This window comes from Phenylobacterium sp. (assembly GCF_004799515.1).
Taxonomy (GTDB): Bacteria; Pseudomonadota; Alphaproteobacteria; order Caulobacterales; family Caulobacteraceae; genus Phenylobacterium.
In genome coordinates this window covers 229346-283459 of the sequence record NZ_SSMX01000026.1, presented here as the reverse complement: position 1 = coordinate 283459, position 54114 = coordinate 229346, and the positions used below count along the sequence as shown (strand labels likewise).

The 54114-nt window shown below is 69.6% G+C and carries 59 protein-coding genes, 1 other RNA gene and 1 pseudogene (2 of these 61 only partly in view); 24 read left to right on the top strand and 37 right to left on the bottom strand.

The window, feature by feature from the left end:
- The 11 genes from E8A49_RS10770 to E8A49_RS10720 form a co-directional block, all read right to left on the bottom strand.
- Positions 1-215 carry the 5' end (the start) of a penicillin-binding protein 2 gene (locus E8A49_RS10770; protein ID WP_366928807.1) on the bottom strand. 1540 nt of this gene lie to the left of the window's left edge, so 215 of the gene's 1755 nt are visible here — the first part of the coding sequence; it begins with the start codon at positions 213-215; its stop codon lies off the left edge, out of view.
- Positions 212-655, bottom strand: a complete 444-nt coding sequence (locus E8A49_RS10765) for a cell division protein (RefSeq protein WP_293380409.1) — start codon at positions 653-655, stop codon at positions 212-214. Before E8A49_RS10765 ends, E8A49_RS10770 begins: the two co-directional genes overlap by 4 nt.
- Positions 652-1584 carry a 16S rRNA (cytosine(1402)-N(4))-methyltransferase RsmH gene (rsmH, locus tag E8A49_RS10760; protein ID WP_293380406.1) on the bottom strand — a complete coding sequence of 311 codons (933 nt, stop codon included), beginning with the start codon at positions 1582-1584 and terminating at the stop codon, positions 652-654. The genes E8A49_RS10765 and rsmH overlap by 4 nt, the downstream gene beginning before the upstream one ends.
- Positions 1581-2051: a division/cell wall cluster transcriptional repressor MraZ gene (locus E8A49_RS10755; protein ID WP_293381022.1), complete on the bottom strand. Its 471-nt coding sequence runs from the start codon at positions 2049-2051 to the stop codon at positions 1581-1583. Before E8A49_RS10755 ends, rsmH begins: the two co-directional genes overlap by 4 nt.
- 295 nt (positions 2052-2346) lie before the next feature.
- Positions 2347-2753, bottom strand: an RNA gene (gene rnpB, locus E8A49_RS10750) — RNase P RNA component class A.
- Between the two features lie 100 nt (positions 2754-2853).
- Positions 2854-3162 (bottom strand): hypothetical protein, encoded by a 309-nt coding sequence (locus tag E8A49_RS10745; protein WP_293380403.1) that lies wholly within the window; start codon positions 3160-3162, stop codon positions 2854-2856.
- A 116-nt stretch (positions 3163-3278) separates the two neighbouring features.
- On the bottom strand, positions 3279-3893 hold the full coding sequence (locus E8A49_RS10740) for an FMN-binding negative transcriptional regulator (protein ID WP_293380400.1): 615 nt from the start codon (positions 3891-3893) through the stop codon (positions 3279-3281).
- On the bottom strand, positions 3893-4612 hold the full coding sequence (locus E8A49_RS10735) for an N-acetylmuramoyl-L-alanine amidase (protein WP_293380397.1): 720 nt from the start codon (positions 4610-4612) through the stop codon (positions 3893-3895). The genes E8A49_RS10740 and E8A49_RS10735 overlap by 1 nt, the downstream gene beginning before the upstream one ends.
- 67 nt (positions 4613-4679) lie before the next feature.
- On the bottom strand, positions 4680-5822 hold the full coding sequence (locus tag E8A49_RS10730) for an acyl-CoA dehydrogenase family protein (RefSeq protein WP_293380395.1): 1143 nt from the start codon (positions 5820-5822) through the stop codon (positions 4680-4682).
- Positions 5823-5884: 62 nt separating this feature from the next.
- A complete protein-coding gene (locus E8A49_RS10725) occupies positions 5885-7087 on the bottom strand; it encodes an acyl-CoA dehydrogenase family protein (protein ID WP_293380392.1) in 1203 nt (400 codons plus the stop codon).
- 96 nt (positions 7088-7183) lie between these two features.
- Positions 7184-7879 (bottom strand): TonB family protein, encoded by a 696-nt coding sequence (locus E8A49_RS10720; protein WP_293380388.1) that lies wholly within the window; start codon positions 7877-7879, stop codon positions 7184-7186.
- A gap of 108 nt (positions 7880-7987) precedes the next feature.
- On the opposite strand from E8A49_RS10720, the gene E8A49_RS10715 reads away from it, so the two are divergent.
- Positions 7988-8722, top strand: coding sequence for an endonuclease/exonuclease/phosphatase family protein (locus tag E8A49_RS10715; RefSeq protein ID WP_293380385.1), 735 nt, complete (start codon positions 7988-7990; stop codon positions 8720-8722).
- On the opposite strand, the gene E8A49_RS10710 is transcribed toward E8A49_RS10715, so the two are convergent.
- Together E8A49_RS10710 and E8A49_RS10705 are read right to left on the bottom strand one after the other, a co-directional pair.
- On the bottom strand, positions 8719-10194 hold the full coding sequence (locus tag E8A49_RS10710; RefSeq protein WP_293380382.1) for a phospholipase D-like domain-containing protein: 1476 nt from the start codon (positions 10192-10194) through the stop codon (positions 8719-8721). The two genes, E8A49_RS10715 and E8A49_RS10710, sit on opposite strands and share 4 nt — an antisense overlap.
- 174 nt (positions 10195-10368) lie before the next feature.
- On the bottom strand, positions 10369-10710 hold the full coding sequence (locus E8A49_RS10705) for a hypothetical protein (RefSeq protein WP_293380379.1): 342 nt from the start codon (positions 10708-10710) through the stop codon (positions 10369-10371).
- Between the two features lie 178 nt (positions 10711-10888).
- Between E8A49_RS10705 and E8A49_RS10700 the strand changes: the two genes are divergently transcribed.
- The 3 genes from E8A49_RS10700 (at position 10889) to E8A49_RS10690 (ending at position 12213) form a co-directional block, all read left to right on the top strand.
- Complete coding sequence (locus E8A49_RS10700; protein WP_293380376.1) at positions 10889-11320, top strand: PaaI family thioesterase; 432 nt, start codon at positions 10889-10891, stop codon at positions 11318-11320.
- The gene (locus E8A49_RS10695) at positions 11317-11574 is read left to right on the top strand and encodes a DUF1289 domain-containing protein (protein ID WP_293380373.1); all 258 of its coding nucleotides are present in this window, start codon (positions 11317-11319) and stop codon (positions 11572-11574) included. Before E8A49_RS10700 ends, E8A49_RS10695 begins: the two co-directional genes overlap by 4 nt.
- Positions 11575-11664: 90 nt before the next feature.
- Positions 11665-12213: a TIGR02281 family clan AA aspartic protease gene (locus E8A49_RS10690; RefSeq protein WP_293380370.1), complete on the top strand. Its 549-nt coding sequence runs from the start codon at positions 11665-11667 to the stop codon at positions 12211-12213.
- On the opposite strand, the gene dusA is transcribed toward E8A49_RS10690, so the two are convergent.
- Positions 12157-13185, bottom strand: coding sequence for a tRNA dihydrouridine(20/20a) synthase DusA (gene dusA, locus E8A49_RS10685; protein WP_293380367.1), 1029 nt, complete (start codon positions 13183-13185; stop codon positions 12157-12159). The genes E8A49_RS10690 and dusA overlap by 57 nt on opposite strands.
- Positions 13186-13207: 22 nt before the next feature.
- Positions 13208-13729, bottom strand: coding sequence for a hypothetical protein (locus E8A49_RS10680; protein ID WP_293380364.1), 522 nt, complete (start codon positions 13727-13729; stop codon positions 13208-13210).
- 190 nt (positions 13730-13919) lie between these two features.
- Between E8A49_RS10680 and xth the strand changes: the two genes are divergently transcribed.
- Positions 13920-14693, top strand: a complete 774-nt coding sequence (xth, locus tag E8A49_RS10675) for an exodeoxyribonuclease III (RefSeq protein WP_293380361.1) — start codon at positions 13920-13922, stop codon at positions 14691-14693.
- Here xth and E8A49_RS10670 read toward each other — a convergent pair.
- A complete protein-coding gene (locus E8A49_RS10670) occupies positions 14690-15733 on the bottom strand; it encodes an ATP-dependent DNA ligase (RefSeq protein WP_293380358.1) in 1044 nt (347 codons plus the stop codon). The genes xth and E8A49_RS10670 overlap by 4 nt on opposite strands.
- A gap of 108 nt (positions 15734-15841) precedes the next feature.
- On the opposite strand from E8A49_RS10670, the gene E8A49_RS10665 reads away from it, so the two are divergent.
- The gene (locus tag E8A49_RS10665; protein WP_293380355.1) at positions 15842-17536 is read left to right on the top strand and encodes a thiamine pyrophosphate-binding protein; all 1695 of its coding nucleotides are present in this window, start codon (positions 15842-15844) and stop codon (positions 17534-17536) included.
- 5 nt (positions 17537-17541) lie between these two features.
- Here E8A49_RS10665 and E8A49_RS10660 read toward each other — a convergent pair whose 3' ends face one another.
- Both E8A49_RS10660 and E8A49_RS10655 read right to left on the bottom strand, forming a co-directional pair.
- Positions 17542-18807, bottom strand: a complete 1266-nt coding sequence (locus E8A49_RS10660) for a DUF6880 family protein (RefSeq protein ID WP_293380352.1) — start codon at positions 18805-18807, stop codon at positions 17542-17544.
- Positions 18804-20075 carry a DUF763 domain-containing protein gene (locus E8A49_RS10655; RefSeq protein ID WP_293380349.1) on the bottom strand — a complete coding sequence of 424 codons (1272 nt, stop codon included), beginning with the start codon at positions 20073-20075 and terminating at the stop codon, positions 18804-18806. Before E8A49_RS10655 ends, E8A49_RS10660 begins: the two co-directional genes overlap by 4 nt.
- A gap of 136 nt (positions 20076-20211) precedes the next feature.
- Between E8A49_RS10655 and E8A49_RS10650 the strand changes: the two genes are divergently transcribed.
- Entirely contained in the window at positions 20212-20472 is a 261-nt protein-coding gene (locus E8A49_RS10650; protein WP_293380346.1) for a DksA/TraR family C4-type zinc finger protein, read from the top strand.
- Here E8A49_RS10650 and E8A49_RS10645 read toward each other — a convergent pair.
- The 7 genes and pseudogenes from E8A49_RS10645 to E8A49_RS10620 all read right to left on the bottom strand — a co-directional run bounded on the left by E8A49_RS10645 (position 20469) and on the right by E8A49_RS10620 (position 23266).
- Entirely contained in the window at positions 20469-20714 is a 246-nt protein-coding gene (locus E8A49_RS10645; RefSeq protein ID WP_293380343.1) for a VOC family protein, read from the bottom strand. The two genes, E8A49_RS10650 and E8A49_RS10645, sit on opposite strands and share 4 nt — an antisense overlap.
- 24 nt (positions 20715-20738) lie before the next feature.
- Positions 20739-20864, bottom strand: a complete 126-nt coding sequence (locus E8A49_RS10640) for a hypothetical protein (RefSeq protein WP_293380340.1) — start codon at positions 20862-20864, stop codon at positions 20739-20741.
- Between the two features lie 8 nt (positions 20865-20872).
- A complete protein-coding gene (locus tag E8A49_RS10635) occupies positions 20873-21043 on the bottom strand; it encodes a hypothetical protein (protein ID WP_293380337.1) in 171 nt (56 codons plus the stop codon).
- A 16-nt stretch (positions 21044-21059) separates the two neighbouring features.
- Complete coding sequence (locus E8A49_RS10630) at positions 21060-21251, bottom strand: DUF296 domain-containing protein (protein WP_366928813.1); 192 nt, start codon at positions 21249-21251, stop codon at positions 21060-21062.
- A gap of 16 nt (positions 21252-21267) precedes the next feature.
- A pseudogene (locus E8A49_RS23175) lies at positions 21268-21498 on the bottom strand (DUF296 domain-containing protein); the annotation flags it as partial.
- Positions 21495-22814 (bottom strand): sorbosone dehydrogenase family protein, encoded by a 1320-nt coding sequence (locus E8A49_RS10625; RefSeq protein WP_293380331.1) that lies wholly within the window; start codon positions 22812-22814, stop codon positions 21495-21497. The pseudogene E8A49_RS23175 and the gene E8A49_RS10625, both read right to left, overlap by 4 nt.
- Entirely contained in the window at positions 22811-23266 is a 456-nt protein-coding gene (locus tag E8A49_RS10620) for a DUF2231 domain-containing protein (RefSeq protein WP_293380328.1), read from the bottom strand. Before E8A49_RS10620 ends, E8A49_RS10625 begins: the two co-directional genes overlap by 4 nt.
- A gap of 115 nt (positions 23267-23381) precedes the next feature.
- Between E8A49_RS10620 and E8A49_RS10615 the strand changes: the two genes are divergently transcribed.
- The 9 genes from E8A49_RS10615 (at position 23382) to E8A49_RS10575 (ending at position 31453) form a co-directional block, all read left to right on the top strand.
- Positions 23382-24191 (top strand): cytochrome c oxidase assembly protein, encoded by an 810-nt coding sequence (locus E8A49_RS10615; protein WP_293380325.1) that lies wholly within the window; start codon positions 23382-23384, stop codon positions 24189-24191.
- Entirely contained in the window at positions 24188-26053 is a 1866-nt protein-coding gene (locus E8A49_RS10610; protein ID WP_293380322.1) for a PQQ-dependent dehydrogenase, methanol/ethanol family, read from the top strand. Before E8A49_RS10615 ends, E8A49_RS10610 begins: the two co-directional genes overlap by 4 nt.
- Positions 26054-26061: 8 nt before the next feature.
- On the top strand, positions 26062-26604 hold the full coding sequence (locus E8A49_RS10605) for a c-type cytochrome (protein WP_293380319.1): 543 nt from the start codon (positions 26062-26064) through the stop codon (positions 26602-26604).
- Positions 26605-26607: 3 nt separating this feature from the next.
- A complete protein-coding gene (gene coxB / locus E8A49_RS10600) occupies positions 26608-27573 on the top strand; it encodes a cytochrome c oxidase subunit II (protein ID WP_293380316.1) in 966 nt (321 codons plus the stop codon).
- Positions 27570-29516, top strand: coding sequence for a cytochrome c oxidase subunit I (gene ctaD, locus E8A49_RS10595; RefSeq protein WP_293380313.1), 1947 nt, complete (start codon positions 27570-27572; stop codon positions 29514-29516). Before coxB ends, ctaD begins: the two co-directional genes overlap by 4 nt.
- A complete protein-coding gene (locus E8A49_RS10590; protein ID WP_293380310.1) occupies positions 29509-30111 on the top strand; it encodes a cytochrome c oxidase subunit 3 in 603 nt (200 codons plus the stop codon). Before ctaD ends, E8A49_RS10590 begins: the two co-directional genes overlap by 8 nt.
- Before the next feature lie 101 nt (positions 30112-30212).
- Positions 30213-30527 carry a hypothetical protein gene (locus E8A49_RS10585; protein ID WP_293380307.1) on the top strand — a complete coding sequence of 105 codons (315 nt, stop codon included), beginning with the start codon at positions 30213-30215 and terminating at the stop codon, positions 30525-30527.
- Positions 30524-30904 (top strand): c-type cytochrome, encoded by a 381-nt coding sequence (locus E8A49_RS10580; protein ID WP_293380304.1) that lies wholly within the window; start codon positions 30524-30526, stop codon positions 30902-30904. Before E8A49_RS10585 ends, E8A49_RS10580 begins: the two co-directional genes overlap by 4 nt.
- Positions 30905-30907: 3 nt before the next feature.
- Positions 30908-31453 (top strand): cytochrome c, encoded by a 546-nt coding sequence (locus E8A49_RS10575; RefSeq protein WP_293380301.1) that lies wholly within the window; start codon positions 30908-30910, stop codon positions 31451-31453.
- Between the two features lie 6 nt (positions 31454-31459).
- Here the strand turns inward: E8A49_RS10575 and E8A49_RS10570 are convergent, their stop codons facing one another.
- Both E8A49_RS10570 and E8A49_RS10565 read right to left on the bottom strand, forming a co-directional pair.
- Entirely contained in the window at positions 31460-31954 is a 495-nt protein-coding gene (locus E8A49_RS10570) for a DUF421 domain-containing protein (protein ID WP_293380298.1), read from the bottom strand.
- Positions 31955-32024: 70 nt separating this feature from the next.
- Entirely contained in the window at positions 32025-32948 is a 924-nt protein-coding gene (locus E8A49_RS10565) for an SDR family oxidoreductase (RefSeq protein ID WP_293380295.1), read from the bottom strand.
- Between the two features lie 161 nt (positions 32949-33109).
- On the opposite strand from E8A49_RS10565, the gene E8A49_RS10560 reads away from it, so the two are divergent.
- Complete coding sequence (locus E8A49_RS10560; RefSeq protein ID WP_293380292.1) at positions 33110-33328, top strand: hypothetical protein; 219 nt, start codon at positions 33110-33112, stop codon at positions 33326-33328.
- Between the two features lie 105 nt (positions 33329-33433).
- Positions 33434-34159, top strand: coding sequence for a flavodoxin family protein (locus tag E8A49_RS10555; protein WP_293380289.1), 726 nt, complete (start codon positions 33434-33436; stop codon positions 34157-34159).
- Between the two features lie 526 nt (positions 34160-34685).
- On the opposite strand, the gene E8A49_RS10550 is transcribed toward E8A49_RS10555, so the two are convergent.
- The 3 genes from E8A49_RS10550 to E8A49_RS10540 all read right to left on the bottom strand — a co-directional run bounded on the left by E8A49_RS10550 (position 34686) and on the right by E8A49_RS10540 (position 37887).
- Positions 34686-36794 (bottom strand): phosphocholine-specific phospholipase C, encoded by a 2109-nt coding sequence (locus E8A49_RS10550; protein WP_293380286.1) that lies wholly within the window; start codon positions 36792-36794, stop codon positions 34686-34688.
- Positions 36795-36911: 117 nt separating this feature from the next.
- The gene (locus E8A49_RS10545; protein WP_293380283.1) at positions 36912-37562 is read right to left on the bottom strand and encodes an epoxyqueuosine reductase QueH; all 651 of its coding nucleotides are present in this window, start codon (positions 37560-37562) and stop codon (positions 36912-36914) included.
- 112 nt (positions 37563-37674) lie between these two features.
- On the bottom strand, positions 37675-37887 hold the full coding sequence (locus E8A49_RS10540) for a hypothetical protein (protein ID WP_293380280.1): 213 nt from the start codon (positions 37885-37887) through the stop codon (positions 37675-37677).
- An 11-nt stretch (positions 37888-37898) separates the two neighbouring features.
- Here E8A49_RS10540 and E8A49_RS10535 point away from each other — a divergent pair, with 11 nt between their 5' ends.
- On the top strand, positions 37899-38825 hold the full coding sequence (locus E8A49_RS10535) for an alpha/beta hydrolase (protein ID WP_293380277.1): 927 nt from the start codon (positions 37899-37901) through the stop codon (positions 38823-38825).
- Positions 38826-38837: 12 nt separating this feature from the next.
- Here E8A49_RS10535 and E8A49_RS10530 read toward each other — a convergent pair whose 3' ends face one another.
- Both E8A49_RS10530 and E8A49_RS10525 read right to left on the bottom strand, forming a co-directional pair.
- Positions 38838-39983 (bottom strand): TauD/TfdA family dioxygenase, encoded by a 1146-nt coding sequence (locus tag E8A49_RS10530; RefSeq protein WP_293380274.1) that lies wholly within the window; start codon positions 39981-39983, stop codon positions 38838-38840.
- Between the two features lie 12 nt (positions 39984-39995).
- A complete protein-coding gene (locus E8A49_RS10525; protein WP_293380271.1) occupies positions 39996-41327 on the bottom strand; it encodes a DUF5690 family protein in 1332 nt (443 codons plus the stop codon).
- Positions 41328-41483: 156 nt separating this feature from the next.
- Here E8A49_RS10525 and E8A49_RS10520 point away from each other — a divergent pair, with 156 nt between their 5' ends.
- The 4 genes from E8A49_RS10520 to E8A49_RS10505 are packed head-to-tail and all read left to right on the top strand — an operon-like array spanning position 41484 to position 45794.
- Positions 41484-43751 (top strand): CehA/McbA family metallohydrolase, encoded by a 2268-nt coding sequence (locus E8A49_RS10520; RefSeq protein WP_293380268.1) that lies wholly within the window; start codon positions 41484-41486, stop codon positions 43749-43751.
- Positions 43752-43789: 38 nt separating this feature from the next.
- Positions 43790-44068, top strand: a complete 279-nt coding sequence (locus E8A49_RS10515; RefSeq protein ID WP_293380265.1) for a hypothetical protein — start codon at positions 43790-43792, stop codon at positions 44066-44068.
- Between the two features lie 11 nt (positions 44069-44079).
- Positions 44080-45105, top strand: a complete 1026-nt coding sequence (locus E8A49_RS10510) for an MFS transporter (protein WP_293380262.1) — start codon at positions 44080-44082, stop codon at positions 45103-45105.
- Positions 45106-45131: 26 nt separating this feature from the next.
- Positions 45132-45794, top strand: a complete 663-nt coding sequence (locus tag E8A49_RS10505) for an ureidoglycolate lyase (protein WP_293380260.1) — start codon at positions 45132-45134, stop codon at positions 45792-45794.
- Positions 45795-45804: 10 nt separating this feature from the next.
- Here E8A49_RS10505 and E8A49_RS10500 read toward each other — a convergent pair whose 3' ends face one another.
- The 3 genes from E8A49_RS10500 to E8A49_RS10490 form a co-directional block, all read right to left on the bottom strand.
- On the bottom strand, positions 45805-46476 hold the full coding sequence (locus E8A49_RS10500) for a TetR/AcrR family transcriptional regulator (protein ID WP_293380257.1): 672 nt from the start codon (positions 46474-46476) through the stop codon (positions 45805-45807).
- Between the two features lie 49 nt (positions 46477-46525).
- Positions 46526-48133, bottom strand: a complete 1608-nt coding sequence (locus tag E8A49_RS10495) for an AMP-binding protein (RefSeq protein WP_293380254.1) — start codon at positions 48131-48133, stop codon at positions 46526-46528.
- Positions 48134-48211: 78 nt separating this feature from the next.
- Positions 48212-50383: a TonB-dependent receptor gene (locus E8A49_RS10490; RefSeq protein ID WP_293380251.1), complete on the bottom strand. Its 2172-nt coding sequence runs from the start codon at positions 50381-50383 to the stop codon at positions 48212-48214.
- 264 nt (positions 50384-50647) lie between these two features.
- Between E8A49_RS10490 and E8A49_RS10485 the strand changes: the two genes are divergently transcribed.
- A complete protein-coding gene (locus E8A49_RS10485; protein ID WP_293380248.1) occupies positions 50648-51490 on the top strand; it encodes a DUF4118 domain-containing protein in 843 nt (280 codons plus the stop codon).
- A gap of 9 nt (positions 51491-51499) precedes the next feature.
- Here E8A49_RS10485 and kdpC read toward each other — a convergent pair whose 3' ends face one another.
- Both kdpC and kdpB read right to left on the bottom strand, forming a co-directional pair.
- Positions 51500-52108: a potassium-transporting ATPase subunit KdpC gene (gene kdpC / locus E8A49_RS10480; RefSeq protein ID WP_293380245.1), complete on the bottom strand. Its 609-nt coding sequence runs from the start codon at positions 52106-52108 to the stop codon at positions 51500-51502.
- A gap of 149 nt (positions 52109-52257) precedes the next feature.
- A protein-coding gene (kdpB, locus tag E8A49_RS10475; protein ID WP_293380242.1) for a potassium-transporting ATPase subunit KdpB crosses the window boundary here: on the bottom strand, positions 52258-54114 show its 3' portion. 213 nt of this gene lie beyond the right edge of the window; 1857 of the gene's 2070 nt are visible here — the last part of the coding sequence; its start codon lies beyond the right edge, outside the window; it ends in the stop codon at positions 52258-52260.

Here is a 54114-nt window from a genome sequence, read left to right as displayed (position 1 = left end):
ACATGGGAGAACAGCGCCGCCCGGGTCGCCCCGATCGACAGCACGATGAAGCCCAGGGAGAACAGGCACAGGACGAAGAAGATGCGGATGCGGGTGTCGTCCTCGGCGCGGCCTGAGGCGCGGGCGCGCTCGAAGGCATGCTCCAGGCGCCACATCAGCCCCGACAGGCGCCGGGAGAACCAGGAGGGTCCGAAGCTGAGCTGGCCAAGGCTCATTGCTGCGTGACCTTGGAGCCGGCCAGGTCGGCGACCTGGGTGGGCACGGGCAGCGGCGAGGCCGGCTGGGCCGGCGCGATCAGGATCGGGTCGGGCGTCGGGGCCACGGCCTTCACCGGCATCGCCAGGGGCTTCTGGGCGAGCTGCGGCAGGTCTTCCAGGTTGGCGACGCGCTTCTCGCTGACCGGCGCCAGGTTCAGGTAGGTCTCCGACAGGCGCTCGATGCGGGCCGGCTGCTCCAGGTGGCTGACCTCGGCCTGCAGGAGACGGATGCGGGCCTTCTCGGCGACGATCTGACGCTCCACGGCGGCGATCTTGGCGCGCTCGCCGCCGGCCACGGTCTTGGCTAGGTAGACGCCCAGGATCAGCATGGTCAGCAGGCCCAGCGCCACCAGGTCGACCAGGCGGAAGCCCCGCACCCTGCGATTGAGCCAGTTCATGCCGCAGCCCTCCACACCGGCGCGGCGGTGCGCACCGCCGCTCTCAGCTTCGCCGACCGGGCCCGCGGGTTCGCCGCCAGCTCCGCGTCCGACGGCCCATGCGCGCCGTTGAACAGCAGCCGGAAGCTCGGCGCCGCGGCGGCTTCCACCGGCGGCGCGTGGCGCGATCCCGCCGGCGTCCTGCCCGCCCGCACCGACAGGAAGGTCTTCACGATTCTGTCTTCCAGCGAATGGAACGTGACGACGCAGAGGCGCCCGTCCTCCTTCAGCGCCCGCTCGGCGGCCGCGAGACCCGCCTCCAGCTCGGCCAGTTCCTCGTTCACCGCGATGCGCAGGGCCTGGAAGGAGCGGGTCGCCGGATGGACCTTGGCGCCGCGCCGGCCGCCCAGGGCCTTCTCGATGAACTCAGCCAGCTCCAGGGTGCGGCTGAACGGCTGCTCCTCGCGGCGGCGCACGATGGCGCGGGCGATGCGGCGGCTCTCGCGCTCCTCGCCGTAGACGAAGAGGATGCGGGCGAGCTCGGTCTGTTCGGTCTCGTTGACCAGGTCGGCGGCGGTGAGGCCGGAGGCCGCCATCCGCATGTCCAGCGGCCCGTCGCGCATGAAGGAGAAGCCGCGCTCGGCCTCGTCGAGCTGCATGGACGAGACGCCGATGTCCAGCACCACCCCCTCGACGGCGCCCGCGCCGGTCTCTTCGTCCAGTTCGGAGAAGCGCCCCTCCACCAGGCGGAAACGGTCGGCGGGCAGGCCCTCGGCGAAGCGCCGGGCGGTGGGATCCCGGTCGAAGGCGATAACGCCGGCGCCCTCGGCCAGCAGGGCGCGGCTGTAGCCGCCGGCGCCGAAGGTCCCGTCCACCAGGGTCTTGCCCGCGGCGGGCGCCATCGCGTCCACGACCTCGTTCAGCAGGACGGGGATGTGCGGCGCGGTCATCCGGCTGCCTGCCCCAGCTTCGCCGCACGCTGCTGGGCGCGCAGGGCGGCGAGACCTTCGCGGGCCACGTCGCGCTGGGCGGCGCGGTGCGCCTGGAAGGCGTCGCGGTTCCAGATCTGGAAGCGGTCGCCCAGGCCCACCACCGCGACCCAGTCGGTCAGGCCGAACTGCTCGCAGAGCAGCTCCGGCAAGGTGATGCGCCCGGCGGTGTCATAGGAGAGCTGCGCCATGCCGCCGAGGACCGAGACCTCCAGCGCGCTGCGGATCGGGTCGCCGAACTCCAGCTCCTCGACCAGGCCGACATAGCGGTCGAACAGCGCCTTGCCGCCGCCTTCGATGCAGTCGGCCTCGATGGAGGGAAAGCAGAAGACCCCGTCGAACGGGCCGGCCGTCTGGGCGCGGAAATCCTGCGGCACGACGATCCGCCGCTTCCCATCCAGCTGTTTCTCGAAGGTCGAGAGAAACACCGCCAAGCCCCGAATTCGGGCAGCCCCACCAGCCGCCCCGTCCTCGCCCGCCAACAGCCGCCCCAACCGCGTCCATTTGGTTAGCGAAGTACGAATGGGGTATCATGGGATGAACTGGGAGTAAATGACTCCAAATGACCTTTTCCCTGAGAAACCAAGCCTTCCACCGCAAGTATGGTTAATTGGAAGTTCTTATCCACAGAACATACAGCGAACTTTGGCCACATCTGTTAACAAACGGAGCCGTAGGGCCGGCGCCGGTGTCATTGCGTCCCAGTGGCGGATGGCGGAGGTGGGGACCAGACGGCCTGTAAGCCGGGTTCTGTGCCGCCCGCCGCCGAAGCGCCGGACGCGACGATCATTCCTCTGGACCGCCCCTCGCGGGACGGTTCTCGCGACCTACCCGGACCGCTCAGGCCTACGACAGCCCTACCCTCCTTGCGGAAGGCGCACGGTCCCTATTCGGTCTTGCTCCTGGCGGGGCTTGCCATGCGGCGACTGTTACCAGCCACCCGGTGGGCTCTTACCCCACCCTTTCACCCTTCCCGCCCAGGACCCACGAGGGGCCGGAGGGCGGAGGTTTGCTTTCTGTGGCGCTATCCCTGGGGTCGCCCCCGGCGGGCGTTACCCGCCGCCATGTCGTGGTGGAGCCCGGACTTTCCTCGACCTCCTTGCGGAGACCGCGATCGCCCGGCCGTCTGGTCCGGGGCGGAACCTGAGGGCTTGAGCCCGGCAGGTCAAGTTTCGGCCGGAGCGCCGGGGCCGCGGGGCGCGCGGTCCCGGCGTCACACCGCAGGTCAGATCAGCTCTTGATGTGGCGGTGGATGCGGTTCTCCTGATGGTTCAGGCGGGCGGCCTGGACGCGGGTGAGGTGGCCGGTGGTCCGCACGTCGCGGGCGATCCGGTGGTCGGCGGCGAGCAGGCGATGGGCCTTCATCGGGCTGATCTTGCCAGCGCGCTCGGCGGCGCGGATCTCATGCTTCTGGGCGTGGACGCGGGCGAGGACTTCCTGCTTGGCCGGCTGGATCGGCTGGGCGTCGGCGGTAGCCGCGGCGCCGGCGAAGCCGACGATGCCCAAGGTCAGGATGAGGGCGGTGCGCTTGAGGTTCATGACTTGGTTCCTTCGAGGGTCTAGCCGCTTGCACGTCGGCTAAGGGTCGGCGCCAAGCCCGCACAAGATGCGGTCCGCGCTCTGAACCCGATCTGATGACTAGGAATTCTCGCCGTTCAGGCTGCGGGCGGAATTGTGGCGTGCATCAGGCCCGCGATCGGATGGTCGCCCAGGGCGGCCGCGACGCCGGCCTGCTGATCGGCCGTCTTGTTCTGAGAGAGCTTGGAGGTCCCCTCCAGCCGCTCGACGGTCAGCCGGGCGCCGACGATGCCGCGCAGCATGGCCTCGAAGCGGCCCGGCGACATCTTGTCCCGCGTCCAGGGCGGCTTGGGCGCCAGCCTCGCCTCTTCCTGGGCGGAGAGCCGGTCGAGCAGATCGATCAGCAAGGCCTCGTCCATGGCCGTCACCGGCCCCTCGGCCTCGACGGTCAGGTAGTTCCAGGTCGGCACCTGGTCCGGCGCGCCGTACCAGTCGGGGCTGACATATGCGTCAGGGCCCAGGCTGACCGCCACCGCGCGGAATCCGCCCGCCAGGAAGGGCGCCAACGCATTACCGCGCGCCAGGTGGAAGTCGAGGTAGAGCGCGCCGTCGGCCTCGGTGACCACCACCGGCGCATGGGCGACGCGCGGACGGCCGTCCGGCGCCGCGCAGAGGGTCACGAACGGCTGGATGCGCAACAGGGCCTGCAAGGCGTCGCGGTCGGTCACATGGAAGAGCGGCGCGGGATGCATCAGCCGGCCAGCCGCAACAGCGCGATGAGCTGGGCGCGGGTCTCGCCGTCGGCGATCCCGTCCACCTGCCGCGGGCGCCAATGGCGCTGGAAGGCGGTGACCACGTCCGCGGTGGCCGCGTCGAACTGGCCCGATGGCGGCAGGTCGTAGCCCAGCCGGGTGAAGCCGGCCTGCAGGGCGAAGACCGCCGCGCTCTGTTCGCCCTGCGCCAGCGGCGCGCCGGGCGCGGGCGGGGCCTCGACCCAGAGGCCATGGCCAGCCTCGGCCAGGCGCTTCCAGGGGAACAGCTCGCCCGGGTCTTGCTTGCGGCCCGGCGCCACGTCGGCGTGGCCCACGATGCGGTCGTCGGGGATCATCCAGCGGCTGCGGATATCCGTGATGAGGGAGACGACGGCCGCAACCTGCGCCTCGGGGAACGGCCGATAGCCGAACTCGTGGCCCGGATTGACGATCTCCACCCCGATGGAGACGCCGTTGATGTTCCGCTCGCCCTTCCAGTAGGAGACGCCCGCATGCCAGGCGCGCCGCTCCTCTGGGACCAGGCGGAAGATGCGCCCGTCCTCCTCGACCATGTAATGCGATGAGACCTTGGCCTCGGGATCGCGCAGCCGGTCCAGCGCTTCCGGCCCGGTGCGCATGCCGGTGTAGTGCAGCACCAGGATGTCCGGCGGGGCGGTGCGCGCGTCGAAGTTGGGGCTGGGCGCCTCGATGAAATCCATGCCCCAGACTTAGGGCGCCCCGCCGCCCTGGTCACGCCTCCCCGCCCGCACCCAGCGGGTGAAGAGGTCAGGCCGCCTGGCCGAGGCTCAGGAACTCGTAGCGGGCCAGGTGGTGGTCGGTGGACCCGAAGGCGCTCTCGATCATGGTGGCGCGCTTGAAGTAGTGGCCGATGGCCATCTCGTCGGTCATGCCCATGCCGCCGTGCAGCTGGATGGCGTTCTGGCCGACGAACTTGCACGCCTTGCCGATCTGCACCTTGGCGGCGGCGGCGGCCTTGGCCCGCTCCGCCTCGTCGCTGAGCTTGATGGTGGCCATGTAGGTCATCGAGACCGACTGCTCGACCTGGATGAACATGTCGACCATGCGGTGCTGCAGCACCTGGAAGGCCGAGATCGGCTGGCCGAACTGCTTGCGCTGGCGGGTGTACTCCAGCGTCCCCTCATGCAGCTTGGCCAAGACGCCGCAGGCCTCGCCGCAGGTGGCCACGACGGCCTCGTCCACCACCTTCTCGATCAGCGGCAGGGCGTGGTTCTCGGGGCCCACCAGGGCCGAGCCGTCGACCTTGACGTTCTCCAGCACGACCTCGGAGGCGAGGTGGCCGTCGACCGTCGGATAGTCCCGCGTCGTGACGCCGGCCGCGCCCTTCTCGACGATGAAGACGCTGATCCCCTCGGCGTCGCGCTGGCCGCCGGCGGTGCGGGCGGTGACGATCAGGTGGGTGGCGTAGGGCGCGCCGATCACGACCGCCTTCTGGCCGTTCAGGACATAGGACCCGCCCTCCTTCTTCGCCGTGGTCTTCAGGTCGGCGAGGTTGTAGCGGCCCTGCGGCTCGGCGTAGGCGAAGGCGAAGATCGCCTCGCCGGCGATGATCTGCCCGATCAGCGCCTCGGCCTGTGGATAGCCGGAGTGCTTCAGGAAGCCGCCGCCGATCACCACCGTGCCCAGGTAGGGCTCGACGACCAGGGCGCGGCCCATCTCCTGCATGACAACCAGGTTCTCGACCGGCCCGCCGCCCAGGCCGCCCAGCTCCTCGGCGAAGGGCGCGCCCAGGATGCCCAGCTCCTCGGCGAAGGCCTTCCAGATCGTGGGGCTCCAGTGCGGCGGCGCCTTCAGCATCGCCCGGCGCTGGTCGAAGGAATAATGGTCGGCCAGATAGCTCGCCACGGTGTCGCGCAGCATCGACTGCTCGTCGGTGAAGTTGAAGTCCACGGGGCTACTCCGGCAGGCGTTGTCGGTCAGAAGGCGGTCGGTCGGGCGTCGACGGCGAGGCTCTAGAGCCCCAGCACCATCTTGGCGATGATGTTGCGTTGGATCTCGTTGGAGCCGCCGTAGATCGAGGTCTTGCGGCCGTTGAACATGTCGCCGGCCAGGCCGACGGCATACTCGGGGCCGACGCCGGCGTTGTGGCCGAGGTCGCGCAGGAACGGCGCGCCGTAATGGCCCACGGCCTCCAGGGCCAGTTCCTGCAGGCGCTGCTGGATCTCGGTGCCCTTGATCTTGAGGATCGAGCTTTCGGGGCCAGGGCCCTTGCCGCTGGATTCGCCGGCCAGGGTGCGCAGCTCGGTGAACTCCAGGGCCGTCAGGTCGATCTCCAGCTCGGCCACCTTGCGGCGGAAGAAGGCGTCGCCCAGCAGCGGGCCGCCGGCGTCGGAATGCTCGGTGCTGGCGATCTCACGCAGCTTCTCGAGGTTGCGCTTCGACCGCGCCACCCCGGCGATGCCCGAGCGCTCGTGCGCCAGCAGCGCCTTGGCCAGCGTCCAGCCCTGGTTCTCGTGGAACACCCGGTTCTCGACCGGCACCTTCACATTGTCGAGGAAGACGTCGTTCACCTCGTGGCCGCCCTCGAGCGTGATGATCGGTCGGACCGAGATCCCCGGCGTCTTCATGTCGATCAGCAGGAAGGAGATGCCGGCCTGCGGCTTGGAGTCGGGATCGGTGCGGACCAGGAAGAAGCCCCAGTCGGCGTATTGGCCCAGCGTCGTCCAGGTCTTCTGGCCGTTGACCAGGTAGTATTCCTTGCCGTCGTCGCCGGTGATGCGCTCGGCCTTGGTCTTCAGGCTGGCCAGGTCGGAGCCCGCGCCCGGCTCGGAATAGCCCTGGCACCACCAGACCTCGCCGTTGTAGATGCCCGGCAGGAACTTCGCCTTCTGCTCGTCGGAGCCGAAGGTGTAGAGCACCGGCGCCAGCATGGAGACGCCGAACGGCAGCGGCGGCAGGGTCTCGGCCCGCGCGCTCTCCTCGGACCAGATGTACTTCTGGGTCGGGGTCCAGTCGGTCCCGCCGTACTGCTTCGGCCACGAGGGCGCGACCCAGCCCTTCTTGGCCAGCACCTTGTGCCAAATCAGGTACTCGGCCTTGGTCAGCGGCCGGCCGCTATCCTGCGCCGCGCGCAGTTCGGCCGGATAGTTCTCGGCGATGAAGGCCCGCACCTCTTGCCGGAAGGCGTTCTCTTCGGGGCTGAAGTTGAGGTTCATGGCCATCTCCCGGGCGGGCGCATTTACGGCGTATCGCCGACGCGCTGACCATACGCCGGAAGGATGCGGCGAGGGAAGATGACGCTTACGTCAACGTCACCTAGGAATGATGAAATAGAACGGCACCCTGACGGGACCAAAGGCAGTTGGAACACCATCTGTCAGGTGCGGCGCTGTCTTAACTTTGGAAGCGAGCTGGACGGCTGTTGACCCAAAGTCATAGTCCTTCGGCTCTTCGGATTCGATCCCGCAATCGCCCAGAATTCCTGTCGCGGCGATTGTGCACCGGAGCATCACTTTCCCCTGCACCCGCTCTGCAAGAGCTCGGTCCGGGTAATAGTGGAACGTGTGATCGTTGGCCGGCGTCACAAGGGGAAGTTTAGCCGTCACGGTTATAGCTTGCATCGTGAGAAGCGGCTGAGCCGGGTCGGATGTCGCTGAAGACTGCGGCAGTGCGAAGGTGATCGGGATATCTACAACGCCGCCAGCCACAGCAGCGCCGTCACGCGTGCGCGGTTTCATTTTGAACTTGGCCGACATAGCTAGGGCGGCGTCACCGAAGCCTTGGCCCGTTGGATATTCGGTCGTCACCCGGCATTTGATCAGCCCGCCGGCGTTGCTCACCTCACAACGAATAGATGCGCGCCCGTCTATATTCGCGGCCAATGCCGCCCTTGGATAGGATAAAGCCAAGTCGCGCCCCGTTGGCTTTTCCGCCCAACCCGGATTGGTGATGACGGATGGCCCCGTCGCCGCAGCCTGCATCAAGGCTGCCGCCAGCATCCCCAGCATCGTCGTCCCCCAACGCCCAAGCCCGACCATGAGGCGAACCGAAGGGCGCGGCAACCGTTCCCAAGCCTTGCCAGCGCCCGCCAACCGGCGCACGCCTGATGGGGAGCCATGCCGAGGATCGTCACCTACAACGTCCACCGCTGTGTCGGGAACGACCGCAAGCTGGACGTCGGCCGGGTGGCGGACGTCCTGGCGCAGCTCGAGCCCGACATCGTGGCCCTGCAGGAGCTGGACGTCGGCCGCGCGCGCACCGGTCATGTGGACCAGGCCCATCAGATCGCCGAGCGGCTGGACATGGCCTGCCATTTCAACGCGGCGCTGACGGTCGAGGAGGAACGCTACGGCGACGCGATCCTGACCGGCTTCCCCGAGCGGCTGGTGAAGTCGGGTCCCCTACCCGGCTACGGCCCGATCCCGCAGCTCGAGCCGCGCGGGGCGCTGTGGGTCGAGGTGGAGATCGACGGCGCGCCGGTCCAGATCATCAACACCCACCTGGGCCTGGTGCCGCGTGAGCAGCAGATCCAGGCGGCCTTCCTGGCCGGCCCGACCTGGCTGCAGCATCCCCACTGCCAGGGCCCGAAGATCCTGCTGGGCGACTTCAACGCGACGGCCACCTCGGTGGTCTACCGCACCTTCCTGAAGGGGCTGTCGCCGGCCCGGCGGCTGGCCAAGACCCAGACGCCCACGGCCACCTTCCCCTCGCCGCTGCCGGTGCTGCGCATCGACCACCTGTTCGTGAGCCCGGAGATCCGGGTGACCGACGTCTTCGCGCCCTTCGCCCCGATCACCCGCGTGGCCTCCGACCACCTGCCCCTGGTGATGGACTTCGAGGTGGCGGGCTAATCGTCCAGGCTGGCGATGGCCGCCGGCGCGCCCAGGAACTGCATCTCGCGCACCGCCTGGTAGAGCCGCTCGCGGCGGCGGCCGGGGTTCCAGGAGTCCTTGGTGTCCTGCGGGTCGCCCAGGTGGTACTGGGCCACGAACTCCCCGAAGGCGGTGACCTTGGGCGGCTCGATGGGGCGCAACCGGCCCGCGCGGTTGAGCGCGTCGATCGCCGGGACTAGGCCGCCGAAGTCGATGCGGGCCTTGCCGACGGCGTCGCCGGTGAGGCCCATGAAGTGGCCGACCAGCCGGTCACGGAAGGCCGCGATGGCCAGGCGCGTCCGCGGGTCGTCGCTCTCCACCGCCAGCTCGCACTCGGTGTCGAAGCCGCCCGAGCGGTTGTTGAGGTTGGCCGAGCCCACGCGCACCACCCGGTCGTCGAAGACGCTGGTCTTGGAGTGGACGATGATGGTGTCGCCCTTGGCGGTGGCTGGCCAGAAGGCCCGGAAGCGGCCGAAGACGTCGGCCGAACGCAGCCGCCAGATCATCGCGCCGCGCGCCCGGTCCATGGTCAGGTGGTCGAACCAGCTCGGCGCATGGCCGGTGGAGACCAGCACCACCTCCGGCCCGTCCGGCTCGGCCAGCCGCGCGGCGATCGCCTCGGTGATCAAGGGCGAGGTGAAGTACTGGTTCTCCAAGTAGATGATCTCGCGGGCCTGGGCGATGGCGGCCAGCGACAGGCGGCGGATCTCGTCCACCTCCTCCTGCGCCTTCCAGGCCGGCACGGTGCGGGCGATGCCCACCTCCACGTCCGTCAGCGCGGCCGGCACATGGTCGGGCCAGGGATCGCCGCCGGCGTCCTCGGGCGGGGCCACCGTCTCGCCCGTGGCCTTGGCCCAGCGGATGCGGCAGAGGTCGCCCAGCGCCGCGGCGGCCGGCCCGTCCACCAGCATCATCACCTCGTGGCGGGGCGCGTGGTAGTCCTGGTCCGGCATGATCCGCCGCGGGTCGTCGTCGCGGTGACCCGGCGTGTCCCAGCGGTCCACCGAGATGTCGCCGCCGCCGCAGAAGGCGATCCGGTCGTCGATCACCAGCACCTTCTGATGGTGGCAGGCGCCGAAGGGCACGTGGTCGTCCAGCCAGAACTTCACCGGCGAGCCCTTGAACCACCGCCGCGCCCGGTGCGGGAAGAACTCCTGCTGAGCGGCGATGGCGAAGGCCGAACGCCAGATCAGCAGGCGCACGTCGAGCTCCGGCCGCGCGCGGGCCAGCTCGATCAGGATGCGGCCCACCTCGTCCGGGTCGTCAGGGCCGTCATAACCGTCGGGGAACAGCCGGGTGCGCGGGTCGAAGCCCCAGCCCAGCAGCAGCACCGAGCGGCGCGCGTTCTGCAGGGCGTCGAAGACAGCGGCGAAATAGGCCTCGGAGTCCACCAGGAAGGCCGCCCGGTCGGAGCGCGCCGTGCGCCAGCAGGTGTCGCCCGGCGTCAGCAACGCAGGCCTGGTCCCCGAACTCAAAGCGACACCGCCCCTTCCACGCCCCGTCCGTCCTCAACACGGAAGACCGAAGCCGAAGCCCGGGTTCCCCGCAAGGAAAAGCGCGCCGACCTGGGGGGTTCGGCGCGCCGGCTACAGATCAGCCGAGTGGGGCGAAAGCGCGGTCGGTCGTCAGCGGGCCGAGGCGGTCACCTTGCCGCCGCTCATGAAGGCCATGCAGGGCCCGTTGAGTTCGGCTGTCAGGCGGTCCTTGGCGTCGTCGTGGCTGGCGTCGCGCTTGGCGCGCTGCATTTCGTCCTGGGCGCGCGTGTAGATCGGCGTGGGCTGGATCGCGCCCTCGCTTTTCACCAGGGCGTCGAGGCTGGAGGTGTTGGCGGTGGCGCCGAGCCCTTCGGCCAGGCCCTTGCAGCGGGCGGCCTTGATGTAATCGACGGCGGTCAGGTGATCGGCGGCGATGGCGCTTCCCGCGACAGCGAGGCCGAGGGTCGCCAGAATGATAGCAGCGGTTTTCATGAATGTTTCTCCCTCAGGATAAGCCCCGGCCGGAAACTGGGCGCTCACCTGCAGAATCTCAAATTAATTGGAGGCAATGAACAGTATTTAATGTTTGGCGTAACAGTGACATCGAATGGTGTTACTTATGACTATAATTTACTTGTCCAGCTTCCGCCCCGGTTGCATGTAAGGGGCTATGGCCACGCCGAACCCTGTTCTCGACGCCGCGGGCGTCAACGCCCTCTTGCGCAAGGCCTTCCCCGACGCCGCGCCGGTCGCCTTCCCCACCGTGACCGAGGTCGCGCCGGGACGGGTGAAGGTGGTGGCGGCCTATCGCGAGGGCCTGCTGCGGCCCGGCGGCGTGATCTCGGGGCCCACCCTGATGTCGCTCTCCGACACGGCGGCCTACGCCCTTGTGCTGGCGCACATCGGCGACCAGTTGATGGCGGTGACCTCGGCCCTGAACATGAGTTTCCTGCGCGGCGCGGTCCCCGGCGACCTGCACGCCGAGGCGCAGCTGCTGCGGCTCGGCCGCCGCAACGCCGTCTGCGACGTCAGGCTCTGGACAGAGGGGCCGGACCGGCTGGCGGCCCAGGCCATCGTCACCTACGCTCTGCCGCAGCCATGAGCGAACGCCCGCCCCTCAAGCCGACCTTGCCGCCGCCCGCCCCGCCCGGCGGCCCGCCCAAGGCCATCGCCACCCCTTGCATCAAGGTCTGCGTGGTCGACGGGGAAAGCGGCCTCTGCATGGGCTGCTACCGCCAGCTCTCTGAAGTGGCGACCTGGTCGCGGTTGAGCGACGCGGAACGAGCGGAAATCATGGCCCAGCTGCCGGCGCGCCGCAGCCGCATCCGTCCCGACAAGCTGGCCATGTTTGGTTAAGCCTGCATCTTCACCGCTTCAAAACCTCACCTGGGTTAGTTTCGGCTCAGAACAACAGGTCAAAATGGCCGATGTGGGGTTGCTGAAACAGTGTCCGAGGCCCTTAAATTCACTCTGGTGACGAGCCTGGCGGCCCTGTCGGCCGTGGTCAGCGCCGAGACCATTCTGATGGTCTCCCACCGCCTGCCGGAGCTGCGGGCCGCTGAGGCGGCGACCTCTGGGCCGATCATCGCGCCCATGCCGGTGTCGACGCCGACCCCGCCGCCCAGCGAGCCTCAGGCCGAGATCCGCAAGGCCAGCGACGGCCACTATTGGGCGCAGGGCGAGGTCAATGGCGCCAGCGTGCGCTTCCTGGTGGACACCGGCGCCACCGCCGTGGCGCTGACGCCCGGCGACGCGCGGCGGCTGGGCTTCGACCTGGCCGACCTGAAGTACGGCTACACGGTCACCACCGCCGCCGGCCAGGCCCGCGCCGCGGCCGTCAAGCTGGCCAAGGTGACGGTGGGCGGGGCGACGCTGACCAACGTCGACGCCCTGATCATCGACAAGGGCCTCGACACCTCGCTGCTCGGGATGACCTACCTAGGCCGCCTCGCCAGCTTCCAGGCGACGCGCGAGACGCTGATCCTGAAGCCCTGATCCGTCTGAAAAACCTGAGACGGCCGCCAGCGCGGCGTCGACCACCTCCAGACCCGCGCCGGGCTTCACGCCTTCCACCGTCAGGATGCGCCGCCAGGTCCGCGCGCCCGCGAGGCCGTGGAACAGGCCCAGCATGTGGCGGGTCATGGCCGCCAGATGGGTCCCGGCCGCCAGTTCGCGGGCGATGTAGGGGCGGTAGCGTTCGACCGCCTGCACCGCGCCCACTGTCTCGCCCACGCCGAACAGCCGCCGGTCGGCTTCGCCCAGCAGGCCCGGGGTGTGATAGGCCGCGCGGCCCAGCATGACGCCGTCGACGTGCGCCAGATGCGTCTCGGCCTCCGCCAGCGAACCGATCCCGCCGTTGATCACCACGGTGAGTTCTGGCCGCTCGGCCTTCAGCCGCCAGACCAGGGGATAGTTCAGCGGCGGGACGTCGCGGTTCTCCTTGGGCGACAGGCCCTTCAGGATCGCCTTGCGGGCATGCACCACGAAGTGGCGCACCCCGGCCGCGGCGCAGAGGTCGACCAGGCGGAACAGGCTCTCCTGCGGGTCCTGGTCATCGACCCCGATGCGGCATTTGACCGTCACAGGGACCTTCACCGCGGCCCCCATGGCCGCCATGCACTCGGCCACCAGCTCCGGCTCGCGCATCAGGCAGGCGCCGAAACGGCCCGACTGCACCCGGTCGGACGGGCAGCCGACGTTGAGGTTGATCTCGTCGTAGCCCTCGGCCTCGCCGATCCGCGCCGCCGCCGCCAGGTCCGCCGGCTCCGACCCGCCCAGCTGCAGCGCCACCGGATGCTCCGCCGGATCGAAGGCCAGGAGCCGCGCGCGGTCCCCGTGCAGGATCGCGCCCGTCGTCAGCATCTCGGTGTAGAGCACCGCGCGGCCCGTCAGCATCCGGTGCAGGACCCGGCAATGCCGGTCGGTCCAATCCATCATCGGCGCTATACTAAGTAAATGATGTTTCATTTCAGTTAGTTAGTGAGATACTTCAACAAGTTGGATGAGCGATTTCATCCTCGATTTTGCGACGTTCTACGCCCCGATTTGCCAACTTTCGACGACTGACTGCACGGGATTTGCACGCGGAAATAGCCACGATCCTCCGAGAAAAATCCGGTGCCTGGCGCGTCCAGGTCCGGCGGAAGGGCCACTCTATCAGTGAGACCTTCATCCGGCACGAGGACGCCAAGAACTGGGGCGTCGACGCCGAGCGGGCGATCGACCAGGGCCGGCCGCCCGTCCGTTCGAAGATCGGCAAGCCGCAGACGTTCGGCGAGCTGATCGACCTCCATATCAGCGACATGAAGGAAGTGGGCAAGGCGCCCGGCCGGTCCAAGAGCCGCTCGACATGCTCAAGCGCCGCCTCGGCCGGAAGACCTTCGTCGAGATCGACCGCGAGTGCGTCGTGAAGTTCGGTCGCGACCGCTCGAAGGAAGGCGCGGGGCCGACCACTATCGGAATCGACGTCGGCGTCATCAAGCTGGTCATTCAGCACGCGGCTGCGGTGCACGGCTTACTTCGCCGGCGCCCGCCGCGACGGCGCGATCGAAACCCAGGAAACCCACTTTGGCGATGTCGGGCGCGGCGCCGTACGGGTCGCCTGCCTGCGTCAGGCGCTCGCCATCCTTGAGCGGCTGATCGGCTAGACGACGCGCCGGTCACAATGTGCAACGCCGGGCCGGCTCGAACGTATTCGTCGCGTGCGCATCGCCACCTTCAACGTGAACGGGATCAATGGCCGCCTTCCCCAGCTGTTGGAATGGCTGGCCGAAACGCAGCCGGATGTCGCCTGCCTGCAGGAGCTGAAGGCGCCGCAGGAGCGCTTTCCGCTGAGCGAGATCGAGGCGGCCGGCTACGGCGCGATCTGGCATGGGCAGAAGGGTTGGAACGGGGTCGCGATCCTGGCCAGGGGCTCTACGCCCATCGAGACGCATCGCGGCCTGCCCGGCGACCCGGAAGACGTCCAGAGCCGCTACATCGAGGCCGCCGTGGACGGCTTGATCGTCGGCTGCCTCTACCTGCCGAACGGCAATCCGGCGCCGGGGCCGAAGTTCGACTTCAAGCTGCGGTGGTTCGAGCGCTTCAGCGAACGCGCCGCCGGCCTCCTGAAGAGTGGCCACCCGGTGGTCCTGGCCGGCGACTACAATGTCATGCCCACCGACCTCGACGTCTACAAGCCCGAGCGGTGGCTGGACGACGCCCTGTTCCGGCCGGAAGTGCGCGCCGCCTACAAGGCCCTGGTGGACCAGGGCTGGGCCGACGCCCTGCGCCAGATGCATCCGGGCGAGCGCATCTACACGTTCTGGGACTACTTCCGGAACGCCTACGGCCGCGACGCCGGCCTGAGGATCGACCATCTTCTGCTCAGCCCCACAATCGCCAAGCGCCTTGTGGCGGCCGACGTCGATCGCGAATTCCGGGGCCGGGAGAAGGCCAGCGACCACGCGCCCACCTGGATCGAATTGCGCGACTAGACCGACAGGGCCTCGCCCAGCAGGCTGGCGGATTCCGAACGGAGCTGGGCGAGCGTGCATTGCCGCGGCGCCTTGTCCGGCCGCCAGCGCAGCAGCGTGGTGCCGTGGCGGAAGCGGTCGCCGGTGACGTGGTCGTAGCGCACCTCGACCACCAGCTTCGTCTTCAGCGGCGTCCAATCCGCCGAGCGTCCGTTGCTCCAGCGGCTTGGGCCGCCCGGCGCGTCGCCGGTGAAGCCCGGGCCGCCGGCCAACGCCTCCAGCCGTCTCGTCAACGCCGGACGCTCGGCGTCGGAGATCGCCGAAGTGAAGCCCACGTGGTCGAGCTTGCCCGTCTCGTCGTAGAGGCCGAGCAGCAGTGAGCCCACCTGGGTGCTATCGCGCTCATAACGGAAGCCGCCGACCACGCAGTCGGCGGTGCGCAGGCGCTTGATCTTCAGCATGGCTCGCTCGCCGGACTGGTAGGACCCGTCAAGGCGCTTGGCGACAACGCCGTCCAGGACCGCGCCGGTCTGGGCGAGCCACGCCTGGGCTTCAGCCAGGTCATCGGCCCTGGGCGACAGGCGGACATGCCCGGCACCGCCGAAGCGCTCGAACAGGACCTCTAGCTCCGCACGGCGTTCCGATAGCGGCGCGTTGGTCAGGCTTTCGCCGTGGGCGTCCATCAAGCAATCGAACAGGACAAGGGTGGCGGGCGTCTCCGCGGCGAGCTTGCGAACCCGGCTTTCCGCGGGGTGCAGCCGCATCTGAAGGGCGTCGAAGGACAGTTCACCGTTCACCGGAATGGTCAGTTCGCCGTCGACGATGAAGCGCGCCACCGGCAGCGCCCGCAGGACAGCGACCACGTCCGGAAAATAGCGGCCCAGCGGCTTGCCGGATTTCGCCCGCAGCTCGACCTGGTCGCCGCTGCGGAACGCCAGGCACCGGAAGCCATCCCACTTGGGTTCGAACCGCCAGCCGCCCTCCGTCGGCAGGACGGCGACGAGCTTGGCCTCCATGGGCGCGAAATCGAGGGCGAGCGGCAAGCCGGGAAGCGTGGTCATCGCCCAGCCCAACGCGTGGATCGGCCGACCGGCGCCGAACCGCCCGGATGCCAAGGACCCAGCGCCCGCCCGATGCGTTGTGCGGCGAGACCTTACCCGGAGCCGCCCGTGTCCAAGACCGTCGCCGAACTTCTCGTGGAGACCCTCGCCGAGATCGGCGTGAAGCAGGTGTTCGGCATCGTCGGCGACGCGCTGAACCCCTTCACCCACGCCATCGAGGCGCAGGACGCCGTTGAATGGGTCGGCGTGCGGCATGAGGAAGGCGCGGCCCTGGCCGCCGCCGGCCAGGCCAAGCTGACCGGCCGGCTCGGCGTCTGCTGCGGCACGACCGGGCCCGGCGCCAATCATCTGGTGGCCGGACTCTACGAGGCGGCGAAGGACCATGCGCCGGTCCTGGCGATTTCCGGCGGCGTGCCCTCGGCGAAGCGCGGCATCGACTACCTACAGGAGGACAGCCCGGACCTGCTGTTCCGCGACGTGGCGATCTACACCCAGACCATCGCCTCGCCGGACCAAGCCGCCGCGGTGATCCACCAGGCCATCGCCGAGGCCTATGGCAAGCGCGGCGTGGCCCACATCAGTATCCCGCCCGACATCTTCGCCGCCAAGGTCTCCACGCCGGTCCCGAGCCTGGCGACCCTGCGGCCCCGGCCCGAGGTCGCGCCCGCGGAGGCCGACATCAACGAGGCCGCGCGCCTGATCGGTGAGGCGAAGACCATCGCCGTGTTCTGCGGCGCCGGCTGCCGCGGCGCGGCGGAGGAGCTGAAGGCGCTGGCGGAGCGGCTGCAGGCGCCCTTGATGCACACCTATCGCGGCAAGGAGCTGATGGCCTACGACGACCCGCACTGGATCGGCGGCGTCGGCCTGATAGGCGGCAAGCCGGGCGTCGACGCGGTGGCCGACGCCGACCTGCTGTTGATGCTGGGGACCGACTATCCCTATTCGGAGTTCCTGCCGAAGAAGGGCAAGGTCATCCAGGTCGACGAGCGCGCCTTCGCGCTTGGGCGGCGCACGCCGATCGCCCTTGGCGTCATGGGCTCGGTCCGGCCGGCGCTGAAGATGCTGCTGGCCAAGCTGGAGGCGCGCGGCGACCGCGCCTTCCTCGACAAGGTCGGCAGGGCCCGCGCCGACTGGGACCGGATGCTCGACGAGAAGGCTGACCCGGGCCGCGGCGGCGAGCACATCCACCCGCAGGCGGTCGCGCGCACGCTCAGCGACCACGCCCAGGACGACGCGATCTTCGTCACCGACACCGGCGAGGTGACGCTGTGGGCGATCAACTGGCTGCGGCAGAGCGGCCGCCAGCGGCTGACCGGTTCGCACAATAACGCCGCCGTCGGGACGGGCCTGGGGATCGCCAACGGCGCCCAGATCCTCAATCGGTCGCGGCAGGTGATCCTGCAGGTGGGCGACGGCGGCTTCACCATGCTGGCCGGCGAGTTCATGACGGCCGTAGAGCACCGCCTGCCGATCAAGGTGGTCGTCTACGACAACTCCGGCTGGGGCCTGGTCCATTTCGAGATGGAAGGCGCGGGCCTGCCCGCCGCCAAGGGCACCGGCTTCCCGAACATGGACTTCGCCGCCTATGCGCGCGCCTGCGGCGGCCAGGGCTTCACGGCCAAGGACCCGGCCAGCCTTGACGAGACCATCCGCGCCTTCCTGGCCGCGCCGGGCCCCGCGATCCTGCACGCCCTGGTCGATCCTGCCGAGATCCCGTCCATGCCGCACATCGCGCCCGGCGAGGTCTGGAAGTTCGGCATCGCCAAGGTGAAGGAAGCCATGGGCGCGATACGCAGCGGCTAGCGGCCTCACCCCTCCAGCGCATCGGCCTCGGCGGTCAACCGGTCACAGACCGCGAACTCGCGGCGCCGGAACGCTGCGGCGGCCGCCTTGCGCAGGAGCCGCTCGGCCGCCTCGGGCTGGCGGGCGCGCAGCTTCGCCGCCCAGAGTTCCGCGTCCTCGGCGCACACGGCGATGTCGTCGCCACGCCCTTCGATCAGCCGCGCCGCTTCGGGCAAGGCCGGCCAGTCGATCAGCAACCGCAGGGCCGCGTCGACGTCTTCATGGATCGCTGCGTGGGCGAAGGCCCGGCTCTCGGCCTCCACGTCGTCGAAATCGGCCAACCGGCGGGTGATATCGCGCAGGCGCGCCGCCGACAGGGTCCGCTCGAACGACGCCCAGCGGGCCGCCTGGGCCTCGTCCGCGCGGCCTGAGCGGTCCAGGGTCTCGATCCAGGCGCTCTCCCAGTCGAAGTCGGGCTCAGGCCCCTTGCCGCGCCCCAGGATCGAGCGGCCGCCACGCGGACGCGACGCCTCCAGCAGGGCCGCAGCCTCGGCGAGGCGGCCGGCTGCCAGCATCCGCTGAGCGACCTCGGCGGCGGCCGATGGGTCCAGCAGCGCCTTGTGGGTGAAGGTGGCCCGGTAGGCGTCGGGATCTTCGGCGGCGTCGGCGAGTTGCCGGATCAAGGGCAGCCAGCTCGCGGTGGCGCCGGTCCGCGTACTCAGCCGTCGCAGGGCCTCGGCCGCGAGCCCGGGTGAGGCGCGCCGCAGCGCAATGGGAAGCCAGACGGCCCAGGCCGCTGGCCAATCGGCGATGGCGGCGGCGAGCCCTTCGGCGGCCGCCGCCGGGTCGCTGTCCGCCAGCAAGGCGCCCAGGTCCTGCGCCGCCTGGTCGAACACCGCCGCCAGGGCGCCATGCTTGTCCCGCAGGCGACTGCCGACCCAGCGGCCTGCGCCGAGGAACATCCACATCCGCCGCACGGCGCTCGCACGATCGAGGTCCGCCAGCCGCCCGACGATCAGCCCGCGCAACCCGTCGAGGTCGCGCACGAAGCCCGGCCGCTGGCGCCAGGAAATCTTGCCCCGGCTGGTCTCCAGCGAGGCCAACCGCTTGTCGATCTCCACCGCCAGCGCCTCGGCGCCCTGCTCCGCCGCCAGCTCCATCCGCAGGCGGCGCTTGATCTCCGGGCGCGCCTCGGCGGCGGCGGCCAGCAGCTCGGCCAGGCGCGCCGCGCCGAGCAACTCAAGGTTCTGCGGCGTGACCTTCTTCAGGCTGGCGGGCGTGGGGCGCTTCACGGCTGGCGAAACGATCTCGCCGCGCCTTGCGCTCCCGCCGGCTCCGTCTCCCATCCGAAGACGCTGCGCCCGCCATAGCGGTGCGAGGCCGCGCGTTCGGCCGCGATATGCGACTCAAGGCTGGGGCCGGCGGCGTGGCGCTCCAGCCGCCGTGCCTGGTCGTCCAGCCGCTTCAGGGCGCCGAGTTCATCCTCGCGCCCCAGCCTGGCGTTCGCCACCGCCGACTTCAGGACCCCCAGGGTCTGGTCGTAGACCTTGATTGGCACCGGGAACGGATGGCGGTCCTTGCCGCCCAGGGCCAGGGAGAACCGGGCGGGGTCGCTGAACCGACTGGGCGCGCCGTGCACCACCTCGGCCACCATCGCCAGCGCCTGCACCGTCCGCGCCCCGACGCCCGGCGTCAGCAGCAGGTCGGCGAAGTCTGCCGGCCCTCGATCGGCCGCCGCCGCCAGCGTCCCGTGCAGCCTGCGCGCGACCACGTCCTCGACGCGCACGTCGTGATGATCCGGCAGGATCAGGTGCGGCAGCGCCATCTGGGCGGGAAGCTCCGCCGTCGTGGGCGGCTCCAGCTTCGCCAGCTCGCGCAGAATGCCGTCGGGGCCCAGCGCGCCCAGCATCTCCACCTGCGCTGACCGCGCGGCGGCGGCCCGCCGGTCGGTGAGGTTGACGATTTCGCCCTGGCCATGGCCCTCGATCGCGGCGTGCGGCGCCTCGACGAAGCTGCTCAGGCCCTCGGACAGCCAGTGGTAGCGGCGCGCCTGGCCGCGGTCGCCGTTCATCCCCTGCTGCACCACCACCCACTGGCCGTCGTCGGCGACGATGAAGCCGTGCAGATAGAGGTCGAAACCATCCTGGACGGCGGCGCTGTCCACCTTGGCCACCAGCCGGCTGGCCGAGCTCAGGGCCATACCGTCCAGACCCACCCGCTCGCCGACCGCGATCAGCTCTGCCGGCGTGGCGCGTGAATGCTTGCCCCGGCCGCCGCAGACATGAAGCCCCAGCTCATCCGACAGCGGCGCCAGGCCACGCTTCAGCGCCCCGATGACGCTGGTGGTGATGCCGGACGAATGCCAGTCCATCCCCATGACCGCGCCGAACGACTGGAACCAGAAGGGGTGCGCCAGCCGCCGCATCAGCTCGTCGCGACCGTAGTGATGGACTATGGCCTGGCTGATCACCGCGCCCAGCCGCGCCATGCGCTGCGCGAGCCATGGCGGCACGCGCCCGCCGTGCAGGGGAAGGTCGGCGCTGCCGGCGCGATGGGCCAAGGATACCTCCGATGTTCCGGACTTGTTCTAGCACCCCGCAGCGCACGGCGCCAGCGACCGTCGGACGCGGCCCCTGGAACTCACGTCTTCGCCCTCATATCTAAGCAGCTGAGAAGTTGGAGAAATCGGAGACGAGATGGCCACTGGCTGGGCCCACGAAGGCGCCGTCCTGGATCAGATCGAGGACACCATCACCGATGGCGTGCTCACGGCCCGCGCCCGGATGCCGGCGGGCGAAGGCGCAAGCCTTTGCGACGAGTGCGGCGAGCCAATCCCGGACGCCAGGCGCAAGGCCATGCCGGGCGCGCGAACCTGCGTCCGCTGCCAGTCCGGCCGTGACAGCCGCATCGTGCTGGGCATCAACCGGCGCGGCAGCAAGGACAGCCAGCTGCGCTAGACGACGCCCCCAGCGGCGCTCGACTGACCTGCGGCGTTCAGTTCGATCCGCACGCCGTTGGGATCGGTGATGTAGAGCTGGCGCAGTTCGCCGCCCGGCGTGTCCTCCTGCTCGAAGGCGACGCCGCGGGCCGTCAGGGCGTCCGCCGCCTCGTCGATGTCAGCGACTCGCAAGGCGAAGTGGTTGATGCTGGCGACCTTCGAGTGCGCCTTGGCGGCGTCCGTCTGGACCAGATGCACCACATCATGGCTGCCGGCGTACAGCCACTATCCGGGGAAGTCGAAGTCGGGGCGTGGGCCGACCTTGAGGTTCAAGACCTCCTCGAAGAAGCGGCGAGTCTCCTCCAGACGCACGGTCTTGATCGCGGCGTGGTCGAGCCGAAGGACTTCCACGGCAAGCCTCAGCGCTTGAGCGTGCGGCTGACCGCTGCGGCGTCCGGGCCGTCCGGACCGGCGCTCTTGCGCTCTGCTCGGCCAGTGGCGCGCGTGGCGGACTTGGACGCCGTGCCCTTGCGCTCGCCGAGCGGCTGGGCGGCGTTGGCTTCACGGCCCTTGGTATTGGCTTCCGTCATGATTGGGCTCCTATCCTCAACCGAGATCGATCAGGGCCACGCCTAGCTCGGGCCGCTTGCGGCGGCGCAGGTGGGCCGGGGTTTCGACGATCGTCACCTCCAGCGTCGGCTTCACCACCGCGTTCAACAGATGGCCGCCGCGGGTCGAGCCGTCGCTGAGGCCCACCACCGCATGGACGTGCAGGCTGGGCTGACCGTCGTCGCCCAGCGCGATCGCCGACCAGGCTCAGGCCCTCGCACTGCTCGTCCACCCGGATCGGCGTATAGTCCTTCTTGGCGAAATCGAACCAGCCGACGGTCGCGCGCTCGAACGCGCCCAGCGCCGTCAGAGAGGCGCCCTCGATCTTCTCCTTCGCCGCGAAAGCGGTGATCGCCGCGAAGGCCTCCTCACCCGGATCGAGGATCAGGACGATGGTCCGCGCGCCTGAGTCCTCCCAGACCACCTTCGACCTCATGGCGGCGCTCCGGCGGCGGTGACCCGCCAGACTGTGTTGCCGACGTCATCGGCGATCAGCAGGGCGCCCTTGCCATCGACCGCCACCGTGACCGGCCGGCCCTTCGCCTTGCCGTCGGCGCCCACGAAGCCGGTCACCACGTCCTGCGCCATGCCGTTCGGCCGGCCGTCGGCGAAGGGGATGTAGACGACGCGGTAGCCATTGAGCTGCGGGCGGTTCCAGCTGCCATGCTCGGCCACGAAGGCGCCGCCGTGATAGGCGACCGGCAGCGCATCGCCCGTGTAAAACACCATACCGAGCGGGGCCACGTGCGAGCTCAAGGCGTAGTCCGGCGGGATCGCCTTGGCGACCATCTCCGGCTTCTGCGGCTTCACCCGCGGGTCCACATGTTGGCCGTAGTAACTGTAGGGCCAGCCGTAGAAGGCGCCGTCCTTCACAGAGGTCATGTAGTCGGGCACCAGGTCGGGGCCCAATTCGTCGCGCTCATTGACCACGGCCCACAGCACATGGGTCGTGGGCTCGAAGGTCAGGCCGTTGGGGTTGCGCAGGCCCGTGGCGTAGGGCCGGTGCGCGCCGGTCGTTCGATCGATCTCCCAGATCTGCGCGCGATCCAATTCCGCGGGCATGCCGTTCTCGGTGATGTTCGAGTTGGAGCCGACGCCGGCGTAGAGCTTCGTTCCGTCGGGGCTGGCCGTCAGGCTCTTGGTCCAGTGGTGGTCGATCGGGCCGCCCGGCAGGTCTGTCAGCTTCTGCGGCGGGGCGGTGATCTGGGTGTCGCCGGTCTGATAGGGGAAGCGCAGCACCGCGTCGGTGTCGGCGACGTAGAAGTCGCTGCCCACCAGCACCATGCCGAACGGCGAGGTCAGGTGGTCGATGAAGACGGTGGTCTGCGGCGGGGCGCCATTGCCGGGGTCGCGGATCAGCAGGATGCGCTGAGCGGCCTTGGTCTTGGAATGCGCCTGCTTCTCGATCCAGTTCATGACGAACTCCTTGGGCCGGTTGACCGGCCCAGGCGGCCCGTCGGTCTCGGCCACCAGGACGTCGCCGTTGGGGAGGACGTAGAGTGAGCGCGGGTTCTTCAGGTTCTGCGCCAGCGCCTTGATCTGCAGGCCCGGCGCGACGGTCGGGACCGCCGAGCCCCAAGGCTCGGTCTTCGGCACCTTCATCGGCGGCATGAGGTACTGGTGGATGTCCGGCAAATAGGGGTTCGGGCCGATCTGGCGGTGCGGGTCGCCGGGCGGCGGGCCGCCGCAGGCCGCAAGCGCGGTGAGGCCCAGGGCGGCGCCGGCGAGGAGGGTGAGGCGGGCGGCGCTCATCGGCCGGCCTCCGAACTCACGCCAACGCCATGACGGTAGACCATCCCCCACCCCATCCAGCCGGTGACCACCAGGATCAGCACCGTCAGGGTCGACAGGATCAGACCCAGCGGCACGACCGAGGTGTAGGCGTCGCGGGTGTGGACGAAGGCGTTGAGGATCGCGAGCCCCAGCGCCACCGCATTGCCGCCGGCGTGGATGTAAACCGCCGTCAGCGACCGGATACGCCGCTCGCCCAGGAAATCGATCAGGCCCGCGACCACGGCGAAAAGGGCGACCACCAGGCCGATGGTCAGCAGCCACGCCGACATGTTGGCCCACTGCATGGCCGCCGTCTTCCAGTAGGCGAGATCGCTTCCGAGGGTCAGAACGAAGCAGACGATTGGGATCGGCACGAGCATGGCGTGGATCGGGCGTCCGCCGACCCGGGCGGTGGAGCGTGGATTGGGCATTTCGTCTCCCGTCGTCGTTTGCGGGGCAACGGGCAGCCGAGAGCGCGGGTTCCGGCGCGGAACATAGACCGCCACACGGAATTTCTACTGTCAGCATAAGCGGGGCAATATCGCCGTGGGATCCATCGAGCATGCCGGGAGGATTGAGGCTTACTGCGGTTCGCCGCCGTCGCCTGGGGCGCTGACCGAGCGCTGGAACCTCGACCCCATATTGATCGCCGCCCTGGTGCTGGCGCTGGCGGCCTATGGACTGGCCTCTCGGTCGTGGCGGCGCGGCGAGCAGACCCCGACAATGGCGCAATCGGCCTGCGTCTGTATGGGCTGGGCTATCGGCGCCCTGGCGTTGACCTCGCCGCTCTGCGCGTTGTCCGTCTCGCTCTCCGCCGCCCGGGTGGCGCAGCACATGGTGCTCGCCGCCGTGGCCGCGCCATTGCTGGCGTTGGGACTACCGCGTCGCAGGCGTCTTCGTCCACTGGAGCCCCTCGCCGCGGCGGCGGCGTTCGCCGTTGTGCTGTGGTTCTGGCATGCGCCAGGCCCCTATGACGCTACCTTCGCAAGCCCCCTCACCTATTGGGCGATGCACCTCAGCGCCTTCGGCGCGGCGGTGTGGTTGTGGTCGACATTGCTGGCGGCTGGCGCGCGGCGACTCGGTGAGGCCCTAGCGGCGGCCCTGCTGACCAGCCTGCAGATGGGTCTACTGGGCGCCATCCTGACCTTCGCGAACCGGCCGCTCTATGCGCCGCACGCCCTCACCACCGCCGCCTGGGGCCTGACCCCGCTCGGCGATCAGCAACTGGCCGGGGCGATTATGTGGATCCCGGCCGGCCTCGTCCTCGCCGCCGCTGTGGTGGGCGGACTGGCCGTCGCCCTGCGCGACGCCGGCCGGCGCGCAGACAGCCTAGCGCCTGTGGAACTGGCGCGATGATCCGGCCGCACCGGACGTTGGGCCTAGCCCTGTTGGCCGTGCTGGCGGCCTGCGGCCCGGCCGACCGGAAAGCCTCGTCGCTCTCACCCGCCAACCGCCCGCAGCCCGGCGCCACCGGCGCGACCGCCAACTTCGCGCCCAACGATCCGCCCGGCGAGTGGCGCCGCCAAGCGCGCGACTACGCCAACACCCGCTTCAGTCCGCTGGAGCAGATCGGCGTGGGCAATGTCGCGCGGCTGAAGATGGCCTGGTCGTTCTCCGACGGCATCCCCTATGGTCACGAGGCCGCGCCCCTGGTGGTCGGCGACACCATGTTCGTGGTCACGCCCTATCCGAACGTCGCTTACGCACTCGACCTGTCGAAGCCCGGCGCGCCAATCAAGTGGACCTATCAGCCGCACCCCGACCCCATCGCCGTCGGCAAGGCCTGCTGCGACGCGGTCAATCGCGGGCCGACCTACGCCGACGGCAAGCTGGTCTTCACTTTGCTGGACGGCGAGGCCGTGGCGCTCGACGCCAACACCGGGAAGCCCGCCTGGCGCGTTCGCCTGGGCCAGCCGGCCAGCGGCATGACCATCACCATGTCGCCGCTGGTCGTCGGCAACGCCGTCCTGGTCGGCAATTCCGGCGGCGAGATGGGCGTGCGCGGCCAACTGACCGCCCTGGACCTTTCCACTGGCAAGGAACTCTGGCGCGGCTATTCCACCGGCCCCGACGCCGACGTGAAGATCGGCGCCGACTACCACGCGCCCTATCCCTGGCTGGCGGGTAAGGACCTGGGCGCCTCGTCCTGGCCGGGCGACGCCTGGCAGCGCGGTGGCGGCACGGTCTGGGGTTGGATTTCCTACGACCCTGACCTCAACCTGATCTACGAGGGCACCAGCAATCCGAGCCCCCGCGTGCCGGCCCAGCGGCCCGGCGACAACCTCTGGTCCAGCGCCGTCTTCGCTCGCGATCCGAAGACCGGTTCGGTCCACTGGGGCTTCCAGTTCACGCCGCACGACCAGTGGGACTACGACGGGGTCAACGAGAACATCCTGATCGACGGACCGATCGGCGGCCAGACGCGCAAGCTGCTGGTCCACCTGGACCGCAACGGCTTCGGCTACACGCTGGACCGGAGCACCGGCCGCATCGTCGTGGCTAAGCCTTTCGCGCCGCTCAACTGGGCTAAGGGCATCGATCCGGCCACGGGACGCCCAATCGTCGACCCCGACAAGGAAGCCAAGGTCGAGGAGAAGGTCAGCAACATCTGCCCGACCCACATCGGCTCAAAGGACTGGCAGCCGGCGGCGTTCTCGCCGCGCACTGGGCTGATCTACGCCGACATCTTCAACATCTGCATGGACCTGACCGACCACAAAGTCGGCTACATCCCGGGCACGCCCTACGACGGCATGGACCTGACCACCCACGCCGGCGGCAAGACCAACAAGTGGGGCGAGTTCATCGCTTGGAACCCGCTGACCGGCGAACGCGCCTGGTCGATCCCCGAGACCTTCATGACCATGAGCGGCGTCCTGGCGACCGCCGGCGACCTCGTCTTCTACGGAACCACCGACGGCTGGTTCCGGGCGGTCGATGCGCGGAACGGCAAGGTGCTGTGGTCGCAGAAGCTGAGCTCAGGGATCACGTCTCAACCCATGACCTACCTGGGCCCGGATGGGCGCCAATACGTCGCCGTGGTGGCCGGCGTCGGCGGCGTCGCCAGCCAGGTGATGGGTTCGAAGAACGGCTTCCCGCCACGCGGCGGAACCCTCTACGTCTTCTCCATCGACGGCGTCTCGCCGGGCAGCGGGCCCGGCATGCTGACCACCCAGGGCTCGAAGGCCCCGGGCGCGGTCTACAATGCCCCGGATTGATGCGCGCCATGACCCTGCGCCTCGCCCTCACACTCCTCGCCACCGTCGCGCTCGGCGCCTGCAGCCGCTCGCATGGCGATTCCGTGACAGGCCCAGCGGCCACCCAGCTTCCCGCCGACGCGACCCTGCATTCCATTCCGATGGGGGCCCCGCCGGGCGAGCCGGTGAGCATCGCCGGGCGGATCGCCAACCCCTTCGCCGGGAACGCTCAGGCGGTCGCCGAGGGCAAGCAGCTCTTCGGCGCCATGAACTGCGTCTACTGCCACGGCGCTCAGGGCTCGGGCCTGATAGGCCCGGCGCTGAACGGCTCCGGCTGGCGCTATGGCGGTACGCCGGCCGAACTCTTCAACTCGATCCATGACGGCCGCCCGCAGGGGATGCCGGCCTGGGGCGCCCGCCTGCCGCCGGACCAGATCTGGAAGCTGGTCGCCTATCTCCAGAGCCTGGGCGACGCGTCGAACCAACCCTCCACGACCGGTCCGCAGGCCGCCGACCAAGACCCCGCCGACAGCGCCCACCAGGGCCTGATCGCGGCCCAGCGCGCGCGGTGAGCCATGGGGGTCTCACCCGCTTGGCCGATGACCTACCTCAAGACCTACGGCCCCCGCGCCGATCCGGTCACCGGGCTCACCTGGGGGCTGATGGACCTGTCGCTGGCCGTCATCGTGATCGTAACAGGGCTGGTCGTCGTCGGCGTCTGGATGCGGCGTTCCCGCCAGCCCTGGCCAGCGCTGGCGTCGCTCCCGCTGGGCGGCAGCGGCGGCGGGACGGCGTGGATCACCATCGGGGTGGCGCTGACCGTCCTAGCCCTTGCCGGCGCGCTCGCTTGGACGGTCGCGGTGATGGCGGCGGTCGCGGCGCCGGCCACAACGGCGCTGACTATCGAAGTCACTGGCCACCAGTGGTGGTGGGAAGCACGCTATCTCGGCTTGACCCCCGACCAAACCTTTTCCACCGCCAATGAGATCCATATTCCCGTCGGCCGTCCTGTCCTGCTGAAGCTCTACGGCGCCGACGTCATCCACTCCTTCTGGATTCCGGCGCTCGGCGGGAAGACCGACACCATCCCCGGCCGCACCAACCTGACCTGGCTGCAGGCCGACCGGCCCGGCGTCTACCGCGGCCAGTGCACCGAGTACTGTGGCCTGCAGCACGCCCACATGGCCGCCTTCGTCACCGCCGATCCGCCCGCGGATTTCGAGGCGTGGCGCGCGCGCCAGCAACAGCCCGCTGCCCCGCCGCCCGACACGGCAGCGGCCGGCGAGCCGCTGGTCGTAGCTCATTGCGGCGCTTGCCACACGGTGCGCGGAACCGGGGCCGGCGGCGTCGTGGGACCGGATCTCACCCACATCGCCGGCCGCGAGACCCTGGCCGCCGGGACCCTGCCCAATACGCCCAACGGCCTAGCCGGCTGGATCGCCAATCCCCAAGCCCTGAAACCCGGCGCGCGCATGCCGGCCACCGACCTCTCCGGACCCGAACTCGGCCAGGTCGTAGCCTATCTGGAGACGTTGAAGTGACCGCCTGGGAAGACGCCAGGACGCCCAGGAGCGCGAAGGTCACGCCGTCCTCCCCCGGCCCGCGGCTGCAGAAGATCTGGGAGACCGGCCCGGGCCTGAAGGGCTGGATCTCCAGCGTCGACCACAAGGAGATCGGCAAGCGCTACATCGTCACCGCCTTCGTCTTCCTGCTGCTGGGCGGGATCGAGTCGCTGGTTATGCGCCTGCAGCTCAGCGGTCCCAACCGCACGCTGCTGAGCCCGGAAGCCTACAACCAGCTCTTCACCATGCACGGCGTGAGCATGATCTTCCTCTACGCCTCGCCGGTGCTGTCGGGCTTTTCGAATTTCCTGTGGCCGCTGCTGTTGGGTTCGCGCGACATGGCCTTCCCGCGGCTGAATGCCCTTTCCTACTGGGTCTATTTGGCGGCGGGCCTCTTTCTCTATGCAGGCTTCGTGGTCGGCCGAGGACCCGATGCCGGCTGGTTCAACTACGTCCCCTACGCGGCGCGCGAGTTCAATCCGGGCGTCAACATCGACGTCTATGCGTTGGGCCTGATCCTGCTCGGCATCTCGACCACGGTCGGCGCCGCCAACTTCGTGGTCACCTTCCTACGCTTGCGGGCGCCCGGGATGTCGATCGACCGGGTCCCGATCCTGACCTGGGGCACGCTGACCGCCTCAGTCGCCAACCTGCTGGCCGTGCCCAGCGTCAGTCTGGCCTTCTTCCTCTTGTGGTTGGATCGGCAGTTCGGCTTCCACGTCTTCGACGCCGCCGACGGTCAGCCGCTGCTCTGGCAGCACCTGTTCTGGATGTTCGGCCATCCGTGGGTCTACGCCATCGTCCTGCCGGCCATGGGCATGGTCTCGGACGGCCTGCCGACCTTCTGCCGCCGCCCCCTGGTGGGCTACACGCCGGTCGCGTTGTCGACGGTGGCGACCATGGCGCTGGGGTTCGGTGTGTGGGTGCACCACATGTTCTCCACCGGCCTTCCGGACATCAGCCTGTCGTTCTTCTCCGGCGCCTCGTTGATCATCACCATCCCGAGCGCGGTCGCGGTCTTCGCCTGGACCGCCACGATCTGGCTCGGCCGGCCGGTGATCACCACCGCCTTCCTGTTCTTCGCCAGCATGATCGTGCTGTTCGTGATCGGGGGCGTGTCCGGGGTCATGACCGGCTCGGCGCCCGTCGACTGGCAGCTCACCGACACCTACTTCGTCGTCGCCCACCTCCACTATGTCCTGATCGGGATCAACGTCTTCCCGGTCGTCGGCGGCGCCTACTACTGGTTCCCCAAATTCACCGGCCGGATGCTAAGCGAGCGACTGGGCCGCTGGAACTTCTGGACGATGTTCCTAGGATTCAATCTCGGCTTCTTCCCAATGCACCTGCTGGGCCTGATGGGCATGCCGCGGCGCATCTACACCTACTCAGCCGGCATGGGCTGGGACACGACCAACCTAGTCGTCACGCTCGGCGCCTTCCTGTTCGCGGCTGGCGTCGGCCTCTTCCTGATCAATGTGGCGGTCAGCCTGAAGCGCGGCCGGATCGCGCCGGAAAACCCCTGGGACGCACCGACGTTGGAATGGGCCACGGCCTCACCGCCGCCGCCCTACAATTTCGCGGTCATCCCGACCGTCGCCAGCCGCCACCCGCTGTGGGAACACCGCCTCAACGAAAGCGCCGGCCGCTCGTGCCTCGACGAAGGCCTGCTGCTCGATCACGGCCGCGAGACGCTGGGCACCACCCCGCTCGACGGCGAACCCAGCCTGATCCTGGAGATGCCGGGCGACACGCCAGCGCCGGCGATCCTGGCGCTGGGGCTGGCCGTGCTGTTCGCAGGCGCCCCGTTGAAGGCCTGGTGGCTGGCCGGGCTGGGCGGCGTGATCTGCGCCGGTGCGCTGGTGCTGTGGTTCTGGCCACGACGCGTCCACGCGGATGAGCCGGAGGCGGCGCATGGCTGAGGTGACCTACACTGGCGGCCCCCTGCCCGTCGCCGCCAAGGGCCGCAACAGCGTGGGCTGGCTGGGCGTGCTTTGCCTGATCGCGACGGAGGCCTGCCTCTTCGCCTATCTGCTGTTCAGCTACTTCTACATCGCCATCCAGCGCGGCCCCGGCTGGTCGCCGGAGCCCAATCCGTCCCTGGCCATGGCTGGGCCCAACACCTTGATCCTGCTGGCCAGCAGCGTCGCGGCCTGGTGGGGCGAAGGCGGCGCCAAGGGCGGCCAGCGCACCCGCCAGCTTCTCGGCCTGTCACTCGCGATCCTGCTGGGGGCGATCTTCCTCATCGTCCAGGTCTTCGAATGGAAGGCCAAGACCTTCCGTCCGACAGACGGATCCTATGGCTCGCTCTATTTCACCATTACCGGCTTCCACATGGCCCACGTGGTCGTGGGCTTGGCCATGCTGATCGCGGTCACCGGCTGGTCTTGGCTGGGGCTGTTCCAGCCCCGCCGGCACGAGCCGGTCTCCAACGTCGTCGTCTACTGGCACTTCGTCGATGCAGTCTGGCTGGCGGTCTTCGCCACCTTCTACCTCGCTCCGCATTTGATGTGGTGACCATGGCCACGTCCTCCAAAGCCGCCGCGCCGCTATCGCCCCCGAGGCTGGGGACCCAAATCCTTGGCCTGGCCGCCGGACCCAGCGCCTGGGTCACACAGTTGGCTATCGACTACGGCGTCTCCAGCTACGTGTGCACGCCGCGCGATACGCCCCGCCTCGATGCGCCCGGCGCCGGGGAGCACGAGTTCCTGCTTGCGATCAACCTCACCTGTCTCGCCGTTGCGCTCTTGGGTCTGGCGGCCGCCTTCGCCGGCTCGCGAGCGGCGTCCGAAGAGGGCTCCGGCGCGCCCCGGGGCCGCCACCGGTTCCTGGCCGTCAGCGGCCTGCTCGCCTCGGCGATCTTCGTCGTGGCCATCCTTTTCAACACGCCCTCGGCCGTGGCCGTTCGACTCTGCTGGAGCGCGCCAGCATGAGCCGCCTGCCCTATACCCTGGCGCTCATCCCGCTCGCCCTGGCTCTTGGCCTGGCCGGCTGCGCGCCCGCCCCGCGGCCCAGCCGCACGGCCCTGGGCGGCGATCCGGAACAGGGCGCCGTGATCATGGTCCGCGAGGCCTGCGGCGCCTGCCACGAAATCCCCGGCGTCCAGCTCGCCCACGGCGAGGTCGGGCCGCCGCTCACCGGCTTTGCCCGCCGCACAATGATCGCGGGCCTGCTCCCAAACACGCCGCAGAACCTGGCGCAATGGATCCGCACGCCGCAGACCTATGTCCCCGGCAACGCCATGCCGGACATCGCCGTCTCGCCCCAGCAGGCCGCCGACATGGCCGCCTACCTCGAGACCTTGAGCTGAGCCGTGGGGCCGCGCCTGGGCCTGTTGCTGCGCTGGGGCCTTCCATGGGCGACCATGGGACTCGCCGTCGCTGTCTTTGGCCTGGGCGTGGTCGCCACCGGCGCCTACGACACCACCGCCACCACGCCGCACCCGGCGCTGGTCGCCTGGGCGACGCACGCGACCATGGTCCAGTCGGTGCGCCGCGAAGCCGCAAGCCTTCCGCCGCCGCGCCGCTTCACCGCCGCCGACGTCGCCGCCGGCGCGCGGCTCTACGACGCCAACTGCGTCGCCTGCCACGGCGCCCCGGGCGTGGCGCGCGCGGCCTGGACCGACGGCCTGACGCCAAACCCGCCCTACCTACTGGACGCGGGGCGCCAGTTCACGCCCAACGAGCTCTATTGGATCGTCCGCCACGGCGTGAAGATGACCGCTATGCCGTCCTGGGAGCAGACGATGTCGCAAAGCGATGTCTGGACCATCGTGGCCTTCCTCTCCGCTTTGCCCGAAATGTCCGCCGCCGATTACGCGCGCGAGCGCGGGGCGTCGCCGCAGGGCGCCACGCCATAGCACCACTCATCCCCGGCGTTTGCGAGGCACCACGCTGATCTTGCCGCTGTTCTCCAAGGTCGCAAGCCGCACGTCCTTGACGTCGGCCACTTGTTTCAGCCGCAAGCCTTCCAGGAGATCCATGCGGCTGATGCCGTGGCGCATGCTGGCGGCCTCGTCGATCACGCCGTCACGAATCAGCACCACGGGATCGGCTTTCATCACCTTGGCCAGCAAACCCCAGCGCAGGGTCAGCATGGCAAACAGCCCATGCAGGACCACCAGCACCAGGGTCGCCGAAGTGACCGGCCAGAAGTCCGCCTTGCCGGTCATCACCCGGCTGAGGTTCGAACCGACAATCAGGTAGATGATGATGTCCAACGGCGAGCTTTGGGAGAAGGTCCGGCGACCCGCGAGGCGGATGCAGACCAGCCCTAGGAAGAAGAGGAGGATCGCCCGGATGCAGAGCTGCTGGGCGTCGGCGCCCTCGTCCGGCCCGATCAGGGTTCGAAACCAATCCATCGGCGGCCCTCCGCCCTCCTCCGCCGTTCAATCCGGCGGCCAGGTCGCAGGTTCCTGATCGCGGCCGCGATCAGGGCTGTCCGGCCCCGCCCGATGAGCCGTAGATCTGGCCGGTGGCGTAGCTGGCGTCGGAAGCCGCGAGTTGGACGTAGATCGAAGCCAGTTCCGCGGGCTGGCCGGGCCGGCCGAACGGCGCTTGAGCGCCGAACTGTTCAAGCTTCTCCATGCTGGCGCCGCCGCTGACCTGCAAAGGCGTCCAGATCGGGCCTGGCGCCACGCCGTTCACCCGAATGCCCTTGGACGCCAACTGCTTCGCCAGCGACTTCACATAGTTCATCGTCGCGGCCTTGGTCTGGGCGTAGTCGTAGAGGTCCGGCGAGGGATCGTAGGCCTGCTCCGAGGCCGTCGCGATGATCGTCGAGCCCGGTTTCAGGTGCGGCAGAGCCGCCTTGATGATCCAGAATGGCGCATAGATATTGGTCTTCATGGTTGCATCGAAGTCCTCGGTCGTGAGGTCGAGGATGGACTCGCGGCTTTGCTGCCGGCCGGCGTTGCAGACGACGATGTCCAAGCCGCCCAGCTCGCGCACGGCGTCCTCGACCAGCTTCTTGCAGAAGGCCTCCTCACACAGGTCGCCCGGTAGGCCCGCGCCCTTACGCCCGGCCTTCTCGATCAGCGCCAGAACCTCGTCGGCGTCCGGCTGTTCGGTCGGGAAGTAGTTGATCGCCACGTCAGCGCCCTCGCGGGCAAAGCCGATCGCCGCGCCCCGCCCCATGCCCGAATCGCCGCCGGTGATCAGCGCCTTGCGGCCCAGCAGGCGGCCGGAGCCACGGTAGCTCTCCTCCCCGTGGTCTGGCGGCGGGTCCATGTCGCGAGCCAGGCCCGGCCAGGGCTGCGATTGGCGCTTGAACGGCGGCTTCGGATGTTTGGTCGTCGGGTCTTCGAAAGGCGCCGCAGTCGCTTGGCTTGAGATCTTGCCGGCGTCGTCAGCCATCGGTCTATCTCCCACGGGAACACTGTCCGCTGGCAATTCCTGAAAGGCGGCGGCGTTCCCAAGGCCGGTCCACCGGAACCGCCGCAGGCGCTGGACCTTATTCTTCCGCTTCAATCTGCGAGGTCGGAATGGCTGGACGGACTCCTTCGGTTCGCAAGGGCATGCCAAGCCCTCGCCTGGACAAGGCAACCTTTAAGGCGCGGTTCCTGAGCCGCTATCCTGACCCCGCCTTCGATCCGCTGCGAGGCGAGCTCGACAGGATCGCAACCGCGGCCTGGGACGCCTACAGCCACGAGCGCAAGTCGCCCAAAGCCCAGCCCGCCGGCCCCGGTTACGCCGACCCGACCTATGAGCTGGCCGAGGACTGGATCGCTGCCTAGGCCGACGTCGAGGCCGCTCAGCAGCGGCACGACGCCCCGGACGGGCCCCTGCCGCGTGCTGCTGATCAACGCTCGTCGCGCAGCGAACACACCTGTCTCGGTGAAATGTCGAAGAGTTGGCGGCTGATCCAGCTCGCGCGACGCGCGCTTGAGAAGCAGGACATCACGGCGTCGGTGCTCGACCTCTCCCGCCTGGCCTCGGAATTCGGCCGCGAGATCCATCCCTGCAAGGCCTGCTTCTCCACCGGGCCCGCGCTCTGCCACTGGCCCTGCTCCTGCTACCCGAACTACTCCCTGGGCCAGGTCCACGACTGGATGAACGAGATCTACCCCATGTGGGTGGAAGCCCATGGCGTGATGATCATCACGCCGGTGAACTGGTACCAGGTGACCTCGCCGGTGAAGCTGATGATGGACCGGCTGGTCTGCGCCGACGGCGGCAATCCCGACCCAAGCCTCACCCACGGCAAGAATGCCGAGGAGGCCAAGGCCATCGAGATGAAGGGCTGGGACTATCCCAAGCACCTGGACGGCCGGGTCTTCTCGGTGATCGTCCACGGCGACGTGGAGGGCGCGGAGAACGTGCGACGCAGCCTGTCGGACTGGCTGCGGTTCATGGATCTGGTCCCGGCCGGCATCAACGCCGAGCTCGACCGCTACATTGGCTACTGGGAGCCCTACGCCACCGGCCACGAGGCGCTGGACAAGGACAAGGCGATGCAGGGCGAGGTGCGGAACGCCGCCCTGACGCTCGCCGAAGCAGCCCACGCCAACCACACCGGAAAGCTCCTGCAGGCCGGCCGCGCCCTGGAGCCGCCGCGGCAGAAGTAGGCCGCAACCTCCGCTGCGAGCTGACGTTCCCTAGCCCAGGAGCCAACAAATGGTGAAACAGGCTCTCCCCATGAATCATGGCCCGGTCGTCACCCCGCGCGAGGCCAAGCAAGCCAAGCGCGGAAGAACGCAAAATCGCGCCGATAGGCGGCGGTGACTAGCTTCCTTAGCGGTCGCCTGTGCCCGTCTAGCGCGCTGCATGGCCGCTAGACGAACGTTCGCCTCAATGCATTGGCACCCGGGAGAATCCGCAGCGGTCCAACGAGCGACCGGACGGACCGATTTTGCGAAGAAGTGCGAGGTTTCACGAAAGTTGAATGCACCAGATTTGCACGCAACCACAATTAACATATTGATCTAATTGTAACTTCCGTCCAGCCCATCATCGGGGCGATTGCAAATATCGGCATAAGCGTTTGATTTTACTGCGGTTCGATTGTAGGGGCCCGCTCTGTGCAAGGCCGGATGGACTCCATAGCATTTTCAATGGGTTGGTCGAAGCGTGCGCGCGCCGCCGACCGGGAAGTCAGACAGCTGGATCGCTGATGTCGTGCCGGCCGTTCTCCAGCCGGCCGGCGAAACGGCGTTGGAAGCCCTCCGCGGCCACCGCCACGTCGTACCAGTTGTGCCGCTTGTGGAGCGGCATCGCCCGCTCGACCCGGCCGCCCGCCGCCGCCTGTCCGCGCCACGGCGCCTCGGCGCCATAGGCGCCGGCCCGCACGGTGAACTCCGCCGGCGCGGCGCCCGGGTTGATGACCGCCAGCCGCAGCATCCGGGCGGGGACGTCATAGCGCAGCACCGCCTCCAGGCGGGACGCCGCGCCGTCGCCCTGCCCGACCGCCTCACGGACAAAGCCGTTCGGCCCGTAGATCCAGAGGTCGTAGCGCCCGCCGTCGTCGGTCAGGTCCCAGAGGCCGTCCAGCGTGCGGCCCGCCTCGACGGTGTAGCGGCGGGGGATGCGGTCCAGGTGGCGGCGGTCATAGACGTGGAACACCGCGCCGGCCGTTCCGTCGTTGCGGAAGCTCAGCCGCAGGCGCCGCCCGTCCGGCGCGATGGCGGCGTCGACCTCCAGCCGGTAGGGCAGCGCCCGCGAGGCCCGGAAACCCGGCTCCTGGAACAGCGGCTGGGGCGTGGCCGGCGGCGCGGGCGGGGGCTTGGCCTCGGCCGCGGCGGCCAGGGCCGCGACGTTGGCGACCCGCGGCAACCTCGGAAAGACCTTCGCCTCGCGCCCGGAAAAGTCGAAGCAGCTCGTCAGGTCGCCGCAGACCGCCCGGTGCCAGGGGCTGATGGCCGGGATGGAGACCCCGAACCGCGTCTCGATGAACTGGCCAACGGAGGTGTGGTCGAACACCTGGGAATTGACCCAGCCGCCCCGGCTCCAGGGCGAGATGACGTACATCGGCACCCGCGGCCCCAGGCCCCAGGGCCGCACCGTCCCGCTGACCTGATCCCGCGGGTCCAAGTGCTTCCGCTCCGGGTCGGAGAAGTACATCCCCTCCAGCGGCAGGGTCGCCGCACCGGCCAGCCTTCCGTCCAGTTCATAGGACGGCGGCGCCGGCGGCGGGACGTGGTCGAAGAAGCCGTCGTTCTCGTCGAAGCAGAGGAAGAGCGCCGTGCGCCCCCAGACCTCGGAGTCGGCGGTCAGCGCGTCCAGCACGCGGCTGGTGAATTCCGCCCCCTGCATCGGGCTGGAGCCTGCCGGATGCTCCGACCAGGCCTGCGACGGCAGGATCCAGGACACCTGCGGCAGTTGGCCCGACCGGACGTCCGACTCCAGCCGCTCCAGCGACCAGTGCCGCATGCCGTTCTCATAGAGCGGCGAGCCGGGCCGCGCCGCGCGGAACGCCTCGAACGCCAAGCCGCCGTGCATGGCGCCCGTCCAGTTGTCGTTGGGGTCCTGATAGATGCGCCAGCTGACCCCGGCCGTCTGCAGCACCTGCGGGATCGTCGGCCAGGTCAGGGCCGAGCCCTGGTAGGCGTAGCCCGGCTCGGGCAGCGCGCCCTTGATCCAGCAGCGCAGATTGTCCGGCTCGGCGTCCGCCTCGGTGCAGTTCTCGCCGCGCCGCCGCTTCTCCGGATCGAAGTTAGCCCCCGACCAGAAGGCGATGCGGTTGGGATCGGTCCCCGTCGTCACCGAGCAATGGTAGGCGTCGCAAAGGGTGAAGGCCTCGGCCAGGGCGAACTGGAACGGGATGTCGCTGCGCTGATAGTGGCCCATGGAGAGCGGCGTCTTGAACCTGGGCCAAGCCTCCATCCTGCCCTGCCCCCAGGCGCCCTGGGCGTTGCCGAAGCCGTGCGGCGTGCTGTGGACCTTGAGCGCGCTCGTGGTCTCCGCGTCGAGGTGGAAGGGGGCGACGGGCCCGTGGCCATCGGACTGCGCCCAGACGTCCCGGCTGCCGGGAAGCGGGACCGGATGCCGGTCCGCGAACCCGCGCACGCCTCGGAACGACCCGAAGTAGTGGTCGAAGGCGCGGTTCTCCAGCATCAGGATGACGACGTGCTGGACGTCGGCGATCGTTCCGGCTCCCCGCGCCGCTTCCGCCGCCAAGGCGCGCTGGATGCTGGGCGGGAAGGCCGCCATCGCCGAACCGGCGCCTGCAAGCTTCAGGAACTGACGACGCGCCCGGTCCGTCATGGAGGCCTCTGGGTGTGCGATTCGGAACTCTAGAGGCCCGGTCCCGGCCCATTCCAGGAATAACCGCAGGATCGCGTGAGTTCGCCCACGGCCGGGGCGTCATGCCTCATCTTCAGGCTAGCGCCGGTAGAACTGGACGCCGATCTCGATGGGTCCGCGGCCGGTCTCGCGGCGGTGGCGGTTGGTGTCGCGCAGGGAATAGACGCAGCCGCAATATTCCTGCTGGTAGAATTCCTCGCGCTTCGAGATGTCGATCATCCGCGCCGCGCCGCCGCCCTTGCGCCAGTTGTAGTCCCAGTAGCTAAGGCCCTCATATGGCGCGGCAGCCCGCGCGCCGCTCTCGTTGATCTGCGCCATGTTCTTCCAGCGCGAGATGCCCAGGGAACTGGTCATCACCGGGAAGCCGTGCTCGTGGGCGTAGAGCGCCGTGCGCTCGAAGCGCATGTCGAAGCACATGCTGCAGCGCGCGCCGCGCTCCGGCTCCCACTCCATGCCCTTGGCGCGGGCGAACCAGTTGTCGGTGTCGTAGTCGGCGTCGACGAAGGGCACGCCGTGCTTCTCGGCGAAGCGGACGTTCTCGTCCTTGCGCAGCAGGTACTCCCGCTCCGGATGGATATTCGGGTTGTAGAAGAAGATCGTGTAGTCGACGCCGGACGCCAGCATCGCCTCCATCACCTCGCCCGAACACGGCGCGCAGCAGGAGTGCAGCAGCACCTTGGATTCGCCGCCGGGCGGCTTGAGGACGGGTCGGGCGGTGTCTTCGGTCATGACGCCAGTCTAGCACAGACCGTCGCGCGCTGGACCTAGCCCAGGCCGAGAGCGCGCTTTCCGGCGCCTGCGCCAGCCGCCACGAGGTCTATAAGAGGCAGGGGTAACGCGTTCACCGCAACGTCTCGGGGGGTTCCATGGGTAGGCTGGCCGCGTGTTCGATCTCGGCGGCGTTGGCGGCCGGGTTGCTGATCGGGGCGTCGCACCCCGCAGCGGCGCAAACCGCGGAGCCCGAAAAGCCGGCCCGGGCGGTGATCGCCGAGACCCAGGCCATCGCGCCGGGCGGGATCGACGAGCTGAAGGCCGTTGAGATCGGCGGGATCAAGCAGTGTCCGGTTGCGCGGGAACAATCCCGCCAATCCGATCCTGCTGTTCGTCCACGGCGGCCCAGGCTCGCCGATGATGCCGGAAAGCTGGGTGTTCCAGCGGCCGTGGGAAGACTTCTTCACCGTGGTCCAGTGGGACCAGCGCGGCGCCGGCAAGACCTTCGCCGCCGCCGGCCTGAAGCCCGACAAGACCATGACGCTCGACAGGATGCAGGCCGACGCCGAGCAGCTGATCGACCTGCTGCGGACGACCTACGGCAAGAAGAAGATCTTCCTCGTCGCTCACTCGTTCGGCAGCGTGATCGGCGTGCGGGTCGCCCAGCACCGGCCGGACGCGCTCTACGCCTACGTCGGCGTCGGCCAGGTGGTGAATGTCCTGAAGAACGAGACCATGGGCTATCAGGAGACCCTCGCCCAGGCCGAAAAGGTCGGCAACGAGGCCGCGGTCAAGCAGTTGAAGGCGCTGGCGCCCTATCCGGGCGTCGCCACGGCCGCGGACGTCTCCCTGGCCGCCATGTTCAAGATCGTGGCCGAGCGGAAGTGGGACGTGGCCCTGGGCGGGATGCGCTATGGCCGCTCGACCGATCCGGAAACCGGCATCCGCGCCTTGAGCCCCGACTACACCGACGACGACGTCAAGGCGGCGGACCTGGGAGAGCAGAGCTCCGACATCATCCTGTTCCCGCAGCTCGTATCGGTGGACTTCGACAAGGTCACCGACTTCAAATGCCCGGTGTTCATCTTCGCGGGCGCCGCGGACCGGACGACGCCGACGCCGCTGGCGGAGGACTACTACAGGCGCATCCACGCGCCGAAGAAGGCCTTCTTCAAGATCGAGCGGGCCTCGCACGACGTGATGTTCGATGCGCCCGGCGAGATGCTGGTCGACATGGTCCGCGACATCCGCCCGCTCGCGCAGAGCGACGCGGCGCGCTGACCGGCGGGCGCCTCAGCCCTCCGCTTCCAGCGCCGCCAGCGTCGAGAGCAGGCCGTCCTTGTCCGCGTAGCAGCCCTGCAGCCAGCGGCCCCCGGCGCTGGTGATCGCGCTGCGGGCGTGCAGCACCCGCAGGTTGTCGACGATGAAGAGGTCGCCGGGCGCGAGCTGGAACCGGACCGCCAGCGCCGGGTCCTCGACCAGTTCCGCCATGCGGCGGTAAGCGGCGTAGTAGCCGGCCATCCGGTCGTAGGGGATGTCGCTGAAGGCCGCCGCCGAGCGGTTGTTGAACCGCACCGCGATCAGTTCGCCGTCGGCGCCCAGCTCGAGGATCGGCCGCTTGGCGCGCAGCCTGACCCCCTTGGCGCCGGCGTACTCGAAGCGGGCGCAGTATCGGGTCAGCAGGTCGAAGCCTTCCGGCCGCTCCGCCTGCAGCCGCTCAGCGACCTTGAAGCCGTCGATGACGATCGACTCCCCGCCTTCGACGGTGTTCGCCAGGCACGCCAGGATCTGCAGCCCCGGCGCGGGATCGCGGTAGGGATTGTCCGTGTGCGCCTGCAAGCCTAGGTTGGTGTAGGCGAGGTTGCTGGGATTGACCTCGGCCCGGACATCGAAGACGCGGCCGTAGTTGGTCTCCCGCACATAGCCGAACAGCTCCGCCGCCGCGAGGGGCAGGCCGCTCTGCGCCGTCGCGCCGGTGAGGCGGGCGAAGCCGAAGCGGCGGATGGCCTGCAGCCAGCGCAGCCGCGCGGCCGGGTCGGTGCGGACAAGCTCGTAGTCCTCCACCGGCGCCCGGTTGGCGAGGCCCGGGTCCCAGCGCGTCACCTCCGCGCCGGTCCAGCCCGCGGCCGGCGGCGGCGGCTCGTCGTAGGCCCGGGCCAGCAGCCAGTCGGGATCGAAGGCCACCACCTTGCCGTCGGGGTCGAAGCGGACACGGAGCTGGCCGTCGGCCCAGGCCGCCTCGGCGATGCGGGTCTCAGCCGGGATGTCCAGGAGGGTGATCAGCCGCTGGCCGTTGCCTGGGTCGCGGGTGGCCGGGTCCTGGGCGTTGTCGCGCAGCCAGATGGCGTGGAAGCGGCGAGGCTCACCCCGCAGGCTGACGTCCAGGGCTACGCCGCCATCCAGCAGGCGCGGCGTGTCGGCTGGGGCTTCAGATGGCAAGGCGCGCTCCTCCTAATCCGCCGCGGGCGCCGCCGGCCAAGGCGCGACGAGGCCCTTGGCCGCGTCTTGGCGGTCCGCCGAGCGGTGCAGGAAATAGGCGGCGGCCAGCAGGGTCGCGACGCCGCCGGCCACGCTGGTCGCATAGGCGCCCAGGGTGAAGAACTGCAGCCAGTTCAGCGCGCCCTGGCCGAAGTTGCGCCAGAGCAGCAGCGCCACGCTGCCCATGTAGCCGGACGAGTCCGCCACATAGATCAGGAAGCCGGCGTTCGCGACCCGGCCGCTCACCGCCACCAGGCGATCGAACAGCACTGCGTTGATCGGGTTGTAGGCGATATAGAGGCCGGAGCCGGCCAGGATCATCCAGGTCACCGGGCCGATCAGGTGCGCCTGGAAGGCGAGCGTCGCCAAACCCAGCAGGGCGAAGCCGCCCGCCACCATGCCGTGGATGACCAGTAGCGCCCGGCGGTTGTCGCGCACCGCCGTCACCGCCGCCATGCCGACCAGAGCGATGACGGCCACCGGCAGCTCGCTCGCCGAGAAGATCCCCGCGTCGCCGCCGTAGCCGAGGGCGGTCCAGATCTCGGCGGCGAAGTTGTCGCGGAAGTCGCGGAAGGCGGTGAGCAGGATGTAGGCGAAGACGATGGCGACCAGACCCGGCGCATAGGCCTTCAGGAACGCCGACCGCTCCGCCCCGGTCATCGGCAGGCGCTTGACCCGCTCAGCCTCGTCGCGCGGGCTGGGCGGCGGCAGCTGGCTCAGCACCCAGACCGAGGCGAGCAGCAGGGGCATGAACAGCGCCCCGGTCGCCGCCGGCATCCAGAACTGGTCCACATGCCAGGTCTGCATCAGCCAGACGCCGACCGACTTCACCACCCCAGAAGACAGGATGAAGCTGGCGCACAGCATCGAGGCCAGGATTTCCGACACCCGGCGGCCCTCCATGAAGCCGTAGACCAGGCCCCAGATCATGCCGAGCGGCAGGCCGTTGACGAACAGGGCGGCCACGTTCCACGGCGCTGGGATCGCCGCGAAGGCCAGCAGCGCCAGCCAGGAGACGCCGATCAGCCCCAGGATCGCCACGGCGCGGTGGCGCGGGTGGATCTCGGAGATCACCTTGATGCCGATGAACTTCGATAGCGCGTAGCCGGCCACCTGGGCGACGATCAGGGCGATCTTGTAGTCCAGCACGAACGGCCAGCCGGCCACATGGCCGTAGGTCGCCGCCGTGAACGGCTTGCGGAAGGCGTACATGGCGAAATAGGCGCTGAATCCCGCCAATCCGGCGACGGCGGTGAAGATGGCGGGGTTGGCTCGCGCCAGGGCGCGCTGGAGGCGACCGCTCACGTCATTGGCTCGGCTGTTCCACCCTAAAGCCAAGCCTTCTACGCTGCGCTCGTGACAGTTCGCGCGAGGCCTCGTTCAAGCGTCACAGGCCGCGCGCGATGATGCGGGCCGCTTCGCCCTTGAGTCGCGGGCGGGCGGGAGGCGATGCAGGTGTCCATGCGGTCGATCATCGGGTTGTGGCTCGCCATCGGCGCCATCCTGGCGCCCTCGCTGGCCGACGCCGCGGTGCGCATCGTCCATGGCCCGACACCCATTCTCGGCGGCGACGCCCGCGCCGCCGGCGACCTGACCGTGGTCAATGAGAAGCTGGCCTTCGCGCTCGCCGTCCAGTCGCCGCCGCCCTACGGCGTGCCGCGCGGGGCGCTGGTCGACCTGGCGCCGGTGGCGGACGGCAAGATCGGCCGCGACCGCGTGGTCTTCGCTGACTTCATCCCCAACAACTGGTCCGCCTGGCCCAACACCTATCACCGGGTGGAGGTGGTCGAGGACACCCCGCAGGAGGCCGTGGTCCGCACCGAGCGCGACTGGGGCGAGGTCGCGGTCTCCACGGTCTACACCCTGAAGTCCGGCGAGGATCAGGTGCATATCGCCGTCACCATGACCAACGACGGCAAAGCAGCGCTGGCCGACCTGCGCTCGGGCCTGACGCTCTGGCCCAGCAGCGGCCACCTGTTCGCCGTCCCGGGCCTCGCCGGCGTCAGCGACGGGCCGGCCAAGGGGGCGCTGTCCGACCGGGTCGTGGCCTATGACGAGGGCTGGTTCGTCGCCCTGCACGCCCCCTATCTGGAGCACGTCGGCTACGGCTCGAAGGACATGTACCAGACCCACAGCCTCGCCCCCGGCGAGCGCCGCACCTTCGAGGGCTGGCTGCAGGTGGGCGCCCGCGGCGACCTCGCCCCGGTCGTCGCCGAGGAGATCGCGCGCCGCCGCCTCCCCGCCGGAGACCTGACAGGCCAGGTCACCGGCCGCGACGGACGGCCGGTCGCGGCGCCGGTGGTCGTCATCGAGAAATCCGGCCAGCCCTACGCCTGGACCCTCGGCGACGCGGCCGGCCGCTACCGCATCGCCCTGCCGGCGGGCGGCGGCTACACGGCCTACGCCACCGCCAAGGGCTATTCCGAGACGCCCCGCGCCACCGCCGTCATCGCCCCCGGCGCCGCCCTCACCCGCGATTTCTCAGGCCTGCAGCCGCCCGGACGCCAGCGCTTCTCGGTGGCCGACCAGGCCTCGGGCGCGCCACTCGACGCCCGCATCGCCATCGACCGGGGCCAGAAGCCGGTGGTGGAATTCCTGGGCCGCAAGGTGTTCTTCACCGAGCTCGACCGGCGCGGCGTGGCGGAGCTGGAGCTTGCCCCCGGTGCCTACGCCTTCTCGATCACCCACGGCCTAAACGTCCTGGCCTCGCCCGCCACGGTCGAGGCGACGGTGGCCTCCGGCGCGGCCGAGACCCGCAAGGTGGCCCTCGCGCCCTTCGCCGACCCCCGCGCACGCGGCTGGTACGCCGCCGACCTGCACCACCACGCCGATCAGGCCGAGGCGGTGACGCCCGCGCCCGACCTCGCCCGCTCGCAGTTCGCCGCCGGCCTCGACCTCCTGTTCGTCAGCGACCACGACTCGACGGTCAACCACCGCATCCTGCAGGCCATCGCCGACCGGCGCGGCGTGCCGTTCATTCCTTCGGTGGAGATCTCGACGTCCTGGGCGCACTTCAACGCCTATCCGGTGAAGCTGGGCGAGCCCCTGGCCATCGACACTGGCGACACCTCCATCGGCGCGGTGATCGCCGAGGCCCACCGCCTGGACGCCGAGGTGCTGCAGGTCAACCACCCGCTGATCCCCTACGGCTATTTCGCCAGCCTCGACCGCGGCGTGGCGCCGGGCGGCTTCAACCCCGGCTTCGACCTGCTCGAGATCAACTCCGCCAACCGGGGCGACGACGACAAGGTGCTGGCCCGCGCCTGGGCGTTCTGGAACGAAGGCCAGCGCCACTACCTGTCCGGCGGCTCCGACACCCACGACGTCTGGAACGAGCTGTCCGGCGCCGTGCGCGCCTACGCCCACCCGGACGGCCCCGTAACCGCGCTCAGCTTCGCCCGCGCTATGAAGGCGGGGCACGCCTACGTCACCTACGGCCCCTTGATCTTCCCCGACCGGATGTTCGGCGAGACGGTCCGGGTCGTGGCGGGCCAACGCTTCGACCTCGGCTTCGACCTGAAGGCGGTGAACGGCCTGAAGTCGGTGTCCCTGATCAGCCACGGCGCTGTCGTGCAGACCCTGGACCTCGCCACCCGCGGCCGCGAAACCCATGTGGACTTCCCCCGGACCGCCGCCAGTCCGGCGTGGTACGCCCTGATCGTCGAGGACCGCGGCGGCGGCCGCGCCTACACCGACCCGATCTGGGTGGAGGCGTCGGCCCCTCACTAGGTCACAGAACCGCGATCAAGCCGTTCTATTGCGGTGGGATGGATCCGTCCCTCGAAGCCTCGGCGATCCGCAAGGTTGGGGCGCGCCTGGTCCCCTTCCTGGCGGTGCTCTACTTCGCCGCCTTCATCGACCGCGTGAACATCTCCTTCGCCGCGAGCGGGATGAACCGCGACCTCGGCTTTTCCCCCTACGTCTACGGCCTGGGCGCGGGGATCTTCTTCGCGGGCTATGTGCTGCTGGAGGCGCCCAGCAACCTGATCCTGCGCCGGGTGGGCGCGCGGCGCTGGATCGCGCGGATCATGACACCTGGGCGCTGATCGCCGGCGCCATGGCCTTCGTGAAGACCGCGGGCAGCTTCTATCTGGTGAGGTTCCTGCTGGGGGTGGCCGAGGCGGGCTTCTTCCCCGGCGTGATCTACTACCTGACCCAGTGGGTGCCGGCGGCGCGGCGGGCGCAGCTGATCGGCCTCTTCATGACCGCCATCCCGATCTCCACCGCGCTCGGCGGCCCGATCTCCAGCGCTATCCTGCGGCTTGACGGCGTCTTCGGCCTGGCCGGCTGGCAGTGGCTGTTCCTGACCGAGACCGCGCCGTCTTTCTGCCTGGGCGTGGCCACCCTGATCTATCTGCCGGACCGGCCCGCGGACGCGAAGTGGCTGAGCGCGCCGGAGAAGGCCTGGCTGACCCAGACGCTGGAAGCGGAGCAGGCCTATCGCCACGGCCGCTACGGATCGGGCCTCGCGCAGCTCGCCACCGACCCCAGGGTCTGGCTGCTGTGCCTGGCTTATTTCGGGGTCGAGATCGGCCTCTATGGGGTGATCTTCTGGCTGCCGCAGATCCTGAGGACCGCGGGCGTCGCCGATGGGCTGGTCGGCTATCTGGTGGCCGTCCCCTACGGCGTCGCGGCGCTGGCCATGGTCTGGTGGTGCCGCCGATCCGACCGCGCCAAGGAGCGGGTCTGGCACATCGCGGCGGCCTCGCTCGTGGGCGCGCTCGGTTTGGCGGGCAGCGCCTTCCTGGCGCCCTCGCCGGCCCTGGCCATCGTCGCCATCACGCTCGGCGCCGTGGGGACGCTGGCCATCCTGCCGGTCTTCTGGACCCTGCCCGCTTCCACCCTGAACGGCGCGGCGGCGGCGGCCGGCATCGCGGCGATCAACGCCGTCGGCAACATCGGCGGCTTCGTCGGCCCCTTCGCCATCGGCTGGATCAAGGACGCCACCGGCGATTTCACCTACGGCCTGCTGGCGCTGGCCGGCGGGGTGCTGCTGACCGGCGTCGTCACCCTTGCCATCGGCTGCGATTCCGCGGCGGAACAGGCCGGCGCAGGTGCGGCCCCCGTAGCGACCTCACCCTGATCTCGGCAATGGGAGACCAAGAGCTCATGGACTTCGACCCCGGCGAAATCGCCTACACGCCCACCACCGGCGTGCGCTCGCTGTTCGAGACCCCGGTGATCCAGGCCACCGAGGCCAGCGTCGAAGGCTATGGCCGCATCGTCAGCGGCGATCCGGAGACCTTCCCTATCGAGATCGTGCGCTGGCCCGCCCAGGGCTGGCGGCCGATCGACGACCACTCCGGCGACCAGGGTGGCGTGACCGAGGGCCTGTTCGAGTTCTGGTGGAAGGGCGACACCCTATACGCCCGCAACAACGCGGTGGGCGACAGCTACCTGTTCGGCTGGAGCCAGTGGCCCGAGGCGGCCGCCATCGAGGGCCCGGCCCGGCCCCGCGAGCGCGTGCTGATCTGGCGCGCCAACTACCACCCCGACGGCGGCCAGCTGTTCTGGCCCCTGAACGGCCAGAGCTTCCTGGTGCCCCTGGCCCTGCCCGGCGACGACGTGACGCCCGACAAGTTCGTGGCCTTCCGCTGCGACGGCGGCCAGGGCCTCTATGTCCATCCCGGCGTCTGGCACGGCGCGGTGGTGCCCCTCGACGACCATTCGGTGTTCCTGGACCGCCAGAGCCGGGTCCACGCCCGCGTCTCGGTCGACTTCCCGAAGGAGTTCGGCGGCTACCTTTCCGTCCCGCTGCAACCGCGCGGCTGAGCGGCGCCCGTCAGCCCTTCAGGGACAGGAAGCCCGCGGCCATGAACCGGGCCATGCGCGTCTTGACCGCCGCGAAGTCGTCCGAGTGGCAGACGCCACCCGACAGCCGGTCGATCCGGCCCGTGCGCGCCAGGGTGTTCATCAGGGCGCCGGTCACGAAGTGGTAGCCCCAGAAGACGTCCTCGTCGGAATAGTCCGGCAGGGCGCGCTTCAGGATGCTGACCAGTTTCAGCACCACCGGGTCGAAGTGCTCGTCCATCAGCTGGGCGCCCTCAGGCGTGTTGCTGACCCGCGCGCAGAGGGCGGCGTAGTTCATCCAGAGCTCGCCGCCCTGGATGTAGAGGTCGAGGTCGGTGTCGAGGAAGGCGTGCAAGGCGCCCTCCACCGTCGGATGGTCGCCCGCGTCGGCCTCGTACTGCTCCAGCGCCGCCATGCGCCGGCCGCTGGTGACCCCGGCGCGGCGGGCGAAGACCGCTTCGAACAGCCGACGCTTGTCCGCGAAATAGTAGTGCATGAGGGTCGTGTGGACCCCGACCCGTTGCGCCACGTCGCGCAGGGTGACGCCATGCAGGCCGTGCTGGGAGAACAGGTATTCGGCCGCGTCGAGGATCTGTTCGAGGGATTCCGCGCGCTGCTCGGCCTTGCTGCGGCGAACCCGTTTGGCTGCTGAGCCGTCTGACATCGGACCCGGACCTAGAACGCTCGCAAGACCAGTGGCCGGGTCGGACGGATCAAGGCGGCGTTCCCCCTGCGTCAAGCTTGCCGGCCCCGTAGTCGGCCCGCAGTTGGTTCTTGTCAATCTTGCCTGTCGCCGCCAGCGGCATGGCGCCGATCCGCACGATTTGGTCGGGAATCCACCAGTCCGCGACCTTCCCGCGTAGGGTGTCGAGCAAGCTTTGGGCATCGAGCGTCTCACCCCGCCGCGGCTCGACGATCAGCACCGGGCGCTCGCCCCATTTCGGGTCCGTCCGGCCGATCACCGCAACCTGCCCCACCGCCGGGTGGCGCCCGACGATGTCCTCGATCTCCGCCGGATTGATCCACTCGCCGCCGGACTTGATGAGGTCCTTCGACCGCCCGCAGATCGTCAGCGCGCCGTCCTCGTCCAGGCTCGCCAGGTCGCCGGTGTCGAAATAGCCCTCGGCGTCCAGGGCGTCGGATTCGGCCTGGAAATAGCGGTCGAGCACGCTGGCGCCCTTGACCTTCAGATGGCCGACCACGCCGCGCTGCTGCGGCAGCGTCACGCCGTCCGCGTCGGTGAGCTTGAGGTCGAGGCCCATGACCGGGCGGCCCGACGCCCGGGTCGCCGCGCGCGGCGCGTCCGGCGCGGCGACGGTGCCGAGCGGCGACAGCTCGGTCATGCCCCAGCTGGTCTGCACCCGCGCGCCGAACCGCTGTTCGATCCGCGCGATCAGGGCGTCCGGGCAGGTCGAGCCGCCGATGGTCACCCGTTCCAGGGCCGGCAGCTCGCCGCCGGTGGCGTCGAGGTGGTCGAGGACCCCCAGCCAGACGGTCTGCACGCCGGCCGCGACGGTGACGGCCTCGTCCTGCATCAGCTTGGCCAGGCTGGCGCCGTCGGTCTGGCGGCCCGGCAGCACCAGCTTGGCCCCGACGGCGGGGGCGGCGAAGGGCATGCCCCAGCCGTTGGCGTGGAACATCGGCACGGCGACCAGCACCGTATCGCGGCCGGTTAGCGCGAAGGCGTCGGCCTGCAGGGCGCGCAGGGTGTGCAGGTAGTTGGACCGGTGCGTGTAGAGCACGCCCTTGGGGCTGCCGGTGGTGCCCGAGGTGTAGCAGAGGCCAGCCGGCGTCTCCTCGTCGAAGCCGCCCCAGGCGGCCGGCGCGCCGCGCGCCGCCAGTAAAGGCTCGAGCGCCCAGACCTGCGCGCGGCAGCCGGCCACCGGGCCGGGCGCGGGGTCGTCGCCGTCCAGCAGGATGATGTGCTCCAGCCCGGGGCACAGCGGCGCCAGCTCCGCCAGCAGGGGCGCGAGGTTCGCGGCCACGGCCAGGGCCTTGTCGTCGGCGGCGTTGACCATCGCCGCCAGGCTGGCGGCGGTCAGGCGCGGGTTGAGCGTGTGGCAGACCAGGCCCAGGCCCATGACCGCGTAGTACATCTCCAGGTGATGCTGGGTGTTCCACGCCAGCGTCCCGATCCGCTGGCCGAAGCTGAGGCCCAGGCTCTCCAGCGCGCCGGACAGGCGGTTGCTGCGCGCCCGCAGCGCCTCATAGCCGATGCGCCCGGAGACCGCGCCGGCCTCGGCGGTCACGACCTCGCGGCGGCCCGACCACTTGGCCGCGTGATCGAGGAATTTATCGACCGTGAGGGCGTAGGACTGCATGGGCGCGACGCGAACATGAACCGGCAAAAATCGGCCGCCGCCCCGGGGATTTCCGGAACGGCGGCCTGTGGGAGGAGTCTAGAACGGCTTGGTGATGCGCAGGCCGTACTGGCGCGGCGCGCCCGCCAGGCGGATCGGCGACAGCAGGGCCGCGATGTAGTGGTCGTCCGTGACGTTCGCGCCGTAGGCGGTGATCACCAGGTCGCCGTGCGTCCAGGCCAGGTTGGCGTTCATGATGTCGCGCGCGCCGAGGTAGTCGCCCTGCGAGACGTTGTCGAACAGGGTGCCCCACTGGTCGGAGATATGGCTGAAGCTCACTTGCGGCGTCAGCATGTCGCCGTTGCCTAGGTGGAAATTGTACTGGAGCAGGACGTTGAAGGTGAAGTCCGGCGCATAGGTCTGCGGCTTACCGGACAGGTTGATACAGGCCGCGGTCAGCGGCCCGGTGGTCGGGTTGCAGGTCCCGACCGCCGTCAGGCGCGGGTCCTCGGTGAAGAAGGTGCCGAGTTCGCTGTGCTCGAGGCCCAGCCCGATGCTGCCGGAGAAGTCGCCGAACACCGCCTGGGCCTGGGCCTCGATGCCGTACAGCTTGGTCGCGTTGGGGACGTTCTGCTCGGTCGTCGAGGTCGGCTGGCTGGGGATCGGCAGGATCACCTGGAAGTGGTCGAAGCTGTTGTAGTAGCCGCCCAGCTGGGTGTGCAGGTGGTTGTCCAGCAGGGTGGCCTTCCAGCCGATCTCGTAGTCGGTGACGTACTCCTGCTTGAACGGTGGCGGCACCGCGCCGCCGGCGAAGTAGAGGGCGGTGTTCAGGCCGCCGGGCTTCGCGCCGGTCGCCACGAAGGCGTAGACGAAGTTGTCGGGGTTGATGTTCCAGTTCAGCGCGACCTTGCCGGTCAGGTTGTTCCCGTCCGTGGTCTCGTTCTGGTAGAAGTCGAGGGCGAATTCCGGGACCGTGTAATAGACCCGGTTGGTGCTGCTCCACTTCGAATAGCGGGCGCCCACCTGCAGCTGCAGGCCGTTGTCCCAGTTCCAGCTCACCTGGCCGAAGGCGGCGGCGGTGTAGGTGCTGTTGATCCCGTTCAGGTCCTCGTCGACCGCGCCGGGCGGCACGCCGATATCGAACAGGCCGGACGGGAAATCGTAGCGGTTGTTCTGGTAGTAAGCGCCCACGACCCAGGTCAGCGGCCCCTTGTCGGGCGAGATGATGTTCACCTCCTCCGACCAAAGCCGCTCGTTCACGTCCTCGGCGATGATGTAGTTCGGCGCGGCCAGGGCGGTGCCGTCGATGTCGCCGGTCCAGGCCGTGCGGCCCTGCTGGTAGCCGGAGATCGAGCGCAGGGTGATGCCGGAATCGGTCGTGTAATCGACCTTGAGGATCGTGCGCGCGAACTGGTCGGTGGCGAAGGTCTTGTAGTTGTTGGAGAAATTGAAGAGGTTGCTGGTGCCCAGGTTGGTGATCGGGTCACCGAAGTAGCCGCCGTTGTCCAGGTAGTTGTAGTCGGTCTTCCACAGCACCTTCAGCTTGTCGGTCGGCGTCCACAGCAGCGAGAAGCGCGCGCTGCCCCACTTCAGGCCGGGGTCGCCCGTCCAGGGGCCGCTGATGTGGTAGAAGCTGTTGCGCTCCTCGGTGTTGAACGCGAACCGCGCCGCCAGGGTGTCGCTGATCGGCAGGTTCACCGCGCCCTGCACGCCCCAGTCGGCGTAGTTGCCCACCTGGGCCTGGACGTAGCCGGTGTAGCCGCCGTTGATCTTGGGATCGACGGTGTTGATGATCACCGCGCCGCCTGTGGCGTTCTGGCCGCTGAAGGTGCCCTGCGGACCGCGCAGGATCTCGACCCCGGACACGTCGTAATAGGGTTCTTCCTGGAAGTAGCCCGGGAAGGTCGCGACCCCGTCGCGGTAGGTGACCACGCCGGTGCCGGTCTGGGTGTTGTGCTCGCCCTTGCCGATGCCGCGGATGTCGAAGTCGTTGCCCTGGCCGAAGTTGTTCACGGTCAGCGACGGGCTGACGAACTGCAGCTGGTCGACGGTGACGATGCCCTGCTTCTGCAGGTCGGCGCCGGTCATCACCGTGGCGGCGATGGCGGTCTTCTGCAGGTTCTCCACCCGCCGCTCGGCGGTGACGACGAGTTCCTGGACGGTGTCGGCCGTGTTCTGCTGCTTGGTGGGCGGTGCGGCTTGGGCGTTGGCGACGCCGGTCCAGGCCAGCGTCAAGACAGATGCGCTCAACCACATGGCGTGGGTCTTCATGGGCGTCCCCCTAGCGATTCCTCGGCGCTCTCTGGCGCGTGTGACAGAACGCTGACGGATGCTCCGGGGGCTGTCAACGCTGACTATGTCATGAGTGAATATTATTTCGGGAGTGCGTGAATTCGGCAAAGGCGGTCCTGGACCGCCGGACTCGGGCCCCGCAACCGGGCCGTCGCAAGGCGGCGCGGGCCCGGAAATCCACATCGATCCCTTATGCCCGGCGGGCGTATCCAGGGCGGAGACCTCAATCGCACGGAGGCCTCGATGGCCAACGACGTCACGGCCCTCCCCACCTCGGCCGACCCGCCGCCGGCGGCGGAGCCCGCGCCGCCCGAGCGCATCTCCACCGCCGCCGGCTACGGCCTCAGCCTCCTGTCGGTGGCCGCCGCCACCCTGATCGCCCTGGGCGTCGACCACGTCGTCCAGGCGCCCAGCCTCTCCCTTGTGTTCGTCGTGCCGGTCATCGTGTCGGCCCTGAGCTTCGGCTGGGGGCCGGCGATGATCTCGGCCATGCTCGGCGTGGCGGTGTTCGACTTCCTGTTCGTGGCGCCGCGCATGTCGCTGCGCGTGGACAGCCCCACGGACCTGTGGTCGCTCGGCCTGATGCTCCTGGTGGCGGCGATCGCCAGCGCCGTGGGCGCGCAGTCCCGGCGCCGGGCGCTGGCGGCCCACCGGGCGGCGCAGCAGGCTGAGGCCCTGCGCGGCCTTGCGCATGCGGTGATCGAGGCCCAGCCGGCCGCAGTCCTGATGCGGACCGCGGCGCTGGCCCTGGCGCAGATCTTCGAAGCGCCTGCCGTGGTCCTAGCCGAACAGTCCGGCAAGCTGTGGCCCGCCGCGGCCAGCAGCGGCCCGGCCCTGTCCGCGGCCGACCAGGAGGCGGCCCAGTGGGCGCTTGCCAACGACAAGCCGACCCGCGCCGAGACCTTCCCCTTCGACCAGTCGCGGTTCGACTTCTGGCCGGTGCAGACCCCGGCCAGCCATCGGCTGGTGCTGGGGGTCAGGCTGCGCGGCCGGTCCGGCGGGCGGCCGCGCGATCCCGCCCGCGAGGTGGAGATGGTGGCGGCCTACCTCTCGGCGGCGATGGCCGCCGTGGCCCCGCGGCGGTAGGTCCGCCGCTCAGGTCGCCGGCGCCGGCGCGGGGATCGGCGCCGCGCGCGCCGGAGCCGCGGCGTCCAGCGCCAGGTTGGCCTGCAGCACGTTGACGGCCGGCTGGCCGAACAGGCCCAGCCACGGCGTCTTGGTGGCGCCGGCGATGGCCTTCTCCACATCGCTCACCGGGATCCCGCGCGCCGCGGCGACCCGGGCGGCCTGCCGCTGGGCGTTGGCCGGGGAGATGTCCGGGTCGAGCCCGGAGCCGGACGTGGTCACCGCATCGGCGGGCACGGGACCGGCGCCCTCGCCCTGCAGGCCGGCGGTGTCCTTGGCGATGCGCTTGGCGAGGTCTGGGTTCAGCGGCCCCAGGTTGGAGCCGCCGGAGTTGGAGGCGTCGTAGGCGTCATTGCCCGCCGCGGACGGCCGCGGGTGCAGATACTGCGGCTTGGCGAAAGCCTGGGCGATCAGGGCCGAGCCGATCACCTGGCCCTGGCCGTCGCGGATCAGGCTGCCCTCGGCCTGCTTGGGGAAGGCCACATGGGCGACCCCGGTCACCGCGAGCGGATAGGCGACGCCCAGCAGCAGGGTGAAGAACAGGGTGGCGACGAGGGCGGGGCGGAGTTGGGCGAGCATGTAGGCTCCTCAGGAATTCGCTGGGCGGCCGAAGGGCCGCGGGTGGTCGGCGGCGGACATCGAGGGGCGCCCGGCTAGGGGGGCGATGTCCGCCGCCTTTTCCCCGCGCGCGGGATGGGCGGCGCAAGGAACACGAAAGATCGAAGCCATCACGCCAGGCCTACGCCGGAGACGATCAGGTCGATCAGCTTGATGCCGACGAAGGGCGCAACGATGCCCCCCAGGCCGTAGATCAGGAGGTTGCGTTGCAGGAGCTTGCCGGCGCCGATCGCCTGATACTTCACCCCGCGCAGGGCCAGCGGGATCAGAGCCACGATTACCAGGGCGTTGAAGATCACCGCCGACAGGATCGCGCTCTGAGGGCTGTGCAGCCGCATGATATTAAGCGCGCCCAGCGCCGGCAGGCCCAGCACGAACAGCGCCGGGATGATGGCGAAGTACTTGGCCACGTCGTTGGCGATGGAGAAGGTGGTCAGCGCGCCGCGGGTGATCAGCATCTGCTTCCCGACTTCGACGATCTCGATGACCTTGGTCGGGTCGCTGTCGAGGTCGACCATGTTGCCGGCTTCGCGGGCGGCCTGGGCGCCGGTCTGCATGGCCACGCCCACGTCGGCCTGGGCGAGCGCGGGGGCGTCGTTGGCCCCGTCGCCGCACATGGCCACCAGCCGTCCCCGGCCCTGCTCGTCGCGCATCAGCCGCAGCTTGTCCTCCGGCGTGGCCTCGGCGAGGAAGTCGTCGACGCCGGCTTCCGAGGCGATGGCCGCGGCGGTCACCGGGTTGTCGCCGGTGATCATCACCGTGCGCAGGCCCATGCGGCGCAGGTCGGCGAAGCGCTCCTTCACGCCCGGCTTCACCACGTCCTTCAGGTGGATGACGCCCATCAGGACGCCGTCCTCGGAGACCGCCAGCGGCGTGCCGCCGGAGCGCGCGATGCGGTCCACCGCGGCGGTGAACTCCGCCGGCGCCTGGCTGGCCTCGAGGCCCGCGTCCTTCAGGACCGCGTCCACCGCGCCCTTGCGCCACTTGCCGTCCCCGGCGTCGAGGCCGGACTGGCGGGTGGTGGCGGAGAACGGGATCACCGTCGCGCCCTTCGGCGCCTCCAGGACCAGGCCGCGGTTGCGGGCGAGCTCGACGATGGAGCGGCCCTCCGGGGTCTCGTCGCCCAGGGAGGCCAAGAGGGTGGCGCGCAGCAGCATCTCCGGGCGCACGCCGGGCGCGGGGATCAGGTCGGTGGCCATGCGGTTGCCGAAGGTGATGGTGCCGGTCTTGTCGAGCAGCAGGGTGTCGACGTCGCCGGCCGCCTCAACCGCCCGGCCGGAGGTGGCCAGCACGTTGAACTTCAGGAGCCGGTCCATGCCGGCGATGCCGACGGCCGACAGCAGGCCGCCGATGGTCGTCGGGATCAGGCAGATGAACAGCGCGCCCAGCACCATCGGGTCGAGCTTCACGCCGGAATAGGCGCCCAGGCCCAGGAGGGTCACCACCGCGATCAGGAAGATCAGGGTCAGGCCCGCGAGCAGCACCGCCAGCGCCACCTCGTTGGGGGTCTTCCGCCGGTCGGCGCCCTCGACCATGGCGATCATCCGGTCGAGGAAGGTCGAGCCGGCCTCGGAGGTGATGCGCACCTTGATCCAGTCGGAGACCACGGTGGTGCCGCCAGTCACCGCCGAGCGGTCGCCGCCGCTCTCGCGGATGACGGGCGCGCTCTCGCCGGTGATGGCGGCCTCGTTGACGGATGCGATGCCCTCGACGATCTCGCCATCGGCCGGGACCACGTCGCCGGCCTCGACCAGCACGATCTGGCCGACCCCCAGCTTGTGGGCGGGCGTCGGGACGACCGTCCCGCGCGCGTCGTCGACGATCAGCTTGGCCGGGGTGGTCACCCGGGTCGCCCGCAGGCTGTCGGCGGCGGCCTTGCCCCGGCCCTCGGCGACGCTCTCGGCGAAGTTGGCGAACAGCACGGTGGCCCAGAGCCACAGCGCGATCTGCAGGGCGAAGCCCCAGGC

Excerpts from the sequence above, each read along its gene's own strand:
- E8A49_RS10695 (WP_293380373.1), top strand. The coding sequence starts at position 11,317 with ATGAGCGAACGCCCGCCCCTCAAGCCGACCTTGCCGCCGCCCGCCCCG.
- E8A49_RS10570 (WP_293380298.1), bottom strand. The coding sequence starts at position 31,954 with ATGGATTGGTTTCGAACCCTGATCGGGCCGGACGAGGGCGCCGACGCC.
- E8A49_RS10500 (WP_293380257.1), bottom strand. The coding sequence starts at position 46,476 with ATGTCAGACGGCTCAGCAGCCAAACGGGTTCGCCGCAGCAAGGCCGAG.
- E8A49_RS10625 (WP_293380331.1), bottom strand. The coding sequence starts at position 22,814 with ATGAGCGCCGCCCGCCTCACCCTCCTCGCCGGCGCCGCCCTGGGCCTC.
- E8A49_RS10670 (WP_293380358.1), bottom strand. The coding sequence starts at position 15,733 with ATGACCACGCTTCCCGGCTTGCCGCTCGCCCTCGATTTCGCGCCCATG.
- E8A49_RS10765 (WP_293380409.1), bottom strand. The coding sequence starts at position 655 with ATGAACTGGCTCAATCGCAGGGTGCGGGGCTTCCGCCTGGTCGACCTG.
- E8A49_RS10605 (WP_293380319.1), top strand. The coding sequence starts at position 26,062 with ATGACCCTGCGCCTCGCCCTCACACTCCTCGCCACCGTCGCGCTCGGC.
- E8A49_RS10545 (WP_293380283.1), bottom strand. The coding sequence starts at position 37,562 with ATGACCGAAGACACCGCCCGACCCGTCCTCAAGCCGCCCGGCGGCGAA.
- E8A49_RS10510 (WP_293380262.1), top strand. The coding sequence starts at position 44,080 with ATGGCCTTCGTGAAGACCGCGGGCAGCTTCTATCTGGTGAGGTTCCTG.
- E8A49_RS10720 (WP_293380388.1), bottom strand. The coding sequence starts at position 7,879 with ATGCTGGGGATGCTGGCGGCAGCCTTGATGCAGGCTGCGGCGACGGGG.
- E8A49_RS10580 (WP_293380304.1), top strand. The coding sequence starts at position 30,524 with ATGAGCCGCCTGCCCTATACCCTGGCGCTCATCCCGCTCGCCCTGGCT.
- E8A49_RS10705 (WP_293380379.1), bottom strand. The coding sequence starts at position 10,710 with ATGAAAACCGCTGCTATCATTCTGGCGACCCTCGGCCTCGCTGTCGCG.
- E8A49_RS10565 (WP_293380295.1), bottom strand. The coding sequence starts at position 32,948 with ATGGCTGACGACGCCGGCAAGATCTCAAGCCAAGCGACTGCGGCGCCT.
- E8A49_RS10725 (WP_293380392.1), bottom strand. The coding sequence starts at position 7,087 with ATGAACCTCAACTTCAGCCCCGAAGAGAACGCCTTCCGGCAAGAGGTG.
- coxB (WP_293380316.1), top strand. The coding sequence starts at position 26,608 with ATGGGGGTCTCACCCGCTTGGCCGATGACCTACCTCAAGACCTACGGC.
- E8A49_RS10490 (WP_293380251.1), bottom strand. The coding sequence starts at position 50,383 with ATGAAGACCCACGCCATGTGGTTGAGCGCATCTGTCTTGACGCTGGCC.
- kdpC (WP_293380245.1), bottom strand. The coding sequence starts at position 52,108 with ATGCTCGCCCAACTCCGCCCCGCCCTCGTCGCCACCCTGTTCTTCACC.
- E8A49_RS10715 (WP_293380385.1), top strand. The coding sequence starts at position 7,988 with ATGCCGAGGATCGTCACCTACAACGTCCACCGCTGTGTCGGGAACGAC.
- E8A49_RS10550 (WP_293380286.1), bottom strand. The coding sequence starts at position 36,794 with ATGACGGACCGGGCGCGTCGTCAGTTCCTGAAGCTTGCAGGCGCCGGT.
- E8A49_RS10485 (WP_293380248.1), top strand. The coding sequence starts at position 50,648 with ATGGCCAACGACGTCACGGCCCTCCCCACCTCGGCCGACCCGCCGCCG.
- E8A49_RS10520 (WP_293380268.1), top strand. The coding sequence starts at position 41,484 with ATGCGGTCGATCATCGGGTTGTGGCTCGCCATCGGCGCCATCCTGGCG.
- E8A49_RS10560 (WP_293380292.1), top strand. The coding sequence starts at position 33,110 with ATGCCAAGCCCTCGCCTGGACAAGGCAACCTTTAAGGCGCGGTTCCTG.
- E8A49_RS10620 (WP_293380328.1), bottom strand. The coding sequence starts at position 23,266 with ATGCCCAATCCACGCTCCACCGCCCGGGTCGGCGGACGCCCGATCCAC.
- E8A49_RS10650 (WP_293380346.1), top strand. The coding sequence starts at position 20,212 with ATGGCCACTGGCTGGGCCCACGAAGGCGCCGTCCTGGATCAGATCGAG.
- E8A49_RS10495 (WP_293380254.1), bottom strand. The coding sequence starts at position 48,133 with ATGCAGTCCTACGCCCTCACGGTCGATAAATTCCTCGATCACGCGGCC.
- E8A49_RS10700 (WP_293380376.1), top strand. The coding sequence starts at position 10,889 with ATGGCCACGCCGAACCCTGTTCTCGACGCCGCGGGCGTCAACGCCCTC.
- E8A49_RS10745 (WP_293380403.1), bottom strand. The coding sequence starts at position 3,162 with ATGAACCTCAAGCGCACCGCCCTCATCCTGACCTTGGGCATCGTCGGC.
- E8A49_RS10635 (WP_293380337.1), bottom strand. The coding sequence starts at position 21,043 with ATGACGGAAGCCAATACCAAGGGCCGTGAAGCCAACGCCGCCCAGCCG.
- E8A49_RS10740 (WP_293380400.1), bottom strand. The coding sequence starts at position 3,893 with ATGCATCCCGCGCCGCTCTTCCATGTGACCGACCGCGACGCCTTGCAG.
- E8A49_RS10555 (WP_293380289.1), top strand. The coding sequence starts at position 33,434 with ATGTCGAAGAGTTGGCGGCTGATCCAGCTCGCGCGACGCGCGCTTGAG.
- E8A49_RS10505 (WP_293380260.1), top strand. The coding sequence starts at position 45,132 with ATGGACTTCGACCCCGGCGAAATCGCCTACACGCCCACCACCGGCGTG.
- E8A49_RS10610 (WP_293380322.1), top strand. The coding sequence starts at position 24,188 with ATGATCCGGCCGCACCGGACGTTGGGCCTAGCCCTGTTGGCCGTGCTG.
- dusA (WP_293380367.1), bottom strand. The coding sequence starts at position 13,185 with ATGAAACATCATTTACTTAGTATAGCGCCGATGATGGATTGGACCGAC.
- E8A49_RS10735 (WP_293380397.1), bottom strand. The coding sequence starts at position 4,612 with ATGGATTTCATCGAGGCGCCCAGCCCCAACTTCGACGCGCGCACCGCC.
- E8A49_RS10515 (WP_293380265.1), top strand. The coding sequence starts at position 43,790 with ATGGATCCGTCCCTCGAAGCCTCGGCGATCCGCAAGGTTGGGGCGCGC.
- E8A49_RS10590 (WP_293380310.1), top strand. The coding sequence starts at position 29,509 with ATGGCTGAGGTGACCTACACTGGCGGCCCCCTGCCCGTCGCCGCCAAG.
- rsmH (WP_293380406.1), bottom strand. The coding sequence starts at position 1,584 with ATGACCGCGCCGCACATCCCCGTCCTGCTGAACGAGGTCGTGGACGCG.